Consider the following 56,239-nt stretch of genomic DNA (forward strand, 5'->3'; position numbering starts at 1 on the left):
CCCGCCGTGCGCCGGCTGCTCGGGCAGCTCCCCGTCGAAGGCGGTGTACGCGGCCCCGCGCATCAGCTCGGCCGCCTGGTCGATGAAGGCGGCCGCCCGGGGCTGGGAGGAGTCCAGCCCGGCGAGCACCTCGCCCACCGACATCCCGGCCGGCCAGGAGACGCCCAGCGGCCCGGCGGCCAGCCGCAGCCGGTCGACCGCGTCCGGCTTCGGCGCGGGCATCGTCCGCAGCAGCCCGATCCGGCCGGCGAGCATGATGTCGGCGGCCGCCATCCCGGTGAGCAGGGAGATCTGCGCGTTGTGGTCCTCCATCGGGCCGGGCCCGCGCAGCACCAGCCGCCAGCCGTCGCCGTCCGGCTCGACGTCCTGCTCGGGCAGGGGCAGGTTGACCGCGCCCCGGCGCAGCCCGCGGGCGGTGAGCAGGGCGCCGAGCTCGGGCAGCAGGGCGATCGGCTCGGGCAGCCGGCCGGCGTCGGCGGCGAGCTGCACGCCGACGTAGTCGAGCTTGGCCCGGCTGCGGACCCGGGCGCGTTCCACCACCACGCCGACCGTGCCGCCGTCGGCGTCGAGGTCGATGGTCCAGAGCACCGCTGCCCGGTCGGCGTCGGGCAGCAGGCTGGCCGCCCCCTCGCTGAGCGTGTGCGGGTGCAGCGGCACGTTGCCGTCGGGCAGATAGACGGTCTGCCCGCGGCGCCAGGTCTCCGCCTCCAGCGCGCCGCCGGGGCGTACGTGGGTGGCGACGTCGGCGATGGCGTAGCGGACACGGAAACCGCCACAGGGACGGCGGGCGAGGTGCATCGCCTGGTCGAGGTCGCGCGAGGTCGCCGGGTCGACCGTGACGAACGGGACGTCGGTCCGGTCGGCGACGGCCGGCAGCGGCGCGGCGGCCGCCTCGTCGGCCTCGCGCTGCGCCGCGGCCGGGAAACTCTCGGGCAGTCCCAGCTCGCGGCGCAGCGCGCCGAAGTCGATGCGGGGCGCGAGTACGCGTCGGATCACCACGCGGTCAATCCTGACAGCGCGGCGGCCGATCCGCCCACCGGCCGGCGGCTCCAGCGTGGCGCCGGTCAGCGGCGGCCCCCGATCGTCAGCCGGCTGCCCTGCGGGTGCTGGCCGGTCTGATCGTCGAACGGCCGGCGGCGACCCTCGTGCCCGCGGGTTTCCGCGCGGCGGTGAGTCGTTTGTGGGTGGCGGTCGAGGTACTCGTCCTGGCCTCGATCGGGCCCACGGACGACGCCGCGGAGGTTGTCTTCCTCGCCGCCGCCCTGCGCGCGGTGGCCGCCGAGGAGCTGCCGGTCGCCTTCCTGGCCGGTGCCTTCTTCGCCGCCGCCTTGCGGGCGCCCCCGGTCGGGCGGGTCGGAGCGGCCTTCGCGGCGGCGGTCTTCTTCGCGGTCGTGGTCTTCTTCGCCGCCGCCTTCCGCGCGGGTGCCTTCTTCGCAGGCGCCTTCCTGGCGGGGGCCTTCTTCGCCGCGGTGACCTTCTTGGCGGGCGCCCTCTTCGCGGGAGCCTTCTTCGCCGCGGTGACCTTCTTGGCGGGGGCCTTCCTGGCGGGGGCCTTCTTCGCCGCGGTGACCTTCTTCGCGGGCACCCTCTTCGCGGGAGCCTTCTTCGCCGCAGTGACCTTCTTGGCCGGCGCCCGCTTCGCGGGAGCCTTCTTCGCCGCCGCGGTGACCTTCTTCGCGGGCGCCTTCTTGGCCGCCGCGGTGACCTTCTTGACGGCGGCCTTCTTCGCGGGCGCCTTCTTGGCGGTGGTCTTCGTGGCCGGCGCCTTCTTCGCGGGCGCCTTCCGCGCCGCCGACACTGCCTTTCGGGCGGCCGCCTTCTTCGCGACTGCCTTCTTCGCCGGGACCCGGCCGGCACCCGCACCCGAGGCGTTGGCGGACGCCTTGGTGACCGTCGCCGTCCTGGCCGTGGCCGCGCCCACGGTCCGCCTGGCTGCGGTGGTCTTCTTCGCGGTCGTACGTCTGGCGGCCGGGCGGGTGGTGGCCTGCTGTGCTTCGGCCATCTCGGTTCCCTCCTTGGGGACGTGCTCTCGCCCTCGCGGAGCACGGATCACCTCGACGCGGGCCATCCCGCGCCGTCTACCTGTCCTCCCCGGCCCAACGGGCGTCCTCGGCGTCCCACGCTTCGTTCCGCTCCCGCACCGTCTGCAGGGCGTTCTCCGCGTCGGCGGCTGAGGCGTACGGTCCGAGAACGTGCTTCGCGGGACACACGTCGGCATCGGTCTCGACCCGGTGGTGTCGCGTGCACCAGTAGTAGTGCCCGCCACTTCCGTTGTCGCTCATGCGATCACTGTGCACCGCGAAGCGTCCGGCCGCCACCGGAACGCCGCAAATAGTCCTGATGTTCTCCACAGTAGACCTGCTCGGTCCAGCTCGGGGCGAAACGGGCAAAGTCGGCAACGATTCCGCTGAACGGCCGGTGCCACCGGCGGCCGGTTCCCGGCAGGATCGGCGCTCGTGATCATCACGAAGGCCGGTACAGGGACCTGCCCGGAGTGCGGGGCGGCGACGGTGTCGCTCCACGACGCGATGCCGTGGTGCACCAGGTGCGAGTGGAACCTCGACGGCTACGACCGCACCCGCCAGGCGCCGGAATTCGGCTGGGCCTGGATCGACCGGCGCACCCACCGGCTCGCCACCCGGCTGACCCGGCAGCAGTACGCGGCGCTGCTCGACCGCCCGCTGGAGTCGGCCGGCCTCGGGCCGGCCGGACTGGTCACCGCCGTGGCGTCGCTGCTGCTGACCGCCGGCGTGCTGGCGCTCGCGGTCATCGGCGGCTGGCTGCTGTTCGCGTACCCGTTTCCGAACTTCGCCATCGTGTTCGGGCTGGCGCTCATCGGCCTGGCGGTGGCGCTACGACCCCGGTTCGGCCGGCTGGACCCGGGCCTGGAGGTGCTCTCCCGGGAGCAGGCACCGGAACTGCACGCGCTGGTCGAGCAGGTGGCGACGGCGATCGGCGCGCCGGTGCCGCACGTCATCGGGGTGGACGACAGCCGCAACGCGTACGCGACCTCGGTGGGGCTGCGTCGGCGTCGGGTGCTGGCCCTCGGGCTGCCGCTGTGGGGCGCGCTGGGCGGCCAGGAGCGGGTCGCGCTGCTCGGCCACGAGCTGGGCCACTTCGTCAACGGTGATATCCGCCGGTTGCTGGTCACCCAACCGGCGCTGACCATGCTGGGCAACGCCGCCGGCCTGTTCCGCCCCGCGCCCGGCACCCGTGCCGGCGGGCTGCTGGAGATGGTCGGTGAGGCGCTGGGTCGGATGCTGTCCTGGGTGTTGTCCCGGCTGCTCTTCGCCGGTCACCTGCTGCTCATGGTGACGGCGCTGCGGGACAGCCAGCGGGCGGAGTACCTGGCCGACGAGATGTCCGCCCGGGCGGCCGGCACGGCCGGGGCGACCCGGGCCCTCGATGTCCTGCTCAGCCTGGACTCGGTCACGCTGGCGGTCCGCCAGGGCGCCCGGGGCGGACACGGTCCGGCGACGTGGCGGGCGGGGGTGGCCCGGTCGCTGGACGCCGCCGCCGACCGGCTGCCGCTGGCGCGCCAGCTCTCCGTCCGCGAGGAGACGTCGCTGTTCTCGTCGCACCCGCCGACCGGCCTACGCCACCGGATGCTGGCCGCCCGGCCCTGGCAGGACCCGGCGGTACGGCTCGACGACGACCGGATGGCCCGCCTCGACGCCGAGCTGGCCCGGGAGTACGCCCGGGCCGCCCGCGCCATCAGCTGGTCCGGCTGACTCCCGGCGCGGGTGACCGGTCCGGACCGGTCACCCGGGGGACGGCACCGGCGAGGGCTCCTCGGCCGGGTCCGGCCGTGCCGCGCCCAGCGCGTACGCGAGGGCGTAGGGAGTGCAGGCGAGGTAGAAGATCGGTTCGACCAGCACCCGGTCGGTGATGAGGAACCGTTCCCAGTCGGTCGGGCGGGGCAGGCCGAACGAGGAGTCCGTCCAGCAGTTGAACAGCCAGAGCGGCGCGGAGATCCGGTCCACGGCGTCGGCGGGCAGGCCGTCGGCCAGCGACCCCGGGTCGGCAGCCGGGATCGCGGCGACCACCGCGAGAACCACCGCGGCGTCCGCCGCCACCAGCGCGCCGACGACGCCGACCGCCCAGGCCAGCCGGCTGCGGCCGCGCCGGGCCAGGACGCCCGCGCCCCACAGGGCCGGTGTCAGCAGGCCGAGCCAGAGCAGCAGCCCCGGCGCGGCAGTCGCCAGGTCGTTCACCCCGGCGGCCAGGCCGTACGCGGTCGGCAGCGCGGTCGCCCCGATCGGCAGCACGACACCCAGTGCGGTCGCCAGCGGGCCGTTCCGCACGCCCCGCCGGGCCCCACGCGCGGCGAGCACGGCCAGCAGCACACCCAGCCCGGCGGTCAGCGCCGACCACAGGGGAAGCTGGAGCGAGGTCGCCCAGCTGACCGTCGTGCCGAGCAGGAGAAAGGTCGTGCTCATCACGGTGGCGGCCAGCGCCACCACGCCGACGCAGGCCGACGGGGCGAGCAGCAGCACGCCGACCGACCACCGCAGCCGCCGGTGGAGGACGGCGCGGTCGACGACGGGTGCACCGGCCCGGCTGGTGGCCAGGCTGGCGGCGAACCGCAGCATCCGCCACCGCTGGCCGCGCTCGGCCAGCACGTGCAGCTCGGCCTGCCACTCCCGGGACACCTCGTCGTGCAGCTCCGGCGGCCAGCGGCGCACCGCCGACCGCAACAGGAACCCGGCCAGCCGCCGGGTCACCACGCCGGGGCCCCGGTCGGCTCGGCGCCGCCCCAGGACGTCCGACCGTCGGGGGCGAGGGACCGCAGCTCGGCCAACGCCTGCCGGGCGGCGCGTACCCCCTCGGCGGTGAGCAGGTAATAGCGGCGCGCGGGCCGACCGGCGGCGGCCGGGTCGATCTCCTCCCAGTCGGCGGCGAGCCAACCGGCCGCCTGCAGCCGGTGCAGGACCGGGTAGAGGGTGCCGCTGGGCAGGCCGGTGAGCTTCATCAGGTCGAGCCCGTAGCGGGGGGCCTCGGCGTCGGCGAGGAGCGCCGAGAGCACCTTCGCCACCGGAATCGTCATCCGCATGGCGGCACTGTATCGGATTTCTACATAGGGTGGGTGCCACCGGACGCGACGGTGTCGAGTGGACGGTCGCCGGGTTCTAGCTGGGCAGCCGGCGGATGGCCAGCAGGGCGATGTCGTCGACCGGGTGCTCGGCGTCGAGCAGCGCCATGACGGTGCCGCACACGGTCTCGGCGGGAGCCAGCGGCACGGCGGCCATCAGCCGGGCGAAGCCGACGTCGAGCAGTTCGCCACGACGCTCGACGAGCCCGTCGGTGTAGGAGACCAGGACCGCGCCGGGCGGGAAGTCGATCGTGGTGGTGTGCCGCTCGAGCTGCCGGGGGCCGGTGCCGAGGGGTGGATCGATCCGGGCGGAAAGCATGACATTCGGCTGGCCGGGGACGGCCAGCACCGGGCGGGGGTGTCCGGCCAGGGCGACGCGCACGGTGGCGCCGTCGGGGGAGATCATCGCGTACAGCGCCGTGGTCAGGCTGCCGGCCTCGAAGTGGACCACCTTCCGGTCGAGCAGCGTCAGCGCCTCGGCGGGATCGTCGCAGACCAGCGCGTACGCGCGCAGGGCGCTGCGGATCCGGCCCATCACCACGGCCGACCGCAGCCCGTGACCCGACACGTCACCGACGACCACGCCCACCCAGCCGGAGGGGAGGGTGAAGACGTCGTACCAGTCACCGCCGACGCCGGAGGCGTGACCGGGTACGTACCGGGCGGCCATCTCGATACCGGGCACCTCGGGCAGTTCGGTGGGGATCAGGCTGCGTTGCAGCGCCAGCGCGGCGGCCTGGTCCAGCGTGCTCGCGCGGGCCCGACTGGCCAGGCTGACCCGGTCGGCCACGAGTTCCAGCAGGCGGACGTCGTCGGGGGTGAACCGGCGCGGCGTGAGGGTGCCGACGTGCAGGACACCGACGAGGTCACCGCGCGCGATGATCGGTACGCCCAGCAGGGACCGCACACCGGTCCGCAGCAGGATCGGGTTGACCACCTTGTCCGGGGTGACCTGCTCGATGACCACCGGTTGCCGGGTAAGGGCGATCCGGCCGGCGAAGCCTCGGCCGACCGAGACCCGGAAACCCTGCCGCACCTCCTCCTCCACCCCTTTGGCCGCGGTGGCGACCAACTGCTGGGCGCGTGGGTCGAGCAGGAGGATGGCGGCCGTGTCGACCTCCAGCAGGTCGCGGACCCGGTCGAGGAGTTCGTCGAAGAGGTCGGCGACGTCGAGGCGGGAGAGCGTGGCATCGGTCACCGCCTCGATGCGGCGCAACCGCTGCTCGTCCCTCATGCTCTCCGCGCGAACCACCCCAGGATCGTAGTTGTATCCCCGCAACCTTCGCCCGTCGTGCGCCCTGCCGAGATGTCGTGACCAGCGGAACCAGACGCTCACCGGCTGGGGCGTGAGCTGCCCAGACCGGGCCGGTCGCGGCGACGGGGCAGCTGTCGGGCAGGGCTACCGAGCTGTGCCCGCGAGCAGCCACCGGTGAGGCGGCCACGCAACCGCCGAGGTGAGGCACCCGACTCTCAACCTATCGTCGGCGCACGATCGCACCAACGACGCGTGACTGCGACTCGTTATGCCAGCTCCGCCCTGGACGCGATGGCTGGGCCGGCCTCGCCGGGCGCCGCCATCCTGACAGTGTGTGGAAGGCCTTAGCCAGCGGCTTTGGCGATGATGCGTTCCATCTCCTCACGACCGAAGGCCCGCAGGGTCGTGGTACGGACGTTGCCCGCCCCGCCGAGCTGCAGGAGCGCCGCGCCGGCGGTTTCGTCGTCGGGCGCCTCGACGACGGCCACGAGGTCGTACGGACCGACGGTCCAGTAAATGTTCAGGAGATTCGCCCCGAGATTCTGGGTTGCTGCGGCGAAGGCCTCGGCGCGCTTCGCGGTGTCCTTGTAGCCTCGGATCCCCTGATCGGTCCAGTTCAGCAACGCGATATACGTCGGCATGGTCCTTCACCTCCATGAAGAGACCTCATCATAGGGCTAATTCCGGGCATAACGGCCTAAATCTGCATCAAGCGCGCACCAGAACGAGTGATGCGAGCATCAACTGATCTCGTTCCAGCGGAGCTGCGCAAGGACGACGGCGGGTGGCGGGTGTGGGCTGTCGAGCTGCCTCCGTGGTGCGGGACGCACGTGCGGGTCGACGTCTGCCGGCGATGAGGACCAGGACGTGACGGCAGCCGGGGACACCTCGACGCCCGCGAACTTCGTAGAGCCCCGTTTGGCTCACCAGCAGACCGCGCAAGGCATCTACCGTACTGCGGCGAACTTCAAACGTTTGAAGTTCTCGACGTAGACGAACCGCTTGCCGTCAGGCGAAAAGCTCGGGGCATACGCTCTCTCGCCGTCGGCGATCCTCGTCTTCTTCCCGGTACTGACGTCGACCGACCAGACCCCGCCTCCGTTATCCGACGAGACGGCAGCGATCACCGACCGGCCGTCCGGCGACACCGCTATATCGGCGAGGCCGGGAAGCTCCGTGAGGAACCTGGCTGTGGCCGATTTTCCATCCCACTCGGTCAGGTGCCAGGTGAAGTCGTCCGGGCTCACCTCGACAGGCAGCGGCAACCTGCCGAGGGTGTCGGGTGCGGTGATGAAGAACAGCCGGTCACCCGTGGTTGCCGGCGAGCGCACCAGCACCGCGGACTCGCAGCCCGTATCACTGCCACTGAGGTTGAAGGTTGTCCCGTCGACCGTCACCGGAGAGGGGAACTCAGACGCCTTCCCGTCAGCGAGCAGCTGGATTCCCCCCGGACCGCACTTCCGGCGCGCCTGCACATATCCCCTGCCGTCACCGTTCACGAGTGCGGCACCGCTAAGGAAGCGTGTCAACGCCAGAGGCTCGAACGTCTTGTCGTTCGGGGAGTAGCTGAGCAGCTCGGTTCGGTCCCAGCCGCACTGGAGGGCCACCCCGACGTCGCCGTCGGAGCCCGCGAAGAGGAAGCTGAACAGCGTCCCCTCGTCGCAGGCTCCCTGTGGGGGACGCTCAAGAACGCGTTCCTCGTTGCTCTGATCGGGCCGCTGCCGCCACACTTCGGCCCCGTCCGAGGACACCTCTCGGAGGTAGTAGACCCAACCATCGGCGGCCCAGACCGGATTGAACAGGGAGACCGGCTCCACGAGCCCCATGATCCGGCCACATCCGCCGAGCATGATCACGGCCAGCACGACGACCGGCAAGACGACCACACGCAGCGCACGCACACGCAACCTTCCGGTGCTCATCTGCCTCATTCTGTCCGTCACTCAGCCGGCTCACTTTAGACACCACCACGGCCCGCCACCGTGCCTCAGCGACCATAGGTGATCATGCAGAACGGAGCGCGTCAAAGCTGTTCGGCTGAGCCTGGCGATACTGCCGCCGGGCACCTGAGGCTTTAGGTCTCCTCGATGAGTTACTAACTGAGTGACGACGGACGCATGCGGCGGCGGACGTCGACGGACGCTGGTGGACTGTTGTAGCTGGCACGAGGCCCTGGCCACCCAGGTCAGGAGGCCGTATTGGTTGCCTGGGGATCAAGGGGTCTGCCGGGGCACACGGGGCACAAGACACTGTGAAACGTCGGCAACCAGCCATCAACGACGCGAGCTCAGGAGCAAGCGTGACCAGCGCGCCGACCAGATCGCCGCAGGTCAGGGAGAAGCAGCCGATGTTCCGCGTCAACGTCTGACCTTCCATTTGGCCGCGGTTGCCGATCAGAGAATGCCTAGGTACCCAGCCGGTGCTCAGCCGCGTTGAGCCGGCGGACCCATGCTTGCGCCTCGCCCGACCCTTCCGCCGCGTCGGCGAAGCAGAGGAGTCCTTGTACGACCACGGCGGGTATGACCGTCATCAGGTGTTCGGCAGCTCCGTAGGCGGCGATCACGGCCGGCCATTGGGATGGGTCGACGGACGACAGCAGGAGCCAGGCGAGGTCGACGACGCCGGGGGCGGCCGAGACGTCTTCCCAGTCGAGAAGTGCCAGTTCCCCGTTCGGGCCGGTGCGGACGTTGCGGGCGGACGCATCGCCGTGCACGAGGGTGAGCGGACCTGCCGAGGCGATGTCCTGCTCGGCCTTTGGCACCTGCCCGACAAGCCGCTCAGCAAGCCTTCGTAGGTTGGCAGGTAGGTCAGGGCGTGCTGCCAGCATTGGCATCGTCTGGTCGAACAGGTCGCCGACGAGGTCAGCTGCTGCACCTACCGGGCGCAACCACGGCCACTTCAGCGGAGCCTGCTCGGCCCATTGCTGATGCATGCGTGACAACAGCTGGGCATGTGCGATCGGGTCGGCTCCCGGTTGCCATGAGGAGAGGTCTTCGAGGACCAGCGTCGTGCCGTCCGGGGTTATCTCGGAGTGAAGGCAGTTAGGCACTCGGACGCCCACGACAGGCGCGATCTCGCGATAGAAGCGCACCTCGGCACGGAACATGTCCAGGACATCGGGAATCGAGCCTGGCTCTGGCAGGCCGCGGCGCTTCACAAACCCGTGCACCGCGCCCATGTTACGAGGGGTCCTCGAAGCAGGGTGACCGTGCGACGTGTCGGCGATGCCGCTCCGGGGCCGTCGCTGGGCCGTCTGGGCCGTGACCGGGCCGTCAAGCGCCGACCAAAGACGACCAAAGACGACCAACGAGGACCAGTAGCACCCGAGGAACCAGCAGGTCAGCCACCACGTAGGGCGGCTGACCTGGTGGGCGACGGACGAGTCGACCTGTACGCCGGATTATGACGACCACGCATGCCGCGAGCTGCGCAAACACCGCTGATCATGGCCGCCAGGGCGTCTACAGGGCGTCTCCCTCCTCCCCAACGAGATCCGGGAAGAGGTTGTCGATCGCCTGGCGGGTCCGTTCCTCGCTCGATGGCATGAGGTGGGTGTAGACGCGGAGGGTGAAGCCGGGATCGGTATGACCGAGGTAGGAGGCGAGGGCCTTGATGCTCTCCCCCGCGTCCAGAAGCGCCGAGGCGTAGAAGTGCCGCAGGGCGTGCATGCCGGTAGAACGGCTCGAAACCATGCCAGCGGCACGAACGGCGGGCCGCCATGCGACCTTGTCGAAGGTGGTTCGTCTGAGCGCTCCATCGCGGGCGGTGGTGAGGACCAGGGCGTGAGTCTGCGTCTCGGCGCTGGCCGGGTCTTCCCACGGAAGAGTGACGTGGACCGGTGGGAACCGGTCGAGGTGCGCCTGTAGTACTCGCGCGACGGTGCCAGGCAGCGGCACGCGGCGGTCCCGATCGGTCTTGGGAAGTCCGAAGACGAGCCGGGACCGGACGTACTTGACCTGACGAACGATGTGCAGCCAGCCGCCGTCAATGTCGATGTCGGCCACAGACAGGCCGAAGATTTCCCCCTGGCGGAGGCCGCAGCCAGCGCCCAGGTCAACCGCAACCCGGTAGCGCTCGGGCAGGCTGCCTCGCACCGCGGCGACCTCCTGCGGCTTCCAAGGCACTACCTTCCGCTGCACGGCCCGGGGCGGAATCACGGAACGAGCGGAGCATGGGTTCTTGGCGATGCGCTCGTCGTCCACCGCCGCCGCGAGGATCGAACGAAGGTGGGTGAACACCACTGCACGGGACGCAGGGGCGAGGACGCCGACCATGTTGCGGTCCCACTCCCGGATCTGGCCCGGCTTGATGGCCGACAGCTGCCGGTGGCCGAAGTAAGGCAGCAGGTGCTTACGGACCCGCAGTTCGGTGCTCTCGCGGGACGATTCATCGAACGCGCGAGTCCGTATCCACTCCTCGGCATACTCGGCGAAGGTGATCCGGCCAGCAGCGGGATCGACATAGGTGCCGCGCAGCTTGTCGGACTCGACCGAGACGAGGAACGCCTCGGCGTCCCGCTTGGCCCGGTCCGGAAACGACTTCTTGTGCTCACGCCCGTCGGGGCCGATGTACCGGACCCGGTACCGCAGCCCTTTGCCGAACAGCGCCGTCTTCACCCGTTCCGTGCGCCCGCCGGGGTGGCGAACCGTCTTGTACCAGCGGTCTTCGATGTGCGCCATGACTCACGCGGCCTGTCGCTTGAACCATGCCCGCACGTCTTCCGGGTCGTAGCGCAGGTGACGCCCCACGCGGCCAGCCGGCGGCCCGTACTTGCGCTTGCGCCACTGGTACAGCGTCTCGACCGGGACCCGGAGGAACACCGAGACATCCTCAACCGACCAGAGGTGGTCAACCACCGACGTACGCGTCACTGCTCTCCCTCCGTGGCCCCCGGACGGTTCACAGTTGCCGAACCATCGGGCGGATCAGCGGCCCGTCTCGCGGCGTCGAGTTGCGCCCGCCATTGGATCCGTTCGGAGATGGCCCGCAGGACGCGGTGGCCGAGGGGTGGGACGTCGGGGTCGGTGGGTTTGGCGAGTTCCCAGGCGTGCCGGACGGTGTCGGAGCCGGTCGGGGCGGTGGTGGCGTCGGTGGTGACGCCGAGCAGTGCCTTGACCCACTCGCGCCGGTCGGCTCGGTGGTCGGCCAGGGTCTTGCCGGACCACTGCCGAGAGATCAGGACGCGTCGGCCGCCGATGCCGAGGGTTTCCCGCTTGTGGACCTTGTTCTTGCAGTTGCCCGGCTTCAACCCGGGGCGGGCCTTCTTGGGTTGGATGCCGTAGAGCAGCCAGTTGGCGCACCGCTCCGAACACGGCGTGTGCCGCAGCTCAGCCCACAGCCGTTCCAAGTGGGCGCGCTGTCGGCCGGTGGTGACGTCGTGGCAGTCGGCGGCTTGCTTGGTGAGGTACTTGGTGATGTAGCCGACGCACCGGTCGGCGTCCTTGGTCCCGGCGAGAACGCCCTTGGCATCGACCTGCGAGCCGAACCGGACCACGTGCACGGGTTCGGCGTCGGGGTCGGCATCGACCAGGTCCAGGGCGTCATCCCACATGGGCAGCAGTTCACCGGTGGTCGGGTCGGTGTAGCCGCCTGCGTTGGCGTCCCATTGCGGCGCCCTCCCCGGTTCGTAGACCAGCTCGGTGGCGGGCGGCCACCACACCTGGTGGTAGGTCGCGGCGGCGACTTGGCGGACGAGGGCGCGGGGGATGGTGCCGCGCATGGCGAAGTGCGCGTGTGGGGCAAGCCGTCGCTGTGGTTCGACCGCTCCGGCGTACTGGATGTTCCAGCCGACCGCGCGGCGCAGGTTCTGCCAGAACCGGTCCAGCAGGCGGGGGAAGTGCACGGCGTCCCAGGCGGCCCGCCGGTAGTCGTAGCTGTCGGGGTCGACCGGCGTCCCGTCCGAGTGGACACGGCCGTAGGAGCCGAGGGTGAGGGTGAGGAACATCGACGGCCGGAACACCTGCCCGGCGTGGCCCTCGTAGGTGCGTCCGATGGTGCGGTTGTCGACGGGAAGGCGGGGCAGGTCCGGGGCGTCCTGCCGCCGTTTGGTCGACCGCACCCGGCGTTTGCCGTCGCTGTCCTCCTGGTCGTCGGTGGCGTGGGGTGGGGCGGGTCGGCCTCGGAGTCCTTCGGTGGTGATCTGGCCTTCCAGCTCTCCGATCGCGTCGTCCAGGTCGGCGACCTGATCCCACTGCGACGCCCTAGCCGCTTCATCGCGGGCGAACTCGAGATGCGCCCGAGCGACGATCAGCCCCCGCTGCGCTTCGGTGGCGGGTTGCGGGCCGGGGTCGGGTTCGTCGTCGCGGTGCCATCCCTCGCGGATCTGCTGCTGCCGCAGCCGGCGGGCACGCTTCGCACACGCCGGGCACTTCGCCTCTTGGGTCGCGCCGCAGGGCATGTCGATGACCTCGGTCTGGCCGGAGTCGAGGTCGGTGCGGCGCAGGGAGACGGGGCGGGTGCAGACGCCGTAGTCGGCGGCGAGGTCGGCCACGACGTCGACGGAGCGGGGCATGAGCATCCGGGCGGCCCGGGAGCCCGGCCGAGGCTCCACCACGGGGGTGGGGTCGAGGCCGGGCAGCGCGGGAGTGATGGTCATCGGCTCACCTCCCGGCACGGGGCGAGGTCGCGGACCCGCACGGCAGGGCGGGAGTCGGCGGCCGGGGTGGTGTGGTCATCCCGGCGCGGATCGAATACCGCCACCCCGGTCCGGGTGGTCTTCGCCCGGTACATCGCGGCGTCAGCGTCGGCCAGGGCGGCGGCGAGGCCGGCCGGCCCGGTGGGGGCGAGGCCGATGCTGGCCGTCACCGACACGACGACGCCGGAGGGCAGCCGGACTGGGGCGGCAATCGCGGCGGCCAGCTGGCGCACCGCGCGGGCCGGGTTGGGGTCGAGGATCAGGGCGGCGAACTCATCGCCACCCAGCCTCGCCGCGACGCCGTGAACGGTGCGGAGGCGGTGGGCGACGGCGGTGAGCACCGCGTCTCCGGCGGCGTGGCCGTGGGTGTCGTTGACGGGCTTGAAGCCGTCCAGGTCGACCACGGCCACCCAGGGGCGGTGCGGGGCGAGCTGCTCCCAGCCGGCGGCGAGCCCGGCACGGTTGGCGATACCGGTCAGCGGGTCGCGCAGGGATGCCCGTTGGAGGGCGGCGAGTTCGTAGCGGACGGCGTAGAGCCGGTACTGGTCCCAGGCGAAAACCCAGAGGCCGGCGACTAGGAACAGGCCGGAGAGCAGGTGGTCGGTCATCGGGTCACCTCCCGAGTCAGCGGGGTGCCGTTACGGCGGACGAACGCGGTCGACGGCACCGGAACAACCGGAGCCGGGGCGACCGGGGCCGGGCGGATCGGCTCGACCGGGACCAGGGCGATGGGTTCCGGCGCAGCGGCCGGGGTCGGCTCGACCGGCGGGGCGGGCGGCTCGACCGGCCGGACTGACGAGGTGACGACTGGCGCAGCCGGGGCGGGTTCGTCGGCCGGGGCGGGGACCGGAGCCGGGGTGGTGCCGAGGATGAGCTTGGACAGGCCCATGAAGGCGAGGGCGGGGACGGCGGACAGGAGCCAGCCGGACAGGCCAGGCTTGGCGACGGCGAGCTGCGCGGCGAGGGACAGGGCGACGGCGGCGACGAGCAGGAACATCGGGTAGCCGATCGGGCCGCCGGTGCGCTTGCGGCAGCGGATGGTGAGCAGGGCGGCGACGGGGACGAGTTCGGAGATGACGGCGTTGGCCCAGCCGAACCACTCGCCGGTGCCGGGCGGGGAGTTGTCGAGGGTCCAGTCCTTGACGTGGGTGAACGAGGCAGCCCCGGCGAAGCCGGCGACGAGCAGGAGGATGACGACGAGGACCAGGCCCTCAACGCGTTCGGCGCGGGTGTGGGTGGGGTGGGGTTTCATGCGGCACCGTCCAGGACTTCGCCGTCGATCACGCGCAGCCGGCCGTAGGTGTGGGCCATGTCGCGAATCTCGTCATCGGTCAGGTAGGAGAAGCGGACCCGCATCGGGGTGGGGTCACCGTCGATGACCACGAACCCGACCCCGGGCAGGCTTTGCGGGATGCGGTCGCACAGCGCGCCCCGGTCGCGCATCCCGTCACCGAGCACCAGATCCACCTGCGCGGCTTCCGCGAGCCGTAGCCCGATGCGGGTGGGGAACAGGTCCCGGAACGGCAGCACTTCCTTGCGGGGGTCCTGAATCGCCGCCACCACGTGGACGCCGACCGCGCGGCCCTGGGACAGCAGGATCGACAATGCGGCCTTGATGCGGTCCTTCAACTGGCGGTCGGTCAGGTAGGCGGTCAGGTTCGCCAGCTCATCGATCACGAGGACGATCAGCGGTTCATCCGGGGTCGGGACGTGCTGGCGGGTCCGGCCGTGCAGGTTGCGGGCGCGGTTGCGGGCCAGTGCGGCGGCGTCCTCGATCAGCTCGCACATGGCCGCGTAGTCCTTGCAGGCGAACCGGGCGAACATCGGCGCACCGATCCCCAGCTCCATCCCACCCTTCGGGTCCAGGCCCCACAGCTGCACCAGACCGGATGTGGTGCCGGCGGCGAGGGAGCGGACCACGGACCAGATGACCGAGCCCTTGCCCGATCCGGTGGCGCCCACGACCAGGACCTGAGTGCCGAACAGGCGCAGGCCGTAGCCGTCGCCGTCCTCCTGACGGCCCACAGGGAGGGCGGTGAACTCCGGCACCGCCGGCACCGGCAGGGGCCGGACCACCCGAGCGAGGGGGTCACCGCGGAACAGCGTGAGGAGCACCAGGTCGGTGCGCTTGCCGGGGGACGCTTTGACCTGGCGGACACCGAACGTGTGCGCCAACCTCTCGGACACCTTGGCGAAGTCGTCGGGGATCTGCCCGGTGACCATCCGCACCGTCACCACGTCCACGCCGGACCCGCAGCGGACGGACTTGAGCACCGGCAGGACGGTGTGCCGGTCGAAGGAGATCGCCAGCTTGGCCGTCACCATCGCCGCCAGCCACTTCCGGCGGTAGACCCAGCGCCGGTAGCAGGACAGGACCGGCCACCACCCGAACCGCAGGAACGACGGCCGGTGCCCGAAGCCCCACCCGGCGGCGACAGCGGCCACCGAGGCGACAAGCCCGACCGGACCCGCCCAGCCGAACCGCAGATACAGCCAGCCGAAGACCACGACCGGGGCGGTGACGTACCAGAAGCGGAACAGCAGCCAGATGAAGCGGCAGAAGCCCTTGATGGTCCACCAGGTCAGGGCCAGCCACGTCGGGATGCGGATGATCGGGGTACGGATGTTGATCGGGGCGGGGTCGATCCGGTCACCCCGGATCACGTTCACCAGCGGCATGACTCAGCCCTCCCCCACGGCGGCGGCGAACAGCGATGCCTGCCCCGGCGAGCCGGGACGACGGCGGACCACCCGGCGGCGGACCGGACGGGCCGGGACCAAGGCGGCCAGGTCGACCGGCCCCGTCTGCGGGGCGGGGACGTGACGGGTCATGGTCGGCAGCCACCGGCCACGGCCCAGCACGGCGCGCAGGTCGGTCCGGTCGGAGACGTGCGGGGCGATCAGGTCCGGGTCCAGGTGGCGCAACTTCACCACCGTCCGCGCGAGTGCGGCGGCGGCGGCGGCGATCTCCACCAGCGCCGCCACGCGGACGGCGTCGGCGGGGATGGTGGTGTAGACCTCGCGGGCGGCCCGGATGCCGGGGCCGGCGAGGCGCATCACGGTGCGGCGGTGGGTGCGACGGACGGGACCGGGGCGCGGGTTCCCGGCGATGCGGGCAGCGTCAGCTAGCGTGGGCACCAGCCCAACTCCTTCCAGGGAGAACGGGTCAGTGCGCGGGGCGGGCTTGGTCTTGGCGGATGAGGCCCACCCCGCGCGTCCAGATCTGGTCAGGCCGCCTGCTTCACGGCGGCGGCTTCGGTCATCGCACCGGCGCGGATCGACCACGCCTGCCGCGCCCGGCACTTCCCCGACCCCTTGCACCGCTGCGAGTCCACATACGGCGTCAGCGTCACGTCGGTGAACTCCACCGCCGGCGGATAGCCCGGGATCTTCGACGCCGGCGGCACCGGCTGCACCGGCGCGGCGATCTTCACCTTCACTTCCTTCGACCCGCCGAACTTCCCGGCCTCCGGGTCCAGGTCCAGCACCTTCACCACCCACAGGCGCTCGCCGGAGTCCTTGTCCCGCGCCTGGTCATCACCCTGACCGCGCTTGTCGAAATCCGTCACCGGCTCCACACCCAGACACAGCGCACCGTGCGGGAACACGTACTCGAACGGAACCGGAACCTTGATCGTGTTCGGGACCATGCCCTTGCCTCCTCGTTGTCCACCCCCCTAGACGGTCGCGATCTGCGTAGCCGTTGGGATGTATAGGGGGATAGACAGGAAGCTACGGCGGTACGTTGATGGCGTCAAGGGGACTAGACGGAGCCCTGCCAGGTAGTGCGAGGACGGACATGACGGACGAAGTTGAACGTATCGCAGCGATACGTGATCCGTTCGAGCTTCTTCGCGAAGCGACGGCCCGGATGTCGGCAGCTCAGGAGGAAGTGACCGAGCTTGCCCGTCTGCGCCGCCGCGTGATTCAGGAGCTTCACGACAAGGGCATGTCGTTCGCGGACATCGCTCAGCAGGTCGGCCTGTCCCGTGGCCGCATCCACCAGATTCGGCACGCTGGCCCGGCGCCGGAAGGCGCGTTCTTGGGCCAAGGCACGGTCACGATCAGTACCCCGTTGAAGCAGGAGGCGATCAGGTCGCGGCCGGTAGTCGCGATCGAAGACATGACCGGCGCTCAGCGGCTTGGGGACCTCGCGCGCAGCCTCGGTCTAGAGCCGTCGTTCGAGTCGATTCCCATCGGCGGCGAGATCGACCTCAACCGTCCCAACCAGGTGGTGATCTCTGGTCCGCGCATCTCCGAGCACATCGCCCAGGTGCTCGCGCAGGACCCCGTCTTGCAGTTCGAGCGCGCCAGCGACGGCCCATGGACGCTGGTCGACCGCAAGACCGGCACCGTGTACCGGTCCGGGCAGGACCAGACGCCGCCGCGCAGCTGGGACGTGGCGTACCTGGGCCGCCTACCCCGACCGGATCGGCAGGGGTCGCTGATCGTTTTCACCGGCATCCACCCGCCCGGTTCCCTCGGAGTCGTCCACCTGATCTGCACCCGAATCAGCGAGCTGTACAACGAGGTCAAGACCGGTCACTTCTCCGTACTGGTCGGCACCGAGTACGACCCCGACACCCACGAGCCGCGCCACGTGGAGCTTCTGACGCCGCTGTACCGGTTGGAGGACAACTGATGCAGGTCACCATGGCGACCAGCCCGGCCAAGCCCGACCAACCCAACGAGGACTTCACCGCGGCCACGCCGAACGGGGTCGTTCTGCTCGACGGTGCCGGCCTGTCCGGCACCACGTCACGGTGTTCGCACGGGGTCGCCTGGTACACCCGCCAGCTCGGTGGGGCGCTGCTCGCCGGTCTCGCTGGCGACGACGGCCAGGACCTGGCGGCCATTCTCGCCGAGGCCATCAGCCAGACGGCCACCGCGCATGAAGGCAGTTGTGACCTTGACGACCCCGGCACACCGTCCGCGACTGTCGTCATGCTCCGCGCTACCGCTGATGACCTGGAGTACCTGGTGCTTGCCGACTCCGTGCTCGTGCTCGACCTGGCCAGCGACGTGCCGCTGGTCATCACCGACGACCGTGAGGCACACGTCGGACTGCGCTACCGCGCGGCGATGGACAGCCTCACCAACGGCACGCCCGAGCACGACCAGGCCCGCCGCGACTACGTCCAAGCCATGCGTGCCCACCGCAACAGGCCCGGCGGGTTTTGGGTTGCCGCCGCCGACCCACGTGCCGCCGATGAGGCGGTTGTTGGAAGCCGACCTATCAAGGAGGTGACAGCCGCAGCCCTGCTCAGCGACGGTGCCAGCCGCCTCGCCGACCGTTTCGGCCTGACTGACTGGCCCGGCCTACTGGCGATCCTGCACGATCACGGCCCAGCCGAACTGATCCGCCGCGTCCGTGCCGCAGAAGACTCCGACCTCCAAGGCAACCGCTGGCCGCGCGGCAAGACCCACGACGACGCGACGGCCGCCTACTGCGCCCGACTGCTCGACACGCGCTGTCAAGTCCGACGACATGCTTGACGAGGCCAACGCTTGCGGTCAGCGCATGGTCGCAGTCAGTGAGTGGACGCGTAGAGGGCTAGTAAGGCCAGGGCGGGTGCAGCGGCGGCGATCAGCGGTCCGGCCACTCGCAGAACGCGATCGCTGCGGCCTGGGAGCAGGGCCAGGATCCGGACGACGAGCAGCGCGATCAGGGCCAGCAAGCTGACGATGAACGACGTATCCCAGCCGCGGCGGAACGCGTCGCCGCCGGCCGTGACGTCCCAGCCGACCGGGCCGCTGCTTGCACGGACCGGCGCGAAGACGGCGGCTACGAGCAGCGCCAGGATTAACGGGATGCGGCGGATCCAGTGGCCGCTGCCGCGCCCGGGGATCGCGTGGCCGTGGGGTACGCGCGGGCGGTTGAGTGGGTCATTACCGAGCTGTTGCTCGCGGCGCTGGCCGTCGAGGAGGAACACCAGCGCGGCGGCTGGCGCGAACGCGGCGGTCGCCCAGCCAGCCGCGGTCATCCACGTCGCTGAGCCATGCGTGGCCCGGCTCGCCCAGCTGAGCAGGTGGGGGACGAGCAGCATGCGGGCGACGACGAATGCGGCGACCGGGACCGCGATCGCGCAGAAAAGCGCCAGACGCTCCGGCCAGATGGGCGGTGGGAGGCGATGGGCGGGTTGCTCATCCCGGGACACGAGTATGCAGCGTAGCGACCCGGCGCCAACCCCAGCGGGGCTGGCACCACCGGTGAACGATTTCTCGTCAGGACTGATCAGGCCGGGACGGCCACCCACCCCATCCAGACGGTTTCGCGTTGCCGAATAGTCCTCTACAGGATCAAGGCGGCCCGCAGAGCGGGCCGCGCCGGCCCGGCCCCGGCCTGCTGGCGACCTCCGGCCGGCATCGGCCGGGCCGGCCGGCCACGCTTGGGGACGACAAGACCTTGAAGACCTTGGGGCGCTGCCCCAAACCCCGGCCCTCCTCAGAGATGCCGGGGCGGATCCCCTCGCCGGGCACCACAAGGGCTACCAGCATCCCCGGACGGGGCCAAGGTCGTTCGGCTGGTGAGGCGCTCCACCTTGTCCCCGTCCGGGGATGCTGGAAGGTCGGAGACTGCCCGACGAGGAGATCCGCTCCACCACTGCCGCACCATCGCGTTGCAACTTCTGCCGTTAGCCTGCGGTCAGGCAAGTAGAGCCCGGAGCTGCCCTATTGCGTCCAACACCTCGGCGCGGTGCCTGCCATCCTTGATCCACGCTGGCAAGCGCTCGACCAGGGTCTGGCTTCCCATGTGCTGGCCGCGTTCCCGCAACCGAGCGGACACGTACGTCTCCAGCAGGTCCAGGTGCTCTGCGTTGTACGCCCAGAGCACTCGCCCACGGCAACCGATGGACAACCAGAGAGGCAGGCCGAAGTAGGGGTCATTCGGGCCCGAGAACTCAGGGAAGGCGCGAGCGTTGTTTGCGAGGCGAGGAGCATCCCACAGGTCCGTATGCGCGCACCCGAGACAACTGAGCCGACGACGTAGCCACACATCATGCCGAGTGCCGTCGGCCAGATCCTCGGGACAAGGAAGGACCGAGGCGCGTCCTCCACAGCGTGGGCAGCGGACGAAGATCTCCCCAGCAGCCAAGCCGCCCAGCCAGTACCTCGGATCGCGGAAGCGCCCGGTGTTCCCTTCCTCAGCCGCTGCCATAGATCAACTGTACAGCCATCGGTACAGCCAAGGCCGCCGCCAAGCGCCGACACCAACGGACGACAACGGACAGGCTGACCAGGGATGCGCCCACACCACCAGCCATTCGCGATCTTCTTCTAATCCCAAGGCCAGCATGGGCCATCCGTGGGCCAGTAACCGTGGCGCGCAGCGGGCACGAGCGGGCACAAGGCGCAACCGGGCTGGCCGCCGCCCGCAGGCGTTTCGGACATCACGACCACTTGAGCACGCTCTTCCAAACTGAAGCTCTGCCAGGGCGTCGCCAGGGCGTCAGGGCGTCCCCAGGGCGTCAAACGCCAGCCAAAGTTGACCAACGGCGACCATCGACGCCAGGAAATAGAACCAGGCCAGAGCCTTGATCGCGGCTCTGACCTGGTGGGCGACGGACGAGTCGACCTGTACGCCGGATTCTGTGACCGACGCGGCCCGAAGGCGCGTCGGCGGCGGCCATCCATCTCGGCCTACCGTCGCCGGCAGGCTCCAGCGGCCTACCCGCAGACATCGGGCGGGCAGCCCTCAAGCGTCTGCGCGGACCATCGCCTCGCGGCGAGGATCCTTTCTTGGCCTTGCTCCGGGTGGGGTTTACCGAGCCATCCCGGTCACCCGGGATGCTGGTGGGCTCTTACCCCACCGTTTCACCCTTACCGTCCCGTTTCGGGCCGGCGGTCTGTTTTCTGTGGCACTGTCCCGCGGGTCGCCCCGGGTTGCCGTTAGCAACCACCCTGCCCTGTGGAGTCCGGACGTTCCTCGGCGACGGGCCGTGAGCCCGTCGACGCGACCGCCCGGTCGACTCGTCCGTCGCGTCCATCATCCTAACGACGCCAGCGCCGCCGCCATTTCCCGGTCGGCGGTCAGCGCACCAGCCCCCGCCAACCGCCACCGTTCCGGACAGCCCCTACCAGTTCGAGACGAGCGGCTCGTTGAAGACCCGCTCACCGGAGGCGGGCTCGAGCAGCGGCCCGTAGCAGCGCACCGCACCGTCCCGATCGAGCCCTCGCAGCATGACCGCGCCTCCGACGGGCAGGGCGAGCAGGGCCGCCCCGCCGGCCACCGGCGCGCTCGCCCGGACCGCTCCGTCGGCGACCGCCTCGATCCGCGTCACGCCCTTGCACGGCACGACGAGCAACTGCCCGCCGAGCACGGCCCGATCGCCGTCGCGCACCGGCACCCGGACCGCCAGCAGGTCGTCCGCCGGGCCGTAGCCGGTGGCGACCAGTGGTGGCCGCAGTGGGCCCGCGGCCGGCGCAGGGTCGGTCGGGGCGGGATCCTGGTCGGTGGCGAGGGCCAGCAGCGGGCCGGCGCCGGTGTCTCCGGTCAGGAGCAGAGTGGGGCCTTCCCGGTCCTGGGCGGCGAGGAGCACCGCCTCGCCGCCCTGCGCGTCGAGTCGGCCGGACCACCGGATCGCCGGCCGCGCCGCGTCGACCAGACCGGACTGGCGGGCGAGGGCTTGGTACACCTGCCCGGCCTGCCGGGCGACCGTCGGGTTGGGCGGTTCGGCGGTCGGTGCCCAGCGGCCGTCGTCCGGATACGTCTCGTCGGCGTTGCCGGCGCGGTCCGTCTCGGCGAACCACATCGGCCCCTCCTGCCGGACCTGTCCGTCACATTCCACTCGCCACCAGCCGTTGCTGGCGGCCTGGTCGACCAGGAGATAGCCGTCGGTGGGCTGGGGCTGCCACTGCCGCCGCAGGCCAGACTGCCGGGCGTAGGCGGCGCGGCCCAGGGAGATGCGACAGCCGGCCGGGGCGAGGCCGAGCAGCCACTGCTTCTGCGCGCCGGGCATCCCGGAGGCGGCGGTGAGGAGGTTGAACGGCTCGACCCGCCCGTTGCTCTGCCCGTCGCCGCGCAGCAGCCGCGCCGGTGACGCCCCGACCGGGCCCTCCCTGGTCACCAGCGCCGCCGCCGTCGCCGAGTGGTAGGCCAGCACCACCTGCCGGAACCCGGCGGACTCGTCGGCGTAGAGCACCTTCACCTTCGGCAGGTCCGCGGACATCCGCACCTCGTCGCGCCCGTGGTCGAAGAGCCGGGCGACCTCGGCGACGAACGCCTCATCCCCGGCCAGGCTGCCCCGGGTCGGCGAGTTGATCAGACGCCAGCTCCATGCCGAGTCGACCCGGTAGCCGTGGCCGAGTGGGAGGTCGTCGGCCTGGTGGTGCAGGCCCGCGGGGCTGAGCGCCGTCGGTCCCGCCAGCGCCGCCGCCAGGACCGCAGCCACCGCCGCCGCGAAGCCGGCGAGCCGACGCCGCTGGCGCCGCCGCGCGTGCCGCAGCAGCCGCTCGTACGGATCGGGGTCGGGCACCACGGCTTCGGCGATCCTCGCCAACCCGGCCCGCAGTTCGTCCACGCTCATGCCCGCTCCCCCAGCAACCCGCCGGCCACCCGCGGCCTCGGCGCGGCCAACACCTCCCGGAGCCGGGCCAGCCCGCGGGCCGCCTGGCTCTTCACCGTTCCGACGGAGCAGCCCATGGCCGCCGCCACCTCCGCCTCCGGCAGGTCCTCCCAATAGCGCAGCACCAGCACGGTGCGCATCCGGACCGGCAGCCGGTCCAACGCGGCGAGCAGTTCGTCCCGGATCGCCAGCCCGTCGGTGCTGTCCGGGGCCGCCCGGTCCGGCACCGTCGAGGTGAGCAGCTCCCGCAGCCCGAGACGGCGCCAGCGGCTGGTCCGCTCGTTCACCATCGCCCGGCGCACGTACGCCATCGGCTCCTCGACCCGTCGCCAGTGCCGCATCACCTTGAGCAGCGCCTCGTGCACCAGGTCCTGGGCGGCGTCGCGGCTGCCGGTCAACAGATACGCGGTGCGCAGCAGGTCGGCGTAGCGGACCTCCACGAACTCGCGGAACTCCGGGTCATCCACCGCTGGACCCCCCGTGGTGACCACACACGGTTCGCTCCCTTCGTCAGGCCCATTCGCAGGGAACGACGCGGGAGGGTATCGAAAGGTTGAGTTCCCAGGGGGTCGTACTAGCCTCTGGTGACCATGGACCTCTCGGACGCCGCGCTCCTGCTCGCCGCCGGTCTCGCCGCGGGCACGGTGAACGCGGTGGCGGGGGGCGGCTCCCTGATCACCTTCCCGGCCCTGATCGCGACCGGCCTGCCGCCGGTGCCCGCCAACGTCACCAACTCGGTGTCGGTCTTTCCCGGGTACGTGGCCAGCGTCGCCGGCAGCCGGATGGACCTGCCGCGTGGGCGGCAGCTGTGGACCCTGCTGCCCACCACGGTGGTCGGCACGGGGATCGGCTGCCTGCTGCTGCTGGCCACCCCGGCGCGGGCGTTCGAGCTGGTGGTGCCGTTCCTGGTGCTGGGCGCGACCGCCGTCCTGGCCTTCCAGGACCCGCTCCGCCGGCTGGTCGGCCACCCGGCCGACCTCAGCCCGCGCCGCCGTACCGTCACCGTGCAGGCCATGGTCGCCGTCGGCTCGGTGTACGGCGGCTACTTCGGCGCGGCGCTCGGGGTGATGCTGGTGGCCTGCCTGGCCCTGGTGCTGGACACCACCCTGGCCCGGGTCAGCGCCGTCAAGAACCTGCTCTCGGCCGTGGTGGGGCTGACCACGCTGGTGGTGTTCGCGCTCTTCGGCCCGGTCCAGTGGGCGGCGGTCGCGGTGGTCGCGCCGGCCACGCTGGTCGGCGGATACGCGGGCGCCCGGTTGCTCCGCCGCCTCCCGCCGGTGGTGCTGAAGGCCATCATCGTGGTGTTCGGCACGGTGATCGGCCTCTATCTGCTCTGGCGCGCGCTGCGCTGACCCCGGACACCGAACCGCCCCGGCGCAACGCTGCGCCGGGGCGGTTCGACCAGGAGGGACAGTGGCTCAGTACGCCTCGCCGACCGGCTCTTCCGGCGCGTGCTCGGCGCCGCGGGCGGCCCGGTTCCACCGGGACCAGAGCACGCGCTCGCCGTAGCCGGCGGCCATCACGTGCGCGAAGGCGAGGTAGACCAGCACGCCGACGGCGAGCACCCCGAAGCCGACCCAGAACGGCATGGCCAGCCCGTGCTCGGCGAGCTTGCCGGAGATGATCGGGGCGGGCGCGGCGGCACCCCAGCGGACCAGGTTGAACGCGCCGGTGGCGACCCGCCGGTCGCTGGAGCCGAGGCCGAGCGCCAGGTCGGTGAGGTTGGCGTTGGCCAGGCCCATGAACAGGCCGGACAGCACCAGGATCACCAGCGACTCGGTGGTGCCGGACGAGGTGGCGAAGAGCACCATGCAGACCAGCAGGCCGGCGATGGCGACCCCGACGGTCTGCACCGCGCCGATCCGGTGCGCCAGCCGGTGGCCGATCAGCAGGATGCCGGCGGCCAGGCCGAGGCCCCAGCCGGTGAAGGCCAGGCCCAGCGGGATGACGTCGAGGTGCAGGAAGAGCGGCGTGTAGCCGAGCACCACGAAGAAGACGAAGTTGTACGCGGCGGTGACCACGCAGAGGGTGACGAACGCCGGCTTGCGGTAGGTCGAGAAGATCTCGCCGACGCGTACCGGGGCCTGCTTGCGGGCCGGCTCGCGGAGCTTGCGCGACGCCACGGCCAGCGCGAGCACCATGAAGACGCCGCAGACGAAGAAGGGCAGTCGCCAGCTCACCTCACCGAGCAGGCCACCGAGCAGCGGGCCGACGGCGAAGCCGAGGCCGAGTGCGGTCTCGAAGAGGCCGACCACCCATTCCCGGTCGTTGGCCAGGTTGACCAGCACCACCATGGCGGTGGCGAAGAACATGGCGTTGCCCAGCCCCCAGACGCCGCGCAGCACGGAGAGCTGCACGATGTCGTTGCTGAACGACGCGAGGATCGCGGCCAGGCCGACCACGGAGACGCCGGTGATGAGCACCGGCTTGAAACCGAACTTCCCGCTGGCCAGGGTCGCCGGGATCATGCCGACGGCCATCACCGCGATGTACGCGGTGAACAGCAGCTCGACCTGCCAGGCGGTGACGCCGATCGCCTCGCCGATGGCCGGCAGGATCGGGTCCACCACGGCGATGCCGGCGATGGCGAGGAAGGCCACCAGCGTGGTGGCGTAGATGGCACTGCGGTTGGGTTCGGATCGCCGATCCACTCCGCCTCCCAGATAGCTGTATCGTACAGGTAATTTGGTTGTATCATACAGCTATGACGGACGACCACACCACGGGAATGGCCCAGGACGAGGTCACCCTCGGCCGGATCGAGACCGAGATCGCGCTGCTGATGCGGCTAGGCGAGGCGACCCGCCGGGCCACCGGCACCGCCGAGCACCGGGTGCTGGACCGGGCGGCGTACGTGATCCTGCGGCACCTGGACAGCGCCGGCCCGCAGAACGTCTCGGCGCTGGCCGCGCGGCTGAACCTGGACGGCTCCACGGTCACCCGGCAGGTCTCCGCCATGCAGCGGGACGGCCTGATCGTCCGTACGCCCGACCCGGCCGACGGGCGGGGCACGGTGATCTCCCCCACCCAGGCCGGGCTGCAGCGGATGGCCGCCGTCCGGGCGGCCCGCACCCGGCTCTACGGCGACATCCTCGCCGGCTGGACCGGCGAGGACCGGGACACCCTCGCGGAGATGCTGCACCGCCTCAACGAGGCGTTGGAATCGCGCAACCGACGCCGCTGACCGCACGGCGAGGCCCCCGGCCGCTGCGGCGACCGGGGGCCTCGGCGCACCTCAGGCGACCGGCTCCGGGGCGGAGTCGACGTCGCGGGTGGGGCCGGGGGTGAGCCGGGGGTCACCCTCGTCGGCGAAGTAGTCGTTCGGGGTGGTGCCGTCAACCCCGTCGGCCACCTTGCCGGCCCGCAGCACCAGGGTGACCAGCGCGGCGACGACCAGGTTGACCAGCACGGCCACGATCCCGACGTAGATCGTCTTCTTGGTGTCGAAACCGAACTCGGAGAGCGGGAAGGCCGAACCGGCGAAGTGCTTCTTCCCGGTCGCCGGGTTTCCGACCTGGTAGAGCATCCACATGCCGAGCGCCATGCCGGCCACCCAGCCGGCGATCAGCGCGCCGCGGTGGAACCAGCGGGTGTAGAGGCCCAGCGCCACCGCCGGCAGCGTCTGGAGGATGATCACGCCGCCGATCAGCTGCAGGTCGATGGAGAACTGCGGGTCGAGGAAGACGATGCAGGCGACCGCACCGACCTTCACCACCAGCGAGGCGATCTTCGAGACGTTCGCCTCCTGCGCCGGCGTCGCGTCCCGCTTGAGGTACTCCTTGTAGATGTTGCGGGTGAACAGGTTCGCCGCCGCGATCGACATGATCGCCGCCGGCACCAGCGCGCCGATGCCGATGGCCGCGTACGCGACCCCGGCGAACCAGTCCGGGAACTGCGCGTCGAAGAGCCGCGGCACGATCGTGTTGGTGTCGAAGCTGCCCTCCTTGGTCCCCGCCAGCGGAGTCACCTTGGCCGCGATGGCCATGTAGCCGAGCAGCGCGATCAGCCCGAGCAGCAGGCTGTACGCCGGCAGCGCGGACATGTTCCGCTTGATCACGTCGCGGTTCCGGCTGGCCAGCACGCCGGTGATGCTGTGCGGGTAGAGGAAGAGCGCCAGCGCCGAGCCGAACGCCAGGGTGACGTACTGGAGCTGATTGTTGGCGTTGAGCAGGATGCCGTCACCCGGCGCGGGGGACGCCTGGAACTTCGCGTCCGCCGCGTCGAAGATGCTGCCCCAACCGCCGAGCTTGTACGGCAGGTAGAAGACCGCCACCAGGATCACGATGTAGATCAGCGAGTCCTTGACGAAGGCGATCAGCGCCGGCGCACGCAGCCCGGACTGGTAGGTGTAGGCCGCCAGGATGGCGAACGCGACGATGATCGGCAGGTGCCGGGCCAGGGCACTCTCCCCGGTGACCCCCATGGTCTTGAGCACCGCCTCGATGCCGACCAACTGCAGCGCGATGTACGGCATGGTCGCCACGATGCCGGTGATCGCGACCAGCAGGGCCAGGATCGGCGAGTCGAACCGGCTGCGCACGAAGTCGGCCGGGGTGACGAAGCCGTGCCGGTGCGACACCGACCAGAGCCGGCAGAGCACCAGGAACACCATCGGGTAGATGACGATGGTGTACGGCACCGCGAAGAACCCGGCCGCGCCGGCCCCGAAGATCAACGCCGGCACCGCCACGAAGGTGTACGCGGTGTAGAGGTCACCGCCGACCAGGAACCAGGTGATCCAGCCGCCGAAGCTGCGCCCGCCCAGCCCCCACTCGTCCAGGTGCGCCATGTCGCGCGGCGCCCGCCACCGGGCCGCCACGAAACCCATGGCGCTGACCAGCAGGAAGAGGACGGTGAAGACGATGATCTCGGTCAGGTGGTCGCGCCACATCACCGTTCACCTCCCCGCTTCTTCGTCATCTGGTAGACGAGCGTGGTGGTGCCGACGCCGAGCAGGATCCAGGCCAGTTGCAGCCAGTAGAAGCGCGGAAACCCGAAGATCCGGGGTGAGTCGGCGTTGAAGAAGGCCGGGATGAGCGGCACCACGATCGGTATGAAGAGCAACCAGTTCCAGGGACTGTGATCCTTCGCCCTGGATCGCGCCGTGGTCGGCGCCTCCGGTTCGGGTGCTGCCATGTGACACACCTCCGGGAAGTCGTAACTCGCCATGTGACGGCCGGAGGCTACGACCCTGTGAGCCCGGTCACGTTCAGCCGGACAGCGGCGATGCGCCGAGCGGCCACCCGCGTGCGCCGAACGGCGACGACGAAGGGCCGGACGGTTGCGAGGTCAGCCGGAGGTCAGGTGGGCGGTGTCGTTGACCGACCGGACCGCGACGCCGCCGTCCGGGTACAGGTCGAGCACCGAGACGCCCGCGGTGTCCAGGTAGAGCCGGTGCAGGAAGGCGTCGCCGGCCGCGAGGGCGTCGCGCAGCACCAGCTTGATCGGCGAGACGTGGGAGACCACCACGACGGTCTCCCCGGGGTACGCCGTACGCAGCCGCTCGACCGCCCGGCCGGTCCGCTCAGCGACCGCGGCGAACGACTCGCCCTCCGGCGGGGCGATCCGGGTGGAGGCGAGCCAGGCGTCCAACTCCCCCGCCCAGCCCTCGCGTACCTCGGCGAAGGTCCGCCCCTCCCAGACCCCGAAGTCGCACTCGATCACGTCGTCGTCCAGGCGTACCGGCGGGTTGCCGACCAGGGCGGCGATCGCCTCGGCGGTGGCCGTACAGCGGGACAGGGGCGAGCTGACCACGGCCGCGACCGACGGCGCGAGGGCGGCCACCCGGGCGGCGGTGGCCCGGGCCTGGGCCCGGCCCCGGTCGGTCAGCGGGACGTCGCCGCGGCCGGAGTACTGCTTCTGCACGGTCCGCTCGGTCTCGCCGTGCCGGACCAGGATCAGCCGCGTGGCGCTCTCGGTGGGACGCGGCTCCCAGGAGGCGGGCGTGGTGGCCGGGTCGGTGCCGGTGGCCCGGTCGGTGGCGGCGCGGGCGGCGACCTCGCGGGCCGCGGCCCGGGCGGCCGAGTCGGGGCCGGCGACCTCGCGCGGCGGCTCCACGATCCGGGGCGTGGCGACGACCGGCCGGGCCGGGGCCATCCCGGCGGCCGCGTCCATCGCCGCGTTGGCCAGCGCGTCGGCGTGCTGGTTGCGCTCCCGAGGGATCCAGGTGAACCGGACGGCGGCGAACCGGGCGACCAGGCCGGCGGCCTGCGCGGCGAGCGGCCGCAGCCCCGCGTTCTTGATCTGCCAGCGGCCGCACATCTGCTCGACCACCAGCTTGGAGTCCATCCGGGCCTCGACCTCGGCCGCGCCCAGGTCGGCGGCGGCCTCCAGCCCGGCGATCAGGCCCCGGTATTCGGCGACGTTGTTGGTGGCCGTGCCGATCGCCTCGGAACGCTCGGCCAGCACCTCCCCGGTCGCCGGGTCCCGGACCACCGCGCCGTAGCCGGCCGGCCCCGGGTTGCCCCGGGACCCACCGTCGGCCTCGACGACGACCGCGCGCACCGCCACGGCGGTCAGAGGCCCGACTCGGGGGTCCGGACCATGATCCGCCGGCACTCCTCGCAGCGCACCACCTCGTCCGGCGCCGCCTTGCGGATCCGGGCCAGGTCGGCGCCGGAGAGCTCCAGCCGGCAGCCGCCGCAGCGGGCACCGGTGAGCAGCGCGGCGCCGAGCCCGGTGTCCTCGCGGATCCGGTCGTAGAGGGCGACCAGGTCGGCCGGGAGGTCGCCGGCGAGCGGCTGGCGGGCGCTGCGCTTGAACTCCTCCTCCTTGGCGATCTCGGCCAGGCTCTCGTCGCGCCGCTGCTCGGTGGCGGCCCGCCGGTCCCGGGCCTCGGCGATCCGCCGCTCGACGCCGTCGAGCACCCCCTGCGCGGTCTCCCGCTGCTCCATCAGCTCCAGCTCGGCGTCCTCCAGGTCGCTCTGCCGGCGATTCAGCGACACCAGCTCGTGCTGGATCGCCTCCAGCTCGCGGGCCGGCCCGGTGCCGGACGCGAGCCGCGCCTCGTCCTTGCTCTTGCGCGCCCGGACCTGGTCGACGTCCTTCTCCAGCCGGGCGATGTCCCGGTCCAGGTCGTCGACGGCCACCTGGGCCCGGACCCGCTCGTCCTCCAGCGCGGAGAGCTCCCGGGCGAGGGCCTCCAGCTCCGCCCGCTCGGGCAGCGACCGGCGGCGGTGGGCAAGCTGGGCGAGGGCGGTGTCGATCGCCTGCAGATCGAGCAGCCGGCGCTGCACCTTCGGGTCAGCCTTCACGGTCGGGACTCCTTGTCGTCCGGTCGGGTGCGGCGGCGTGCACGGTCCACGGGTCGGTGTCCAGGTCGGACACCACGGTCTCGACGCCCAGCTCGTCCCGCAGGTGGGCGGCCAGGTCATCCAGCCACGGTCGTTCGGTCGCCCAGTGGGCGGCGTCCAGCAGGGCCGGGCCGCCGGCGGCGAGGTGCTCACCGGCGGGGTGGTGGCGCAGGTCGGCGGTGAGGAACGCGTCCACCCCGGCGGCGGTCGCCTCGGCGAGGAAGCTGTCACCCGAGCCGCCACTGACGGCGAGGGTACGAACCATACGCCCGGGATCCCCGGCGGCGCGAACACCCCACGCGGTGACGGGCAGCACGGCGGCCGCGTGCCGGGTCAGCTCGGCCAGGGTCATCGGGGCGGGCAGCTCGCCGATCCGGCCGATCCCCCGTCCCGGGCCGTCGGCGGGTGACCCGGGCCGGGGCCGGTGCAGGGGGCGCAGCGCGGTCAGCCCGAACCGGGCGGCGAGGGCGTCGGAGACGCCCGGGTCGGCCACGTCGGCGTTGGTATGCGCCACGTACAGCGCCACGTCCGCCTTGATCAACCGGTGGACGATCCGCCCCTTGTACGTGGTGGCGGCGACCGAGGAGACCCCGCGCAGCAACAGCGGGTGGTGGGCGACGATCATGTCGGCCCCGGCGTCGAGCGCCTCGTCCACCGTCTCCGGGACCACGTCGACCACGCAGGCGATCCGGCGTACCGGGGTGGTGGGCTCCCCGAGCACCAGGCCGACCCGGTCCCACTCCTCGGCCCACGCCGGCGGGTAACGGCGGTCCAGCGCGGCCACCACGTCGGCGACGGTGGGCGGGGATCCGGTTGTGCTCACGGCCGGCCAGCTTACCGGCGTCCGGCCCCGGCCAGGCGCCAGACGGAACCTCCGGCCCACGGATCGCCCGTCATCCGCCCTCCTAAGCGGGGGCGACGCCGGGGTCCGGACGGCCGGCGGGAGCGGGCCGGCCGGCCCGACGGGGCGGCCCAGCCGGCCGGTGCGGCCCAGCCGGCCGGTGCGGCCCAGGCGGCCGGTGCGGCCCAGGCGGCCGAGGCGGCTCAGGCGGCCGAGGCGGCTCAGCCGGCCGAGGCGGCTCAGCCGACCGGGGCGGCTCAGCCGACCGGGGCGGCCGGGCGCGGCGTGCCACGCAGCGCCGCGAGGCCGACCTCCCAGGGGAACGCGTCCAGGTGCCGCTCACCGGTGCCGGGTGGGTGCAGCGGGACGACGTGGTCGCCGAAGACCACCCGCACCCCCCACTCGCGCAGCCGGTCCAGGCTGGCCCGGAACGCCGGGTGCGCGGCCATCGCCGAGTTGGTGTACGGGACGGCCGCGATCGACACGTCCAGGCCCTGCGCCTCGATCAGCAGCCCCAGGGCGAGCGTGTCGGCGATGCCGGCCGCCCACTTGTTGACCGTGTTGACCGTCGCCGGGCAGACCAGCATCGCGTCCGCCGGCGGCAGCACGTCCGGGTCGCCCGGGTTCTTGTAGTGGGTGCGTACCGGGTGACCGGTCTGCCGGGCCAGCGAGGTGCGGTCGATGAACTTCGCGCCGTCCGGCGTGGTGACCAGGCAGACGTCCCAGCCGTCCTCCTGGGCGAGGTCGACCAACCGGCCGACGTGGCGGGACAGCGGCGAGCCGCAGGCGATGACGTAGAGCACCCGGCGACGCCGGTGACTGAGGTGCGGACTGTTCATCCGCTCATACTCCGACTCCCATGTGCTCAGCCAACTCCGCGATCGGCGGAGGCGGCGCACCCCGTGTGCGACGGAGCACGTCGGACATCACCTCGTGGGCGATCGGCCGGCAGCGGATCTCGGACGGCGCGAGCCGGTCACCGAGCAGCAGCATCTCGCCCGCGTTGGCGACGTCACCGATCTGGGCGTAGCCGCGGGCGATGTCGAGCAGGTGGTGCGCGCGGCGCTCGGGCAGCAGCGCGTTGAACGCCGGCTCGGGAATCCGCTGGTGGATCTCCACCGCGCGGCCCCCGTCGCCGAGTTCGACCGCGGCGGCGGCCCGGTGCAGCTCCAGGTTGGTCGGGCCGAACGAGGTCCAGTAGTGGTTCTGGTCGCTGCCCAGCAGGGTGGCCGCCTCCTGGGCGCCGGCGAGCAGGTCGTCCACCGTCGCGGAGTCACCGATGCGGGCCGCGGCCATCGCCCCCTGGAGCAGCAGCATGCCGTAGACGGAGAGCTGCTCCGGAGAGGCGTCGCCGGTGCCGGGGGCGAGCCGGTTGGCGATGTTGACGTTGAGTTCCAGCGCCGGCCGGGACCGGCCCATGGCCGCCAGCGCGTTGCAGACCCGGGTGGTGGCGACACCGGCCAGCAACTGGTCGTCGGCCCGCTGGGCGACCGCCATCGAGCGGTCGGCGGCCAGCCAGGCCAGGTCGCACTCGCCGAGCTTGCGCAGCACCGAGGAGGCGATCTGATAGACCTGCCCGAGTAGGTGAGCGGCGTCCCGGGCCTGCTCGTCGTCGTAGCCGGCGTCGGCGGCCTGGGCGTCACGCAGCAGCTTCGGCAGGGCGCGGGTGAGCATCCCGTAGCGGCCGTACTGGTAGGTGAGCCAGGCGTGGTTGACCGCCTTGCGCATGTCGACCAGCGGGGGCGGGTACGGCGCCGCGTCGAAGTAGGCGGTCATCGAGTCGTACCGCTCGAGGGCGGCCCGGATCTCCTCGACCTCGACCTGGTCGATGCAGTTGAGGGCGTCGGTACGCCGCTCCGGGTCCTTGCCGAGGAGCAACTGGACGTCGACCTGGAGGATGTCGGCGATCTCGTAGAGGACGGAGAACTTGTCCAGCCGCCGGACGCCGCGCTCCACCTTGTCCACCCAGCTCTTGGACTTGCCGAGCCGGTCGGCGAAGACCTGTTGGGACATCTTGCGCCGCCCCCGCCAGTACGCCACCCGGCGGCCTATGGGTAGTTCGTCCATCTCGCCATCCCTCCCCCTGCCTGCGTCCGGCTGATCTGCCCCGGTCGACGACCGCAACCGCCCGTCGGTCTTCAGGTTTTCGCTGGTCGCACAGTCTGTACGTCAGCCGTACGGTCAGTCCTCGTAGTTTCCGTGCAAGTTGCATCAGCCGTTCGTCAACTCAACGACCGTGGGTTACGGCAGTGACGGCGTTCGACGTGCGACGTAGGACCGTCCAGTGCGGACTAGAGGGGATGTGGCACACATGTGGGGGAATGTCGGACCGCGCGTGGCTCACCTGTCGCCTCTGGAACGGGTCCGGCTGCGCCGGGTCGCCGTCCGGTACGCCGCCCACGGCTGGGCGGTGACGCCCGGGGCCTGCCTGGCCAACAGCCGCTTCGTCTGCGGCCGGGCCGGCTGCCCCACCATCGGCTGCCATCCCGCGCTGGAGAACTGGGAGCACGCCGCGACCGCCGACCCGGCGCGGGTGGCCACCTGGTGGCGCAGCCGGCCGCACGGGGTGCTGCTGCCCACCGGGCGCGCGTTCGACGTGCTGGAGGTCGCGGCCCAACTCGGCCGGCAGGTGCTGGACACGGTCGCGACCCACCCGGCCGGCTTCGGCGTACGGGGGCCGGTCCTGGTCACGCCCACCGGCCGCTGGATGTTCCTGGTCCGCCGCGGCGACCCGCTCCGGCCGGAACTGGAGCACTGCTTCCACGTGGTCCGGCACGGTGGCGGCTCGTGGATCCCGGCACCGCCGACCCGGCTGCCGGAGGGGACGGTGCGCTGGGCGGTCGCCCCCGAGCAGGCGCGCTGGCAGCTGCCGGACTCCTACCTGGTGCAGAACGCGCTGATCGACGCGTTACGGGCGGCCGGCGTCACGCTCACCTCCGACCTGCTCCCGGGCCAGCTTCCCCTCCCCCGGCGCGGCTGCTGACCGGCGGCAGCGTCCTCCCCGGTGCCGGACTCGTTGAACTCCGGTGACGGCGCGCTCGCGCCAGAGCGGGGGTTGAGCAATGTCCAGGGACGACGCGGACCGCCACACCGGCGGCACCGAACCCTCTCCGCGCCACCACCGCCCGCGCCGCTGGGCCGGCACCCGCCCCTGGGGCACCCGCCCCGGCCGCCCCCGCCCCACCGGCTCCCGCCCCAGCACCACCCACCGCCCCCTCCGCTGACCCCCCGCTTCGTCGGGTGTGAACCCGCCGCGGTTGCCGGAGGAGTCACCCCGGGTGTAGCCACGCCTCTCCGAGGGCGCAACGGCACGCCGGCGGCGCGACCGCGGCCACTTGGGACGGTGCTCAGCGCCCGGTGCGGGCCACCGGTACGCCCAGCTGCCGGCATCAGCCTCCGCAGCAGGGCCAACCGGGGCGACGACCCCGGGAGGTGACGTTTCGGCCGTGGTGGTCCGTTCGCGCCGTTCGAAGCGGAACGAAACGTACGGCCCGGACAAGCCTGCGCTGCGGCCGCCCGACCGGAAGATGCGTACCCGCCCGGCCCGGCGAAGTGGCGGCAGCAGCAGCGCGTGACCCGCCTCCGTTACGGGTATGCCGCGGGACCGCTGAAGCCGTGAGGGGAAGGCACCGCCATGCTCAGCAAAGAGGATCAGCGCAGGTTCGAACAGATCACCCGCCAGCTGCGGGAGAGCGACCCGCAGTTCTTCGCCCGGCTCGATCACCGGGCCCGGGGCCGCCGAAGCCGGTATCTGATGCTGTTGACGATCGTGCTGTGGGCCTCGCTGCCGGCGATGACCGTACTGGCCGGCCGGATGGCCGGCGCGATCTGCGCCGTGGTGCTGCTGGCCAACGCCGGGCTCATGTGGCACTTCCGGCGACGCTGGCTATGACCGCGCCGATCGTCCCGCCGACGCCGGGACACCGGTCGCGGGCGCTCAGTGTGCCGAGGCGTCCGGATCCGTCGACGCACGGCCGAACTCCCGGTATGCCCGGCGTAGCCGCTCGACCAGGCCGGGGCCGCCGATCGCGGCCGCTGGTGGAGCGAGCTGGCGCAGCAGCAGCTCCGGTCCGGTCGCCAGGGTGGGTGGCCGGTCGGGCAACGGCGCCGGGGGCAGCCAGAACCGGTCCAGCGCGTCGGTCGGCTCGGCCGCCGGCAGGCCGTCGAGCACCCGCCCCGCGCCGGCGACGGGACGCTCCGTCGCGAGCCGGGCACGGGCGTCCGCCGCCGGCTCGGCTGGTGCGCCGCCTGCGGTCGCGGTGACGCCCCGCAGCGTACGCAGCCGGTCGAGCAGCTCGGCCCGGCTCCGGCCGCGCCAGTGCAGGAGCTGGAACGGGTCGGCGTCGAACGCCTCGGCGAGCAGGTAGAACGTGGCCGCCAGGTGCTTGCACGGGACGGCGAAGTCGGGGCAGCCGCAGTGCTGGTCCAGTTCGTCCACACCGGCCGGGAAGAGAGGCGCACCGGCCTCGGCGAACAGCTCCTCCAGCTCGGCCGGCAGGTCACCGGCGAGCAGCCGGGCGCTGAAGAACGCCTGCCCGGCCAGGTCCGCCTCGATCCGGTCCCAGACGTCGTCCGGGTACGCCGCCAACCCGATCCGCACCGGGTACGGCTTGGGCCGCGAGCCCTGCACGCTGGCGGTCACCAGCCCGGGGGCGACGTCGAGCCGGAGCACCTGACCCCGGCGCGCGTACGCGCGACCCCGGGTGAGCCGGGTGCCGAGCGCGAACGACTCCAGCACCTCCAGGAACCGCCGGGACCACCAGGCGCGCCCGATCGCGCCCCGGGTGCTGCGCGCCCTCAGGCCGCCCTCGACCCGGCGCGGCGGCCCGAACTCCGCGAACCGCGACCCTCCGTCCGGGCTGGTCACTCCACCACCGCCCCGGCCTCCAGGGCGAACAGCTCGCGCAGGGTGTCGGTGGACAGCTCGGTGACCCACTGCTCGCCGCTGCCCACCACCCGCTGGGCGAGGCTACGCTTGTCCGCGATCATCGCGGCCACCTTCTCCTCGACCGTGCCGGCGCACACGAACTTGCGTACCTGCACCCGGCGCCGCTGGCCGATGCGGAACGCCCGGTCGGTGGCCTGGTCCTCGACGGCCGGGTTCCACCAGCGGTCCACGTGGACCACGTGGTTCGCCGCGGTCAGGGTCAGCCCGGTGCCGCCGGCCTTGAGCGACAGGACGAACAGCGGCGGACCGTCCGCGGACTGGAACCGGGTCACCATGGCGTCCCGCTCGGCCTTGCCGACGCCGCCGTGCAGGTAGAGCACCTCCCGGCCGGTACGCGCCGACAGGTGCCCGCGCAGCATCCCGCCGAACTCGGCGTACTGGGTGAAGAGCAGGGCCTTCTCCCCCGCGGCGAGGACCTCGTCGACGATCTCCTCGAGCCGCTCCAGCTTGCCGGAGCGGCCGGGCAGGGCGGAGCCGTCGTGCAGCAGCTGGGCGGGGTGGTTGCAGACCTGCTTGAGCCGGGTCATGGTGGCGAGCACCAGGCCGCGACGTTCCATCCCGTCGCTGGACTCGATCTTCGCCATCATGTCGTCGACCACCGCCCGGTAGAGCGCGGCCTGCTCGGCGGTGAGATTGCAGAGCACCTCCATCTCCAGCTTCTCGGGCAGGTCGGAGATGATCGACGCGTCGGTCTTGAGCCGGCGCAGCACGAACGGCCCGGTGATCCGGCGCAGCCGCCCGGCCACCTCGGCGTCGCCGTGCCGCTCGACCGGCTCGGCGAACTTCTTCCGGAAGGTGGCGGCCGGACCGAGCAGGCCGGGATTGGCGAACTGCATGATCGACCAGAGATCGGCGAGCCGGTTCTCCACCGGCGTACCGGTGACCGCGACCCGGTGCCGGGCGGGCAGCGACCGGACCGCCTCGGCCTGCCGGGTGGAGGCGTTCTTGATCGCCTGCGCCTCGTCCACCACCACCCGGTACCAGTCGATCCCGGCCAGGTCGTACGCGTCGCGCGCGGCCACCGAGTAGGTGGTGAGGACCAGGTCCGCGGCGTGCACCGCCGTGGCGAACGCCTCGCCCCGGGCCCGCTCGGCCCCGTGGTGCACGTGCACGCGCAACCCGGGCGTGAACCGGGCCGCCTCCCGCTGCCAGTTGCCGACCAGCGACATCGGACAGACCAGCAGCGTCGGCCCGACCTCCGGCGGATCCCCGGCGAGCAGCGCGAGCAGCTGCACGGTCTTGCCCAGCCCCATGTCGTCGGCGAGGATCCCGCCCAACCCGAGCGACTGGAGGAACGCGAGCCACGCCAGCCCGCGGCGCTGGTACGGCCGCAGCGTCCCGGCGAACCCCGGTGGCGGGTCGGCCGGGGTGAGCCGCCGCTCCGCCTCACCGGCCAGCAGCTCGCCCAGCGCGCCGTCGGCGGTCACCTCCAGCACGGGCAGCGCGTCGGGGCGGTCGGCGCCGGCCAGCCCCATGCGCAGCAGGTCGGCCACGGTCAGCTCGCCGGCCGAGCGGAGCAGCCGCAGCCCGGCGGCGAGCCGGTCCGGGTCCAGCTCCACCCAGCGCCCGCGCAGCCGGACCAGCGGAGACTTCAGCTCGGCCAGGGCGGCCAGCTCGTCGGCGGTCAACGGCTGGTCGCCCAGGGCCACCTCCCAGCGGTAGTCCACCAGGGCGTCCAGGCCGAGGCCGCCGGCGGCGACGGCGACCGTGCCGGGGGCGGTCCGGCTGCGCGCCCGCAGCCGCGCGCCCAGGCGGGACGACTGCCGCCGCCACCAGGACGGCAGCAGCACCCCGAACCCGGCCGCGTGCAGCACCGGCGCCCCCTCCCGGAGGAACCGGTGCGCGCCGTCCGAATCCAGCTCCATCCCCTCCGGCGCGGCGGTGCGCAGCGCGTCGTCCAGCTCCGGCCAGAGCCGGCTGGCCCGGCCCAGCTCGGCGAGGAGGGTCTCCTGGGGCTCGATCCGGTGGTCGACGAGGGCGGGCGCCGAACCTCGCCAGATCTGCGCCGCGTCGACCACCAGGCCCGGCTCGTCGGCCGGGTGCAGCCCGAACTCAAGCCGCCAGGACCCCCCTTCGACCAGCTCGGCGACCGGGTCGACGGGCGGCTCCACCAGGCGGAAGACCCCCCGTACGCGGCCACCGGCGGCGTCGCGCTGCCAGGCGTCCAGCTCGGTCCGCAGGGTGTCCAGGGCGGCCGGCTCGGCGGGGAACGCGCGCTCCGGCCCGGTGAGCGCGGCCAGCCAGCGGGGCACCGGCCCGCCCGGGCGCATGCCGCGGTGCAGCACGGTGTCGGCGAGGGCGGCCCGGGCGGCCACATCGGTCAACGCGTCCAGCGCCTCGGCCACCAACTCCCCCGGCCCGGCGCCGTCCGCGTGCGCCGGCGCGACACCGGAGCCGGCCGGGTGCCCGGGCGCGGACCGGGCAGCGGACCCGGCCGCGCGGCCCGGCCCCGACCCGACGCCCGGCTCGGCCGTGACACCGGGCGGCGTGACCGCCCATTCGACGGCGGCGCGGGCGGCCGGGGGGAGGGCGCCGGCCAGCGAGCGCGCCCAGGCCGCATCCGTGCCGGTGAGCAGGGGCCGCCAGACCGCCAGCGCGGTCACCACGTCGGAGTCGTCCACCGCCCGCAGGTGCCGCCGGACCGATCCGGCGCCGTTTGCGCCGGCGGAGTCCACCGCCCGTGGACGACGCCGGGCGGATCCGATGCCGCCGGTCCGCTTCGCGGAGTCGGACTCGTCCGGTGACTCCGGGTCGGATCCGGCGGCGAGGTCGACCACGCCGGGCAGCACCCGGCCGCGGGCGACCAGGTCGGTGGCGAAGTCGGCCAGCTCGGCCAGGTGGCGCAGGGTGGCGCCGGGCACCGCGTCCCCCAGGTCCAGCGCGCGGAGCAGGGCGAGCGCGGCGTCCGGAGCGTACGCCAGGGCGGAGACCCGCCAGCCGGCTCGGGTGACCGGGCCGCGGACCGGCTCCCCGACGGTGGTCCGGACCAGCTCCGGGGAGTCCACCGGTGAGCCGGCCCGGGTGGGCAGGGTGAGCAGCACGGACGCCGGCTCGGCCGGCGGGTCGCCGAGCGTGGCGGCGAGGCTGCCGTGGTCGGCGGCGAAGGGGTGCGGGCGCTCGCGTGGCGCGCGGCCCGGACGGCGCGGGGCCCGGGCCGGGCGGGTGCTGTCCTCGGCCCAGACGGCGAGCCCGCGGCCGGACAGCCACAGCCCGTGGATGACCAGCACGCACTCCTCCTCGACGACGCCCGGGGCCAGGATAGGCGCTCGCGGCGGACTACCCTCGTCGCCATGGTCGATCTGCTCGTGATCGGTGGCCTGGGCGTCGACGTCCGTGCCCAGGTGCCCGCGCTTCCGCTGCCCGCCGCCGACTCGCTGGCGGTGCCCCCGATCGAGCTGCGGATCGGCAACACCGGGGCCGGGGTGGCGCTCGCGGCGCACGCCCTGGGCCTGCGGGTGGCGCTGGTGGACGTGCTGGGCGCCGACCCGGCCGGCGACGTGGTCCGGGCCGCGCTGGCGCGCACCTCGGTACGGGCCGTGCTGGCCGAGGCGCCGGGCAGCACCCGCCGGTCGGTCAACCTGGTCGACCCGGCCGGCCGCCGGATGTCCCTCTACGACCCGCGTCCGTGGTCCGGGCCGGCGCCGTTCACCCCGGCGGAGCTGGCCGCGCTGGTCCGGGACGCCCAGCACGTGCATGTGTCGATCATGGACTGGGCGCGGGACGCGCTGCCGGCGCTGCGCGCGGGCCTCGGAGCCGGCGTGACACTCTCCACCGATCTGCACGACTGGGACGGCGAGAACGACTACCACCGGCCCTTCGCCGACGCCGCCGACCTGGTCTTCCTGAGCGACGTGCGGCTCGGCGAGCGGGCCGGGAAGGTGGCGGCGGGGCTGGCGCCCCGGACCGTGCTGGTGACCGGCGGGGCGGCCGGCGCGACGCTGCACGGGCCGGACACCCCACCGGTGCGGGTGCCCGCCGCGACCCCGCCCGCCCCGGTGGTGGACACCAACGGCGCGGGTGACGCCTTCGCGGCCGGCTTGATCGCCGCCCGGCTGCGCGACGCGTCCCCGCTCGACGCGGCCCGGTACGCCGCCCGGGTGGCCGCCGCCGCCTGCACCCACGACGGGATGGAGTATCCGGCCGGCCTGCTGCCCCGGGACTGACGCCGGTCAGATCGCCCCGATCTCGCCGTCGGTCAGCTCGCGCAGGATGTCGGCGTGGCCGGCGTGCCGGGCGGTCTCCTCGATCAGGTGCACCAGCACCCAGCGCAGCGACACCTCGCCGAGCTGCGGGTGCGGGACCACGTGGTCCAGCGCGAACCGCGCGGCGATCGCCCGGGAGCGGGCGCAGGCTGCCTGGTAGGCGGCGGCCAGCGCGGCCACGGTCTCGCCGGGTTCGAGGGTGAAGCTGGCCACCGCCTCCTCTTCGCTGGTGAGGTAGACGTCCCCCGGCTCCGGCGCGAACAGGCAGGGGAGCCAGTTCCGCTCCACCAGGGCCAGGTGTTTGAGCAGCCCGGCGAGGGTGGTGAGGGACGGCACCAGGCGCCGGCTCGCGTCGGCGTCGGAGAGGCCCCGCACCTTGCGCAGCACGATGGCCCGGTGGAAGTCGAGGAACGATTCGAGCACGGCCCGCTCGTCGCCCGTGCGGGCGAGGACCGGACCGAGCGTGGGGTCGATCGTCGTGTCCGCCATCTTCGGACCCTAGTGCCGCAGCGGGCCGGTCCGCTGCCCCGCTATCCCCCTGCGGCGCGGCGATCTCCCGGGCAGGATGGGCGTATGGCAGGAGCGGTGCAGATCCCCCTGGTGGGTGGCGTGGCCGATGGCGAGACCGTCACCGTCGAGCTGGACGACAACGGCCGGCCGCCGCTGACCCACCACCACCTAGGCCCGAAGGGGCTGGCCGAGGCGGAGATCTACGAGCTGGAGTCGGACGACCACCGCGGCCGCCCGTGGATCTACACCTGGCGCGGGCCGGCACTCTGACCCGCTCCCGGTTCGGCCCCGCCGCCGGTCGCGCCCGCCGGCTCAGTGGATGCCGGCCTGGGTCAGGGTCCGCGACCGGATGCTGTCCAGCACTCCCCGGGTGACCTGGGAGGTGCCCCGGGCCTGCTCGCACACCTCGGCCACCCGGCGCGCGGTCTCGTCGGCCCGGGCCTCCCGCTCGTCCCACAGCTGGTCCACCTCCGCCAGCAACGGGCCCTCCACCTCGCGTTCCACGCCGCGCAGCGCCGGCACCCCGAGCCGTTGGGCCAGGTCGAAGACCTTTCCGGCGTACGGCAGGGGCAGGAACGGCGTGCCGACCATGGCGGCGAAGATCAGGAAGTGCAGCCGCATGCCGACGGCGAGGTCCAGGTGGCGCATCATGCCCAGAATCTGGCGCGGCGAGTAGTCGCCGTGCAGGATCCGGCCCCGCTCCGACGCGGTCATGTGCGACATCACGCCGTGCGAGTGCCGGATGTCGTCACGTTCCATCGGCACGAAGAGCACGTACGCGTCGATCCGGTGCACCAGGAAGTCGGCGATCTGGGCGAGCAGCCGGTGGTAGCCGTCGACGTCGAGGCGTTCGGCGGCCCGACCCGGCTCCCGGACGCTCAACCCGACCAGCCGCTTGCCGCCCGGGACACCCTCCTCGCGCAGCCAGCTCTCCGGGAAGTCCTCCGGTTCGAGTAGGAACGCCGGGTCGGCGGTGACGGTGATCGGGTTCAGCAGCCCGGTCTCCTCCAGCACCATCCGGGACTCCTGGTCCCGCACGGTCACCTCGATGGCACCGGCCAGGGTCTCCCGCACCATCCCGGTGTCGATGCCGTCGCTGAGCGGGCCCACCCCCACCGCGTAGGTGAGCAGCGGCAGGCCCCGCTCCTGGGCCACCCGCACCACCCGCAGATAGCGACGGGCCTCGCGGTTGTAGAGGATCCCGCCGCCGCCGAGGATGAGCAGGTCGAGCTCGGCCAGCAGCACCGTCGAGTCGGCGCGGCTGACCCCCTCCCAGGGCACCGCCTCCACGTCCGGATGGGCCAGCGCGGTGTGCGCCGGGTTCCGGGAGAACACGATGATCCGCGCTTTCGGCTCAAGCTGCCGCAGATCGGACAACAGGCCGGTGAGGATCGCCTCGTCGCCGAGGTTGCGACCGCCGTACGAGCCGAGCACGCCGATGGTCAGTGTCGGGGCATCCGTCATCCGTCGCTCCTCCCCAGGGGCGTCCCGCCCGGGTTTCCCGCTGCGCCCATGGGCACACCTGCGACGGCGGTCAGCCGGCGGCACCGAACAGCCGGGGGACCAGGGCGGACACCACCTGGTCGACGTCGAAGCCGGCGTCGATCGACGTGGTGAGCAGGTCGAGCAGGAGCCCGTCCACCGCGTAGTGCAGCAGGGCCACCTCGAAGGCGCCGCCGGGCAGCCCGGCCGCGACGTGGAAGGCCACGTCGTCGGCGTACCCCCGGCGGAGCACGTCGCCCAGCGCGCGCCGCAGCTCGGGCCGGCGGGACGCCTCCAGCCGCAACTCGAACAGGGCCCGGGTGAGGTCCGGCTCGCGCGTGGTGCGCTCGACGATGTACCGCAGGTAGTCGGTCACCAGGGCGAGGGACGGCTCGCGCCGGCCGAGGTCGGCCAGCACGGCCGGGTCGGGCGCCATCCGTTCGAAGATCCGCTCGGCGAGCCCGGCCAGCAGGGCGGCCCGGGACGGGAAGTAGTTGGAGGCGGTGCCGGTCGGCACGCCCGCCTCGGCGTCGACCGCGCGGTGGGTCAGCCCGCGGGCGCCGGCCGCGGCGAGCACGCGCAGCCCGGCGTCGGCGAGGAGCATGCGGCGTTCCGGATTTCTGGCCACGCCGACACCCTAGCAATAACCACAACAGGTGTAGTACATTCTTGCTCAACCACGACGGCCGTCGTGGTTGAGCCGAACATCGGAGCAGGTTTGCGCAAGCTCGTGTACTACGTCGCCGCCACCCTCGACGGCTTCATCGCCGCCCCCGACGGGTCGTTCGACTTCTTCCCGCTGGAGCCGGACGTGCTGGCCCACCTGGTCGCCGAATGGCCCCAGACCTTCCCCACGTTCACCCATCCCCAGTTCGGCATCGAGTCGCCGCAGGGCCGCTTCGACGCCCTGGTGATGGGCCGCGGCACCTACGACCCCGGGCTGAAGCTCGGCGTCACCAGCCCGTACGCCCACCTGAAGCAGTACGTCTTCTCCCGTTCGCTGCCCCCGTCCGACGATCCGCAGGTCGAGATCGTCGACGGTGACCCGGTCGCCTTCGTCCGCGAGCTGAAGCAGCAGCCCGGCGGGGACATCTGGCTCGCCGGCGGCGGGCAGCTCGCCGGCCAACTCCTCGGCGAGGTGGACGAGCTGGTGGTCAAGCTGCACCCGATCGTGGCCGGCAGCGGCATCAAGCTGGCCGACCGGGGCTTCGAGCCACACCGGTTCACCCTGGTCGAGGCGCGCCCCTTCGACAGTGGCGTCGTCGTCCTCCGGTACGCCGCTCCGGCACGGTAATCGGCTTGCCCGCGCCGGGCGCCTGGCCGCACGGTGGGAGCGTGACGCTCGCGACGAACCGCCGGATCCACTGGACGGACCTGCCCGACCGGGTCCGGGCCGCGGTGGAGGAGATCCTCGGTGACCGGGTGGTGGAGGCCGTCTCCCAGTCGGGCGGCTTCTCCCCCGGCACCGCCGACCGGGTGCGTACCGCCGGCGGCCGGCGAGCCTTCGTCAAGGCGGTCAGCCCGGCGCAGAACGACCGCAGCCCCGGGCTGCACCGGGCGGAGGGCCTGATCGCCGCCGCGCTGCCGCCGGCCACGCCCGCGCCTCGGCTGCTCGGCAGCTACGACGACGGCGACTGGGTGGCGCTGGTCTTCACCGACGTGGCCGGGCGGCACCCGGTGACGCCGTGGGACGCCGCCGAGCTGCGCGCCGTGCTGTCCACCCTGGCGACGATGGCCGCGGCGCTCACGCCGGCATCGGTCCCGGCGGCACCCACGGCCGCCGAGCAGCTCGCGCCGGACTTCGCCGGCTGGCGGCGGATCAGCGCCGACCCACCGGCCGACCTGGACCCGTGGGCCCGGGCCCGGCTGCCGGAGCTGAGCGCCGCCGCCGACCGAGGGCTGGCTGCCCTGGCCGGCGAGACGCTGTGCCACCTGGACGTCCGCGCCGACAACCTGCTGATCGGCCCGGACGGCACGGTCAACGTGGTCGACTGGCCGTGGGCCTGCCGCGGGCCGGCCTGGCTGGACAGCCTGATGATCCTGATCAACGTGCAGGTGTACGGCGGGCACGATCCCGAGGCGCTGCTGCGCGACCTGCCGCTCGCCACCGGGGTGGACCCGGCCGACCTGACCGGCGTACTGGCCGGGTTCACCGGGTTCTTCCTGGACGGCGCCCGGCTGCCACCGCCGCCCGGCATCCCCACGGTACGGGCGTTCCAGCGCGCCCAGGGCGACGCGCTGCTGCGCTGGCTGGCCCGCCGCCTCCCCTGACCCCGCCGCAGCATCCTGATCCTCGAGCCGCGGTCTTTCCAGCGGGTCGAGTTCCTGGGCTGCCGGCGAGCACCGTCGGGCTCCGCCCCAACCATTCGTGGGGTGGGGCGCGTTGGTAGAGGGCGAGGGGGTGGGCATGTCGGAGACGTTCCACGAGTTCGTGGCGCAGCGGTCGCCCGCGTTGTCACGGACGGCGTATCTGCTCACCGGGGACCACCAGCTCGCCGAGGACCTGTTGCAGAGCGCGCTGGCCCGGACGTACCGGCACTGGCGGCGGATCCGCGGCGGCGACCCGGAGGCGTACGTGCGCCGGGCCATGTACCACCAGCAGGTGTCCTGGTGGCGTCGGCGCCGGGTGGTGGAACGACTCGACCCGGAGCCGGTCGATCGGGGCGGCGGCGATCACGGCGACAGCACAGTGCTGCGGCTCAGCCTCCTGGCCGCGCTGCACCGGCTCACCGCACGGCAGCGGGCGGTGGTGGTGCTCCGGTTCTACGAGGACCTGACCGAGGCGCAGGTGGCGGAGGCACTGGGCTGCTCACTGGGCACGGTGAAGCGGCACGGGCACGACGCCCTGCGCCGGCTCCGGGAACTCGTCCCCGACCTGGTGGAAGCGACGCCGGAGAGGAGCACCCGATGACCGTACGGCTGCGGGAGGCGCTGCGGGAGGCGGCGGCGGACGTGCCCGCGTACCAGGTGCACGAGCGTGCGGTGCGGACCGCCCGGCGCACGCGGCAGCGGATGGCGGCGGGCGTGGCGGGGGTCCTGGTGCTGGTGGCGCTCGTGCCGCTGGCGTTGCGCGGCGGTGGCACGGGCCTGACGACGGCGCCGGCCGGTTCCGACGGCCCGGCGCTGCCCGACCGGATCGGGCTGCCGGTGTTCGGCGCGCTGCACGTCACCGACCGGCCCCGGTTGGGCCCGGCGTCGGTGATCTTCAGCGGCCAGGCACGTGGCCTCACCGGGCTACTCGACGAGAACGGCACCATCGGCGTCGTCGGGGCCGACGCGGACCGCTACCGGACCTACGAGGTGGGGTACGAGGCGCCGGTCGGCGTATCGGTGCTGCTCTCTCCCGACGGCCGGCGGATCGCCGCGCCGGGCGGGTCGAGCGAGCGTCCCCGGATCGACCTGGTGGACCTGATCGACGGCGCGGCCCGGCCGCTGCCCAGCGTGGTGCCCGGCAGCGTCAACACCGCGCCCGCCGGGTGGGCTCCGGACGGGAAGTCGCTGGTGGTGCGGGACGTTGTGCCGGCCAACCCGGAGCGCAGCGCCTACCGGGACGTGCTCAGCCTGGTCCGGCTCGACAACCGACGCGCGATCCGGCTGGCCGAGGGCGAGCAGTTGCCCATCTTCGGCAGCCCGGTCGCGTTCTCCGCGGACGGGACCCGGGTGGCCTACCAGGTCGGCAACGAGGTCAGAGTCTCCAGTGTGGGCGGGACGGCCGACCCGAGCGGTCAGCCGCTCTTCTCCTTCCCGGTGTCCGTCGACGAGGGACTGGCCGGCAAGGGCGCCTGGCTGCCGGGCGGCGGGCTGGCCCTGGTCAGCCGCGACCCGGGGAGCGACCGCTGGCGGCTGCGCCGGGTCGACCCGAGCACCGGGAAGGACCTCGGCCGACTGGAACTGCCTGGCGTTCCCGGCGTCACCACCATCCGGCTGCTCGGCTGGCGGCCGGACGGGTCCGCGCTGGTGGTCGGGTACCGGCCGGAGCCGAACGCGTCGGCCCGTTTCGACCAGCCGCTGGAGCTGGACCAGCGGACCGCGTACGGCCACGTGCGGTCGGTCCGGGTGCTCGCCCTGACGCCGGGCGCCGCCGCGCCCACCACCGTGCTCACCGCCCCGGAGCAGGTGCTCGCGGTCGACGTCGCCGACGACGTGGTGCGCTCCGGGCGGGTGCGGGACGCCGACCCGCCGTGGGGAGTGGGTGGCCGGTTCTGGTGGTGGGCGGGGCTGGTGGCGCTGCTACTGCTGGGGTATGTCGGGGTTCGCTGGGCGGTCAGGCGGGCGCGCGCACCTCGTGGGTGAGGAACGGCAGGACCGCCTCGGGCAGCGCCGGTGACGCGACGATGTCGTAGTGGGTCAGGCCGGGCAGCACGGCCAGCCGGGACGCCGGGCGGTCGGTGCCGTCCCAGCCGGCGTCCCGGCGCCCGCCGCCGAGCAGCCCGAAGAACTCCGCCACGTGGCTGACCGGTATCGAGTCGGCGTCGGCGAAGACCAGGAGCACCGGCAGGGCGAGGGCGGCCACCTCGGCGGACCAGTCGTACTCGCGCCGCAGCAGGTCACCGGTCTTGGCCCAGAGCGCCGGCCAGTCCTGTGGGCGCGGCGCCCGGCGCAGGTAGAGCTCGTGCGGCGGGGTGCCGCGCATCTGCTCGGCGACCCGCTCGTCCTGGGCCGCCATCGCGGCCAGCACCTCCGGGTACCAGCCGCCGCGCCGGCACGGCGTGGAGACCAGCACGAGGCGGCGGACCAGGTCGGGGTGCTGGATCGCGGTACGCAGGGCCACCCCGCCGCCGAACGAGTAGCCCATCAGGTCGGCCTGCGGCGGGCCGAGATGCCGCAGCAGCGCGGCGATGTCGTCGGCCATCGACTCGTACCGCAGGGGCCGGTCGACGTCGGCGGTGCGGCCGTGCCCCTGCAGGTCGACGCCGATCACCCGGCGGCGGGCGGCGAGGGCGGGCAGGATCGGCTGGAACATCTCCACCGCGCCGTAGCCGCCGTGCAGCAGCACCAACGGCTGGCCGGTCCCGTGCACCTCGTACCAGAGCCGCACCCCGTTGACGTCCGCGTAGCTCATCCCGCTCCTCCCGTCGTCCCGGTACCGGTACAACGACCGCCGCTCCCGGGAGTCGGGGTGGCCCCCCGACAGCTCGGGGAGACGCCGGCGTTTCGGGTGCGTTTGTCGTCGCCGGAGCGACAACAAACGCACCCGAACTCTGCCGCCGGGCCGGCGCTACTCGGCGACGTACCGCTGCAATGGCCCCTCGTCGGCGGCGGCCTCCTCGGCGGGCCAGGGGCGCAGCGTGAGCCGGTCGGTGTAATCCATGATCCGGATACGCCGCGCCCCCGCTGCCTCGGGCCAGTGGGCGGCGGGGGCGCGGTGCGGACCGGTCAGCTGACGCCGGTGACGGCCTTGACCAGGTTGATGCCGAAGTAGACCACGAACGCGGCGGAGACCGCCCACATCAGCGGGTGGATCTGCCGGGCCTTGCCCTGCGCCACCCGGATCGCCACCCAGCTCACGAAGCCGGCGCCGATGCCGTTGGTGATCGAGTAGGTGAAGGGCATGAGGGTCATGGTGAGGAACGCCGGGACCGCCACGCCCACGTCGGTGAAGTCGATGTCCTTGACCTGGCGGATCATCAGCGCGCCGACGATCACCAGCGCCGGGCCGGCGGCCTCGCTCGGCACCAGCGACACCAGCGGGGTGAGCAGCAGCGCGCCGAGGAAGAGCACGCCCGTGACCACGCTGGTCAGGCCGGTACGCCCGCCGTCCGCGATGCCCGAGGAGGACTCGACGTACGTGGTGGCCGAGGAGGCGCTGCCCGCGCCACCGGCGACCGCGGCGACACCGTCGACGAAGAGCACCTTGCCCAACCGGGGCATGTCGGTGCCGTCCGCGGTGGTCAGGCCGGCCTGCTTGGCCAGGCCCACGGTCGTGCCCATCACGTCGAAGAAGTCGGCGAGCACCAGAGTGAACACCAGCAGCAGCGCGGTCATCACGCCGACGTGGGCGAACGCGCTGAACGACACGTTGCCGAGCAGGTGCAGGTCGGGCGCCTTGACCAGCGGGTCCGGCAGGGTCGGGACGTTGAGCTGCCAGCCCCCCGGGTTGGGCTTGCCGTCGACGAACGCCGGGCCGGGCTTGGCGAAGGCGTTGACGATCACCGCGACGACGGTGGTGGCCACAATGCCGATCAGGACGCCGGCCTTCACCTTCTTGGCGACCAGGATGCCGGTGACCAGCAGGCCGACCAGGAAGACGACCGTGGTCCAGCCGCGCAGCGTGCCGTCGCCCCCGAGCTGCACCGGGACGGTGGTGCCGGCCGCGTCCGGCACCCGCCGGACCAGACCGCCGTCGACGAAGCCGATCATGGCGATGAACAGGCCGATACCTGCGGCGATGGCCGCCTTCAGCGAGGCCGGGATGGCCCGGAAGACGGCCTTTCGGAAGCCGGTCAGCACCAGCACGGTGATGATCAGACCCTCGATGACGACCAGGCCCATCGCCTCGGCCCAGCTCATCTGGGAGGCGACCGCGTACGCGACGAACGCGTTCAAGCCCAGGCCGGTCGCCACGGCGAACGGCACCCGGCCGACGACGCCCATCATGATCGTCATGACCGCCGCGACGAGGCAGGTGACTCCGGCGACCGGCGCGATGCCGAGCAGGTTGCCGTCCTTGTCGGGCGCGGTGCCGATGATCAGCGGGTTGAGCACGACGATGTACGCCATCGTCGCGAAGGTGGTGATCCCGGCGAGCACCTCCCGCTTGACGGTCGAGCCACGACGGGTGATCTCGAAGAAGCGGTCGAGGCGGCCGCGCTCGGCGGGTTCCGCCGACTCGACCGGGGCAGCAGAATCCTGCGTAGTCACGCTCATGGCGTGGCCTTACTCCGTTCCGGGTTGGCCCGCCGGACGCGCCGGCCGGGCGGTGGGGGTGCAGTCGTCCCGATTCGGTTGGCCCGGAGAACGTCGGGACGGCTGGGCTCCACGGATCCCCGTGAAGCGCTACGAAGCCGCACCCCGGTCGGGGAGCGACTTCGCACCCCTACCTTAACCGCCGGGTAACGGCAGGTGACCTGCCCCTACGCGCCACCCGAGCAGAGGGTGGGCAAGCTCACGCCGGACCGCGGCTCAACCGGCCTTCTCGTCCGGCTCCACGTCATGCCAGCGGGCCCGGAAGTCGGCCTCGTGCCTCTCGTAGGTGGTCCGTTCCTCGAAGACGACCGCGAGCAGGGCTTTGCGCGCGTCGGCCATGACCACCAGCTCGACCGCCACCATCCCCACGCAGATGACCGTCAGCAGGCCCAGGGTCGCCAGCCCCGGCAGGTGCTGGGCGAGCGGGATCGCCGCCCCGAGCACGAGGACGGTGCCGACCCGCGTCCAGGAGAGGGTGCGCAGGGTGCGGGCCTGGAACAGCATGTTGCCGCAGAGATAGCCGGCTACCCCGCCAAAGAGCAGCGGTACGGCGGAACCGTGGGGCGGCGGCTCGGCAAGGGGAACAGACCGGTCGGCGATCTGGCGCACGATCTCCTCGGCGCCGATGGCGAACAGGATGATGCCGGCGATCATCACCAGGTGGCAGTAGCCGTAGGCGTCCCGCGCCATGGCCACCCGTAGGCGCTCCAGCGCGGCGTGCTGCGCGATCCGCGCGGCCGGCGCGATCACGTCGAAATGCGCCCACCAGAGGGCGGCGGTGAAGACGACGCCGAGGACCGCCGCGACGACTGCCCGTCCGGTGACCGGTCGGCCCAGCAGGTTACCGCCCACGCCGACGGAAATGATCGACTCGCCCAGGGCGATGATGAGGATGAGGTCGTACCGCTCGGTCCAGTGCTCTGCAGAGGTCACCATCCAGCCCCACGCGCCGGCGACCAGGCCGCTGCTGTACTGGAGCACGACGACGGCCAGCCAGAGCCCGTCGCGCACCATCGCAGCCCGACCTATGTTGTCGATGAACGGCGGGATCAGCGCGGCGCTCAGCAGCAGAGCCGTGCTGATCATCAGTTCCGGGGAATACTTCAGCAGCAGCCGGCGCTCGCCCGGCTTCTCCCGCGCGACGTGCCAGTACAGCAGCAGATGCACGCCCCGGATCACCACATAGCTGAGAGCCACGACCACCGGCCCGGCCGCCCGGTACCTCGGGTCGCCGAAGGCCTGCGGCAGGGCCAACGCGAAGGAGAAGAGCGCGGCCATCGCGACGACCATCAACGCCGGCACGAAGCCCACGCCGAGCCGGACCCGCGTCCCGACCACCGTGTGGATCACCCAGACCCACCAGAGCACGGCCAGCACCAGCATCGCGTGCAGCAGGTTGGCGCCGGTGACGCTCATGGCGGTGGCTCGCGTGATGATGAAGAACGAGAATACGAAGACCAGATCGAAGAAGACCTCGAACCGCTCGACGCGGGCACCAGGCGCTACCGCAACGGCCGGCCCCATCCGCTCGGTCCACCGGGTGCGCCCCACCGACCGAGTCTCTCAGCACGTGGCACTCGTGACGGCCGTTGCCGGCGCTGCCACCGGAACCGGTGGTGTCCGGGGAACAAGACCCAGGAGATTCCCTCCCGTCGACGTTGGCACTAGCGCCAATAGGTTGGCTATGGAAACCTATTGGCATGACCACTGATTCGGTACCCGCCGGCGGCGATCCCCGCCGGCTGCTGTCGGACGTACGCGCCCTCGCCCACCAGGTGCGTCGTGACCAGCGGGTGACCTGGGTCGCGCTGCTGGTGCTGGCCGTGGTGACGTTCGCGGCTATCCCCTTCGACTGGTACTCCCTCAACGTCGACTGCGGGTCCGCGAGCGCGTGGATCAAGGACGCCAACGGCGGCTCCTCGTGCCACATCACGGGTCGGGGCGCGATGTTCTACTGGCCGCCGGCGCTGCTGCTGGCGTACACGGCGATCGCCGTGTACGCCGTGCGGGTCGCCCGGGCGAGGGGGGTGGGCGTCCGGGTGCTGCCGTACGCGATCACCGGCGCCGCCCTGACCGTCTTCCTGTTCATCGTCGCGTGGGTGCTGGTGCGCGTGTACTTCGCCAGCCATCCGGCGCCGACCCACCCGTTCCCGTACTGGGTGATGCTGCTGGACCGTCTGGTCGCACCGTGGGGCACGATCGGGGTCGCGCTGCTGGTGCTGGCCCGGCTGGAGCGCAACGTCGCGCTGCTCCTGTTCACCGTCGGGTACCTGGCGGTGGTCCTGGTGCCGATCAACTTCGGCTGGCATCCCTCCTGGGGATACCGGGGGATCCTGGGGGCTTTCCTGCCGCAGCAGATCATCAACGGCACCGTACTGCTGCTGGGCGCGGTCGGCTTCGCGCTGGCCCGCTGGCGGCGCCGGTGACCGCCGAGGCCGGGGCCCCGGACCCGCACGAGCCGTCCGCCCACCCGGTCACCGGCCTGGACGACGTGGTGCACCAGCGGGTCCGCCTCGGCATCCTCACCATCGCGCACGAGGCACGCCGGGTCGAGTTCGGCTACCTGCGCGCTCAGTTGCAGCTGACCGCCGGCAACCTCTCCAAACACCTCGGCGTGCTGGAGACGGCCGGCCTGATCGAGATCGAGAAGGGCTACGAGGGCAAGCGTGGCCGCACCTGGATCACGCTCACCGCCGCCGGCAGCACCGCGCTCGCCGAAGAGATCGAACGACTGAAACTGCTCATCACGCGGCTCGAGACCACCGACCCCGCGGAGGACCGATGACCACCGCACTGACCCGCCGACACCTGCTCACCGCCGCGCTCGCCGCCGGGGTCGCCGTGCCGCTCGGCGGCACCGGCCGCGGGTGGGCGGCCCCCAGGGCCGGGTGGGCGAACGCCTCCGGAACCGTGGCGCCGGCCGCGCCCGGCCCGGCACGGCTCACGCTGCCTCCACCCACCGGGCCGCACCGCGTCGGCACCGGGTCGCTGCACCTCATCGACAGATCCCGCCCGGATCCCGTAGCCGGCCCGGGACACCAGCGCGAACTGATGGCCAGCGTCTGGTATCCCGCCGCCGGGGATGCCCGGCGTCATCCGCTGGCACCGTGGATGCCCGCCGCGCCACTGCGCGCGCTGCTCGTGTCCAATGGGTTCGACGCCGATGCCGCGGCGGCTCCCCTCACGGCCGGCCACGAGGGAGCTCCGGCACTCCGCGCACCCGACCGGCTGCCCGTGATCATGTTCTCCCACGGCAACGACGGTCACCGTGCCGAGGCCACCATCGTGGTCCAGGAACTCGCCAGCCACGGCTACGTCGTGGTCACGGTGGATCACACATACGACGGATTCAGCGAATTTCCCGACGGCCGGCTCACCGTCCCCGTCGGCGATCTGCCGTTCACACCGTGGGATCACGCCCGCGACATCCGGTTCGTCCTCGACCGCATCGAGGACCTCGCCGCCGGCCGCAACCCCGACGCCGAGCGCCGCCCGCTGCCGGCCGGCCTGGGCACCGCGCTCGACCTGCGTCGCATCGGCATGTTCGGCTGGTCGAAGGGCGCGACCGCGACCGCCCTCGTCATGAACACCGACCGGCGTGTGCGGGCCGGGCTCGGCTTCGACGGCCCGATGCAGTCGCTGCCACCGGTCACCGACCTCGACCGGCCGTTCATGCTGATGACCGCGGAGTTCACCCGGGCCGCCGAGCCGAGCGTCGCCCAGTTCTGGTCGCACCTGCAGGGATGGCGGCTCAACGTGCACGCCGACGGCGCGCTCCACGGGGCGTACTGCGACCACCAGTGGCTGGTCCCGCAACTGGCGACGATCATCGGGATGAGCGACGAGGACCTCGCGAGCTGGGTCGGCACCCTTGACCCGGCCCGGGCGGTACGGATCCAGCAGGCGTACCCGCTCGCGTTCTTCGACCTGCACCTACGCCACCGGCGGCAGCGCCTGCTCAACGGCCCGAACCCGGCCTTCCCAGAGGTGCGGTTCGTCCCCTGACCCACTCCGAGCGGGATTTCAGCCGGCCACCCCGCTGCCGCCGCGACTGCCACCGGACCTCGCGGGCAAGCCACAGGTCACGCTGTCACCGCTGCTGTCATCGCCCGAGGACCTGATCTTCGGGTCAGCGTCTCCGCTGGTGGTACGTGGTGGGCGCGGCAGGTTTCGAACCTGCGACCCCTCGCTTGTAAGGCGAGTGCTCTCCCACTGAGCTACGCGCCCCGAACGCCCGTACGCCGGGCCGGAGTTCGGCAAAGCTTACCTGCCGGGCTCCGACCCGGTCGAACGGCGTACCTGGGGTGGGATCAGGCGGCGACGGCGTCGGCCAGCGCCTTGCGCCAGCCCTGCTGGTCGCGGGCCTCCCCGGGCATGTTCATCTCGGCGAACCGGACCACGCCGGCCTTGTCGATCACGAACGTGCCGCGGTTGGCGATGCCCGCGACGTCGTTGAAGACGCCGTACGCCTGGGCCACCGCGCCGTGCGGCCAGAAGTCGGCCAGCATCGGGAACTGGTAGCCCTCCCGGTCGGCCCAGATCTTGTGGCTGTAGACGGAGTCGACGCTGACGGTCAGCACCTGGACGTCGTCGTTGACGTACTCGTCGAGGTTGTCCCGCACCTCGCACAGCTCGCCCTGGCAGATGCCGGTGAAGGCGAGCGGGTAGAAGACCAGCAGCACGGTGCGCTTGCCGCGGAAGTCGGAGAGCCGGACCTCCTGGTTGTTCTGGTCCTTGAGCACGAAGTCCGGCGCCTCGGCGCCAACCTCGATGGGCATGCGAGCTCCTTGGGTCGAGTCTGGAGATGATCAGCCTGCCACATCCGGCGGCACCGGCCGCCGGGTGCGTACGGTTGGCTACTTCTTGCTCTTCGACCCGCGCCGGAGCACGAGACGGGCGCCGCTCCAGTCCCGCCCCGCGTTGATCGTGGAGGTCTGCTGGAGGCCGGCGGTCTGCGCGCTCTCGGCCACCTCGCTCGGCTCGACGTGACCGTCCCGGCCGGCCTTGGGGGTCAGGAGCCAGACCACGCCGTTGTCGGCCAGCGGTCCGAGGGCGTCGACGAGGAGCTCGAAGAGGTCACCGTCGCCGTCGCGGTACCAGACGAGAACCGAGTCGACCACCTCGTCGGTGTCCTCGTCGACCAGATCCCCACAGCGGTCGGTCAGGGCGTCCCGGAGATCCTGGTCGACGTCATCGTCGTAGCCCATCTCCATGACGACCATCCCCGGCTCGATCCCGAACCGGTCCGCCAGGCTGCGTACCCCGTCGGCGGCCTGACCAGCGGTCGCGCTCACTGTCGCGTGCCTCCTCATCTCATCCCTGCTCGCGCCGTCGTCCGACGCCGTTCCGCCCAGTCCACACAGTTGTGGCTCGCCGCGCAAGTGGCGCACCGGGTGGAACGGAATTTACCGTGCCAGCAGCGTACGGGCACCCTCGGTGATGGCTTCCTCGGAGACCAGAACCTGACGTGCTGCCGGACCTAATGGTACAAACGAGTCAAGTCCGGCGACTCTTCGTGCCGCCCCGACGTATCCGCCGTCCACCAGGGCGGCGAGCACGCCCTCGCCCACCCCGCCGGACCGGCGGGTCTCGTCGACCACCAGCACCCGGCCGGTGGCCGACGCCTCCCGGATGATGTCCGCCACCGGCAGCGGAGCGAGCCACCGCAGGTCCACCACCCGGGTGCCGATCCCCTCGTCGGCGAGGGCGGCCGCCGCGCGCAGCGACATCCGTACGCCGTTGCCGAAGGTGATGATCGTGACGTCCTCGGCGGAGCCGACCCCGTACACCCGGGCCCGGCCGATCGGCACGTGTCCGGCGGCAAAGGCGCCCGGCGCGGCGTACTCGGCCAGCCATTCGCCGTCGCCGTCGGCGTACAGGTCGCGGGTGTGGTAGAGCGCGATCGGCTCCAGGAAGACGCACACGCTGCCGTCCACCGCCGCCGCGGCCAGGCAGGTCCGGAGCATGGGCGCGGCGTCGTCCGGCCGCGCCGGCACGGCGATCACCAGCCCCGGCACGTCCCGGAGCACGGCCACCGAGTTGTCGTTGTGGAAGTGGCCGCCGAACCCCTCCTGGTACGCCAGCCCGGCCACCCGCACCACCATCGGGTTGCGGAACGCCCCCCGGGAGAAGAAGCGCATGGTGGCCGCCTCGCCCCGCAGCTGGTCCTCGGCGTTGTGCAGGTACGCCAGGTACTGGATCTCCGGCACCGGCAGCATTTCGGCCACGCCGGCGCCCAGCCCGAGCCCGAGGATCGAGGTCTCGTCGAGCAGCGTGTCGAAGACCCGGGCCGGGCCGAACCGGTCCCGCAGCCCCTTCGTCACCCCGTACACCCCGCCCTTGGCGGCGACGTCCTCGCCGAAGACGGCCATCCCGGGGTGGTCCAGCATCCCGTCGGTGAGCGCCGCGTTGATGCTCTGCGCCAGGGTGAGCGGCCCGGCCAGCTCCGGCAACCTGCCACCGAACGCCTCGGCCCGGGCGCCCGCGCGGGGCCCGGCCGCCCGGTCCGCCGCCTCGGCCACCGCGCGCGAGATCCGTACCGGCCGGCGGGGGGCCAGCTCCGCCACCACCTCGACCGGCGACGCCAGCTTCGGCTCGTCGAGCACCTCCTCGGCGAGCCGGCGGATCTGCCACCCGCGCTCGTCGTACCGGGCCAGCAGCTCCTCGCCGGTGGCGTAGCCCGCGGCCACCAGCAGCCGGGCGGTGGCCAGCAGGGGGTCCCGCGCGACGTCCGCGGCGATCTCGGCCGGGCTCCGGTACGCGGTCTCCGCGTCGGCCCCGGCATGCCCCATCAGCCGTACGGTGCTCAGGTGCAGCACGGCCGGCCGCCGGTGCCGGCGCACCCAGGCGGCCGCCTCCCCCGTCACCCGGTACGCCTCGACCGGATCGGTGCCGTCGGCGGCGAAGTAGCGGATCCCCGGCTTGGCGCGCAGGGTGGCGGCCACCCAGCCCTGCGGGGAGCGGACGCTGATGCCGAGCCCGTTGTCCTCGCAGACGAAGAGGACCGGGATGCGCAGGCCGGTGTGGTCGTACCAGCCGGCGGTGTTGAATGCGGCCGTGGCGGTGGCGTGGTTGACCGAGGCGTCGCCGAACGAGCAGACCACGATGGCGTCCGGCGGCCACGGCGAACCGGTGGCGGTGTCCCCGCCGGCCTCGGCCGGCGTCCCGGGCACCCGCCCGCCGCCGACCCGGCGCAGCCGCTCCAGGGCGAGCCCCATGCCGACCGCCCGGGGCAGGTGGGACGCGATGGTCGAGGTGGTCGGGATGACCGCGAGATCCGCCCGGCCGAACACCTTGTGCCGGCCCCCGGCGATCGGCTCCTGCGCCGAGGCGACCATCCCGCGCAGTACGTCCCGCGCCGCCACCGCGTACGCGTCGTCGGGATCCGGCGCGGGCAGCGCCGGCCGGCCGGCGGCCACGGCCACCCCGGCCTGGGCGGGTGCCGGGCGGCCGGTGGCCTCCGGGTGCTCGCCGGGCCTGGTGGCGGCCGTCGGCTCGGGCCCGACCGCGTC

The 56,239-nt window shown here is 72.6% G+C and carries 55 protein-coding genes, 1 tRNA gene and 1 other RNA gene (2 of these 57 running past the window's edge); 18 read left to right on the plus strand and 39 right to left on the minus strand.

Features of this window, described 5'->3' with window-relative positions; all coding sequences use genetic code 11:
* Positions 1-999 carry the 5' portion of an RNB domain-containing ribonuclease gene (locus ACY34I_RS05000; protein ID WP_462752873.1) on the minus strand. It extends 465 nt beyond the left edge of the window, so only the first 999 of its 1,464 coding nucleotides appear in the window; the start codon lies at positions 997-999; its stop codon lies off the left edge, out of view.
* A gap of 170 nt (positions 1,000-1,169) precedes the next feature.
* Between ACY34I_RS05000 and ACY34I_RS05005 the strand changes: the two genes are divergently transcribed.
* Complete coding sequence (locus tag ACY34I_RS05005) at positions 1,170-2,174, plus strand: hypothetical protein (RefSeq protein ID WP_462752875.1); 1,005 nt, start codon at positions 1,170-1,172, stop codon at positions 2,172-2,174.
* A 282-nt stretch (positions 2,175-2,456) separates the two neighbouring features.
* Positions 2,457-3,731 carry a M48 family metalloprotease gene (locus ACY34I_RS05010; RefSeq protein WP_462752876.1) on the plus strand — a complete coding sequence of 425 codons (1,275 nt, stop codon included), beginning with the start codon at positions 2,457-2,459 and terminating at the stop codon, positions 3,729-3,731.
* A 30-nt stretch (positions 3,732-3,761) separates the two neighbouring features.
* Here the strand turns inward: ACY34I_RS05010 and ACY34I_RS05015 are convergent, their stop codons facing one another.
* The 14 genes from ACY34I_RS05015 to ACY34I_RS05080 form a co-directional block, all read right to left on the minus strand.
* Positions 3,762-4,727, minus strand: a complete 966-nt coding sequence (locus ACY34I_RS05015; protein WP_462752878.1) for a hypothetical protein — start codon at positions 4,725-4,727, stop codon at positions 3,762-3,764.
* The gene (locus ACY34I_RS05020; RefSeq protein ID WP_462752880.1) at positions 4,721-5,053 is read right to left on the minus strand and encodes a PadR family transcriptional regulator; all 333 of its coding nucleotides are present in this window, start codon (positions 5,051-5,053) and stop codon (positions 4,721-4,723) included. Before ACY34I_RS05020 ends, ACY34I_RS05015 begins: the two co-directional genes overlap by 7 nt.
* 76 nt (positions 5,054-5,129) lie before the next feature.
* Positions 5,130-6,344, minus strand: coding sequence for a PP2C family protein-serine/threonine phosphatase (locus tag ACY34I_RS05025; protein ID WP_462752882.1), 1,215 nt, complete (start codon positions 6,342-6,344; stop codon positions 5,130-5,132).
* Between the two features lie 347 nt (positions 6,345-6,691).
* Entirely contained in the window at positions 6,692-6,988 is a 297-nt protein-coding gene (locus ACY34I_RS05030) for a GYD domain-containing protein (RefSeq protein ID WP_462752884.1), read from the minus strand.
* Between the two features lie 306 nt (positions 6,989-7,294).
* Entirely contained in the window at positions 7,295-8,269 is a 975-nt protein-coding gene (locus ACY34I_RS05035; RefSeq protein WP_462752886.1) for a TolB family protein, read from the minus strand.
* A gap of 482 nt (positions 8,270-8,751) precedes the next feature.
* On the minus strand, positions 8,752-9,525 hold the full coding sequence (locus tag ACY34I_RS05040) for a phosphotransferase family protein (protein WP_462752888.1): 774 nt from the start codon (positions 9,523-9,525) through the stop codon (positions 8,752-8,754).
* Between the two features lie 283 nt (positions 9,526-9,808).
* Positions 9,809-11,026, minus strand: a complete 1,218-nt coding sequence (locus tag ACY34I_RS05045) for a tyrosine-type recombinase/integrase (RefSeq protein ID WP_462752890.1) — start codon at positions 11,024-11,026, stop codon at positions 9,809-9,811.
* Positions 11,027-11,029: 3 nt separating this feature from the next.
* Complete coding sequence (locus ACY34I_RS05050) at positions 11,030-11,218, minus strand: helix-turn-helix domain-containing protein (protein ID WP_462752892.1); 189 nt, start codon at positions 11,216-11,218, stop codon at positions 11,030-11,032.
* Entirely contained in the window at positions 11,215-12,942 is a 1,728-nt protein-coding gene (locus ACY34I_RS05055; RefSeq protein ID WP_462752894.1) for a replication initiator, read from the minus strand. Before ACY34I_RS05055 ends, ACY34I_RS05050 begins: the two co-directional genes overlap by 4 nt.
* A complete protein-coding gene (locus ACY34I_RS05060) occupies positions 12,939-13,589 on the minus strand; it encodes a GGDEF domain-containing protein (protein WP_462752896.1) in 651 nt (216 codons plus the stop codon). Before ACY34I_RS05060 ends, ACY34I_RS05055 begins: the two co-directional genes overlap by 4 nt.
* Entirely contained in the window at positions 13,586-14,233 is a 648-nt protein-coding gene (locus ACY34I_RS05065) for a DUF2637 domain-containing protein (protein WP_462752898.1), read from the minus strand. Before ACY34I_RS05065 ends, ACY34I_RS05060 begins: the two co-directional genes overlap by 4 nt.
* The gene (locus ACY34I_RS05070) at positions 14,230-15,660 is read right to left on the minus strand and encodes an FtsK/SpoIIIE domain-containing protein (protein ID WP_462752900.1); all 1,431 of its coding nucleotides are present in this window, start codon (positions 15,658-15,660) and stop codon (positions 14,230-14,232) included. Before ACY34I_RS05070 ends, ACY34I_RS05065 begins: the two co-directional genes overlap by 4 nt.
* Positions 15,661-15,663: 3 nt before the next feature.
* A complete protein-coding gene (locus tag ACY34I_RS05075) occupies positions 15,664-16,119 on the minus strand; it encodes a hypothetical protein (RefSeq protein WP_462752902.1) in 456 nt (151 codons plus the stop codon).
* A gap of 89 nt (positions 16,120-16,208) precedes the next feature.
* Positions 16,209-16,631, minus strand: coding sequence for a hypothetical protein (locus tag ACY34I_RS05080; RefSeq protein WP_462752904.1), 423 nt, complete (start codon positions 16,629-16,631; stop codon positions 16,209-16,211).
* Between the two features lie 149 nt (positions 16,632-16,780).
* On the opposite strand from ACY34I_RS05080, the gene ACY34I_RS05085 reads away from it, so the two are divergent.
* Together ACY34I_RS05085 and ACY34I_RS05090 are read left to right on the plus strand one after the other, a co-directional pair.
* The gene (locus ACY34I_RS05085; RefSeq protein ID WP_462752906.1) at positions 16,781-17,623 is read left to right on the plus strand and encodes a sigma factor-like helix-turn-helix DNA-binding protein; all 843 of its coding nucleotides are present in this window, start codon (positions 16,781-16,783) and stop codon (positions 17,621-17,623) included.
* Positions 17,624-17,634: 11 nt separating this feature from the next.
* A complete protein-coding gene (locus tag ACY34I_RS05090) occupies positions 17,635-18,477 on the plus strand; it encodes a hypothetical protein (protein ID WP_462752908.1) in 843 nt (280 codons plus the stop codon).
* A 35-nt stretch (positions 18,478-18,512) separates the two neighbouring features.
* Here the strand turns inward: ACY34I_RS05090 and ACY34I_RS05095 are convergent, their stop codons facing one another.
* From ACY34I_RS05095 to ACY34I_RS05110, 4 genes are all read right to left on the minus strand, one after another.
* On the minus strand, positions 18,513-19,139 hold the full coding sequence (locus ACY34I_RS05095) for a hypothetical protein (RefSeq protein ID WP_462752910.1): 627 nt from the start codon (positions 19,137-19,139) through the stop codon (positions 18,513-18,515).
* 1,405 nt (positions 19,140-20,544) lie between these two features.
* An RNA gene (rnpB, locus tag ACY34I_RS05100) (RNase P RNA component class A) lies at positions 20,545-20,955 on the minus strand.
* Positions 20,956-21,056: 101 nt separating this feature from the next.
* Entirely contained in the window at positions 21,057-22,508 is a 1,452-nt protein-coding gene (locus ACY34I_RS05105) for a hypothetical protein (protein ID WP_462752912.1), read from the minus strand.
* Positions 22,505-23,014 (minus strand): SigE family RNA polymerase sigma factor, encoded by a 510-nt coding sequence (locus tag ACY34I_RS05110; RefSeq protein ID WP_462752914.1) that lies wholly within the window; start codon positions 23,012-23,014, stop codon positions 22,505-22,507. The genes ACY34I_RS05105 and ACY34I_RS05110 overlap by 4 nt, the downstream gene beginning before the upstream one ends.
* A gap of 123 nt (positions 23,015-23,137) precedes the next feature.
* On the opposite strand from ACY34I_RS05110, the gene ACY34I_RS05115 reads away from it, so the two are divergent.
* Positions 23,138-23,899, plus strand: coding sequence for a sulfite exporter TauE/SafE family protein (locus ACY34I_RS05115; protein ID WP_462752916.1), 762 nt, complete (start codon positions 23,138-23,140; stop codon positions 23,897-23,899).
* A 66-nt stretch (positions 23,900-23,965) separates the two neighbouring features.
* Here ACY34I_RS05115 and ACY34I_RS05120 read toward each other — a convergent pair whose 3' ends face one another.
* Positions 23,966-25,198, minus strand: a complete 1,233-nt coding sequence (locus tag ACY34I_RS05120) for an MFS transporter (protein ID WP_148794625.1) — start codon at positions 25,196-25,198, stop codon at positions 23,966-23,968.
* A gap of 53 nt (positions 25,199-25,251) precedes the next feature.
* Here ACY34I_RS05120 and ACY34I_RS05125 point away from each other — a divergent pair, with 53 nt between their 5' ends.
* Positions 25,252-25,731: a MarR family winged helix-turn-helix transcriptional regulator gene (locus ACY34I_RS05125; protein WP_462752918.1), complete on the plus strand. Its 480-nt coding sequence runs from the start codon at positions 25,252-25,254 to the stop codon at positions 25,729-25,731.
* A gap of 51 nt (positions 25,732-25,782) precedes the next feature.
* Here the strand turns inward: ACY34I_RS05125 and mctP are convergent, their stop codons facing one another.
* From mctP to ACY34I_RS05160, 7 genes are all read right to left on the minus strand, one after another.
* Positions 25,783-27,438: a monocarboxylate uptake permease MctP gene (mctP, locus tag ACY34I_RS05130; RefSeq protein ID WP_462752920.1), complete on the minus strand. Its 1,656-nt coding sequence runs from the start codon at positions 27,436-27,438 to the stop codon at positions 25,783-25,785.
* The gene (locus ACY34I_RS05135; protein ID WP_387272359.1) at positions 27,438-27,683 is read right to left on the minus strand and encodes a DUF3311 domain-containing protein; all 246 of its coding nucleotides are present in this window, start codon (positions 27,681-27,683) and stop codon (positions 27,438-27,440) included. The genes mctP and ACY34I_RS05135 overlap by 1 nt, the downstream gene beginning before the upstream one ends.
* 153 nt (positions 27,684-27,836) lie before the next feature.
* Positions 27,837-29,057 carry a bifunctional RNase H/acid phosphatase gene (locus ACY34I_RS05140; protein WP_462752922.1) on the minus strand — a complete coding sequence of 407 codons (1,221 nt, stop codon included), beginning with the start codon at positions 29,055-29,057 and terminating at the stop codon, positions 27,837-27,839.
* Between the two features lie 5 nt (positions 29,058-29,062).
* Positions 29,063-29,800, minus strand: a complete 738-nt coding sequence (locus ACY34I_RS05145; RefSeq protein ID WP_462752924.1) for a zinc ribbon domain-containing protein — start codon at positions 29,798-29,800, stop codon at positions 29,063-29,065.
* Complete coding sequence (locus tag ACY34I_RS05150; protein ID WP_462752926.1) at positions 29,790-30,662, minus strand: Nif3-like dinuclear metal center hexameric protein; 873 nt, start codon at positions 30,660-30,662, stop codon at positions 29,790-29,792. The genes ACY34I_RS05145 and ACY34I_RS05150 overlap by 11 nt, the downstream gene beginning before the upstream one ends.
* Before the next feature lie 275 nt (positions 30,663-30,937).
* Positions 30,938-31,519, minus strand: coding sequence for a flavoprotein (locus ACY34I_RS05155; RefSeq protein WP_462752928.1), 582 nt, complete (start codon positions 31,517-31,519; stop codon positions 30,938-30,940).
* A gap of 4 nt (positions 31,520-31,523) precedes the next feature.
* A complete protein-coding gene (locus ACY34I_RS05160; RefSeq protein WP_462752930.1) occupies positions 31,524-32,747 on the minus strand; it encodes a helix-turn-helix domain-containing protein in 1,224 nt (407 codons plus the stop codon).
* Between the two features lie 244 nt (positions 32,748-32,991).
* On the opposite strand from ACY34I_RS05160, the gene ACY34I_RS05165 reads away from it, so the two are divergent.
* The 3 genes from ACY34I_RS05165 (at position 32,992) to ACY34I_RS05175 (ending at position 34,572) form a co-directional block, all read left to right on the plus strand.
* Complete coding sequence (locus ACY34I_RS05165) at positions 32,992-33,663, plus strand: bifunctional DNA primase/polymerase (protein ID WP_462752932.1); 672 nt, start codon at positions 32,992-32,994, stop codon at positions 33,661-33,663.
* A gap of 79 nt (positions 33,664-33,742) precedes the next feature.
* Positions 33,743-33,904: a hypothetical protein gene (locus ACY34I_RS05170; RefSeq protein ID WP_462752934.1), complete on the plus strand. Its 162-nt coding sequence runs from the start codon at positions 33,743-33,745 to the stop codon at positions 33,902-33,904.
* Between the two features lie 410 nt (positions 33,905-34,314).
* Positions 34,315-34,572, plus strand: a complete 258-nt coding sequence (locus tag ACY34I_RS05175; RefSeq protein ID WP_462752936.1) for a DUF3040 domain-containing protein — start codon at positions 34,315-34,317, stop codon at positions 34,570-34,572.
* A gap of 45 nt (positions 34,573-34,617) precedes the next feature.
* On the opposite strand, the gene ACY34I_RS05180 is transcribed toward ACY34I_RS05175, so the two are convergent.
* Both ACY34I_RS05180 and ACY34I_RS05185 read right to left on the minus strand, forming a co-directional pair.
* Positions 34,618-35,547, minus strand: a complete 930-nt coding sequence (locus ACY34I_RS05180; RefSeq protein WP_462752938.1) for an SWIM zinc finger family protein — start codon at positions 35,545-35,547, stop codon at positions 34,618-34,620.
* Complete coding sequence (locus tag ACY34I_RS05185) at positions 35,544-38,855, minus strand: SNF2-related protein (RefSeq protein ID WP_462752940.1); 3,312 nt, start codon at positions 38,853-38,855, stop codon at positions 35,544-35,546. The genes ACY34I_RS05180 and ACY34I_RS05185 overlap by 4 nt, the downstream gene beginning before the upstream one ends.
* Before the next feature lie 63 nt (positions 38,856-38,918).
* On the opposite strand from ACY34I_RS05185, the gene ACY34I_RS05190 reads away from it, so the two are divergent.
* Positions 38,919-39,791 carry a carbohydrate kinase family protein gene (locus ACY34I_RS05190; protein WP_462752942.1) on the plus strand — a complete coding sequence of 291 codons (873 nt, stop codon included), beginning with the start codon at positions 38,919-38,921 and terminating at the stop codon, positions 39,789-39,791.
* Between the two features lie 6 nt (positions 39,792-39,797).
* Here ACY34I_RS05190 and ACY34I_RS05195 read toward each other — a convergent pair whose 3' ends face one another.
* Positions 39,798-40,319, minus strand: coding sequence for a DinB family protein (locus tag ACY34I_RS05195; RefSeq protein ID WP_462752944.1), 522 nt, complete (start codon positions 40,317-40,319; stop codon positions 39,798-39,800).
* A gap of 84 nt (positions 40,320-40,403) precedes the next feature.
* On the opposite strand from ACY34I_RS05195, the gene ACY34I_RS05200 reads away from it, so the two are divergent.
* The gene (locus ACY34I_RS05200) at positions 40,404-40,610 is read left to right on the plus strand and encodes a hypothetical protein (protein ID WP_462752946.1); all 207 of its coding nucleotides are present in this window, start codon (positions 40,404-40,406) and stop codon (positions 40,608-40,610) included.
* Positions 40,611-40,652: 42 nt separating this feature from the next.
* Here the strand turns inward: ACY34I_RS05200 and ACY34I_RS05205 are convergent, their stop codons facing one another.
* Positions 40,653-41,804: a polysaccharide pyruvyl transferase family protein gene (locus tag ACY34I_RS05205; protein ID WP_462752948.1), complete on the minus strand. Its 1,152-nt coding sequence runs from the start codon at positions 41,802-41,804 to the stop codon at positions 40,653-40,655.
* 70 nt (positions 41,805-41,874) lie between these two features.
* Positions 41,875-42,450: a TetR/AcrR family transcriptional regulator gene (locus tag ACY34I_RS05210; protein WP_148794593.1), complete on the minus strand. Its 576-nt coding sequence runs from the start codon at positions 42,448-42,450 to the stop codon at positions 41,875-41,877.
* 90 nt (positions 42,451-42,540) lie between these two features.
* On the opposite strand from ACY34I_RS05210, the gene ACY34I_RS05215 reads away from it, so the two are divergent.
* The 4 genes from ACY34I_RS05215 to ACY34I_RS05230 all read left to right on the plus strand — a co-directional run bounded on the left by ACY34I_RS05215 (position 42,541) and on the right by ACY34I_RS05230 (position 46,115).
* Entirely contained in the window at positions 42,541-43,116 is a 576-nt protein-coding gene (locus ACY34I_RS05215; RefSeq protein ID WP_462752951.1) for a dihydrofolate reductase family protein, read from the plus strand.
* A gap of 41 nt (positions 43,117-43,157) precedes the next feature.
* Positions 43,158-44,093 carry a phosphotransferase family protein gene (locus ACY34I_RS05220; protein ID WP_462752953.1) on the plus strand — a complete coding sequence of 312 codons (936 nt, stop codon included), beginning with the start codon at positions 43,158-43,160 and terminating at the stop codon, positions 44,091-44,093.
* 136 nt (positions 44,094-44,229) lie between these two features.
* Positions 44,230-44,733: a SigE family RNA polymerase sigma factor gene (locus tag ACY34I_RS05225; protein WP_462752955.1), complete on the plus strand. Its 504-nt coding sequence runs from the start codon at positions 44,230-44,232 to the stop codon at positions 44,731-44,733.
* On the plus strand, positions 44,730-46,115 hold the full coding sequence (locus tag ACY34I_RS05230) for a hypothetical protein (RefSeq protein WP_462752957.1): 1,386 nt from the start codon (positions 44,730-44,732) through the stop codon (positions 46,113-46,115). The genes ACY34I_RS05225 and ACY34I_RS05230 overlap by 4 nt, the downstream gene beginning before the upstream one ends.
* On the opposite strand, the gene ACY34I_RS05235 is transcribed toward ACY34I_RS05230, so the two are convergent.
* The 3 genes from ACY34I_RS05235 to ACY34I_RS05245 form a co-directional block, all read right to left on the minus strand.
* Entirely contained in the window at positions 46,087-46,884 is a 798-nt protein-coding gene (locus tag ACY34I_RS05235; protein WP_462752959.1) for an alpha/beta fold hydrolase, read from the minus strand. The two genes, ACY34I_RS05230 and ACY34I_RS05235, sit on opposite strands and share 29 nt — an antisense overlap.
* Positions 46,885-47,198: 314 nt before the next feature.
* Positions 47,199-48,689, minus strand: a complete 1,491-nt coding sequence (locus tag ACY34I_RS05240; protein WP_462752961.1) for an NCS2 family permease — start codon at positions 48,687-48,689, stop codon at positions 47,199-47,201.
* Between the two features lie 255 nt (positions 48,690-48,944).
* Positions 48,945-50,279: a low temperature requirement protein A gene (locus tag ACY34I_RS05245; RefSeq protein WP_462752963.1), complete on the minus strand. Its 1,335-nt coding sequence runs from the start codon at positions 50,277-50,279 to the stop codon at positions 48,945-48,947.
* Between the two features lie 149 nt (positions 50,280-50,428).
* Between ACY34I_RS05245 and ACY34I_RS05250 the strand changes: the two genes are divergently transcribed.
* The 3 genes from ACY34I_RS05250 to ACY34I_RS05260 are packed head-to-tail and all read left to right on the plus strand — an operon-like array spanning position 50,429 to position 52,733.
* Positions 50,429-51,154, plus strand: a complete 726-nt coding sequence (locus tag ACY34I_RS05250) for a hypothetical protein (protein WP_148794576.1) — start codon at positions 50,429-50,431, stop codon at positions 51,152-51,154.
* Positions 51,151-51,513: a transcriptional regulator gene (locus tag ACY34I_RS05255; RefSeq protein ID WP_462752966.1), complete on the plus strand. Its 363-nt coding sequence runs from the start codon at positions 51,151-51,153 to the stop codon at positions 51,511-51,513. Before ACY34I_RS05250 ends, ACY34I_RS05255 begins: the two co-directional genes overlap by 4 nt.
* On the plus strand, positions 51,510-52,733 hold the full coding sequence (locus ACY34I_RS05260) for an alpha/beta hydrolase family protein (protein WP_462752968.1): 1,224 nt from the start codon (positions 51,510-51,512) through the stop codon (positions 52,731-52,733). The genes ACY34I_RS05255 and ACY34I_RS05260 overlap by 4 nt, the downstream gene beginning before the upstream one ends.
* Before the next feature lie 147 nt (positions 52,734-52,880).
* Here ACY34I_RS05260 and ACY34I_RS05265 read toward each other — a convergent pair.
* The 4 genes from ACY34I_RS05265 to ACY34I_RS05280 all read right to left on the minus strand — a co-directional run.
* Positions 52,881-52,955, minus strand: a tRNA-Val gene (locus ACY34I_RS05265).
* An 83-nt stretch (positions 52,956-53,038) separates the two neighbouring features.
* Positions 53,039-53,506 carry a peroxiredoxin gene (locus tag ACY34I_RS05270; RefSeq protein ID WP_148794573.1) on the minus strand — a complete coding sequence of 156 codons (468 nt, stop codon included), beginning with the start codon at positions 53,504-53,506 and terminating at the stop codon, positions 53,039-53,041.
* A 78-nt stretch (positions 53,507-53,584) separates the two neighbouring features.
* Entirely contained in the window at positions 53,585-54,022 is a 438-nt protein-coding gene (locus ACY34I_RS05275) for a DUF3052 domain-containing protein (protein WP_148794571.1), read from the minus strand.
* Positions 54,023-54,133: 111 nt separating this feature from the next.
* Positions 54,134-56,239: the 3' portion of a thiamine pyrophosphate-dependent enzyme gene (locus ACY34I_RS05280; RefSeq protein ID WP_462753004.1), read on the minus strand. It continues 393 nt past the right edge of the window; only the last 2,106 of its 2,499 coding nucleotides appear in the window; its start codon lies off the right edge, out of view; the stop codon is at positions 54,134-54,136.

This window comes from Micromonospora sp. RTBAU3-60 (genome assembly GCF_054963695.1).

Coding starts and splice junctions, on each gene's coding strand:
- ACY34I_RS05260 (WP_462752968.1), top strand. CDS start 51,510: ATGACCACCGCACTGACCCGCCGACACCTGCTCACCGCCGCGCTCGCC.
- ACY34I_RS05235 (WP_462752959.1), bottom strand. CDS start 46,884: ATGAGCTACGCGGACGTCAACGGGGTGCGGCTCTGGTACGAGGTGCAC.
- ACY34I_RS05070 (WP_462752900.1), bottom strand. CDS start 15,660: ATGCCGCTGGTGAACGTGATCCGGGGTGACCGGATCGACCCCGCCCCG.
- ACY34I_RS05035 (WP_462752886.1), bottom strand. CDS start 8,269: ATGAGCACCGGAAGGTTGCGTGTGCGTGCGCTGCGTGTGGTCGTCTTG.
- ACY34I_RS05040 (WP_462752888.1), bottom strand. CDS start 9,525: ATGGGCGCGGTGCACGGGTTTGTGAAGCGCCGCGGCCTGCCAGAGCCA.
- ACY34I_RS05055 (WP_462752894.1), bottom strand. CDS start 12,942: ATGACCATCACTCCCGCGCTGCCCGGCCTCGACCCCACCCCCGTGGTG.
- ACY34I_RS05225 (WP_462752955.1), top strand. CDS start 44,230: ATGTCGGAGACGTTCCACGAGTTCGTGGCGCAGCGGTCGCCCGCGTTG.
- ACY34I_RS05125 (WP_462752918.1), top strand. CDS start 25,252: ATGACGGACGACCACACCACGGGAATGGCCCAGGACGAGGTCACCCTC.
- ACY34I_RS05105 (WP_462752912.1), bottom strand. CDS start 22,508: ATGAGCGTGGACGAACTGCGGGCCGGGTTGGCGAGGATCGCCGAAGCC.
- ACY34I_RS05230 (WP_462752957.1), top strand. CDS start 44,730: ATGACCGTACGGCTGCGGGAGGCGCTGCGGGAGGCGGCGGCGGACGTG.
- ACY34I_RS05030 (WP_462752884.1), bottom strand. CDS start 6,988: ATGCCGACGTATATCGCGTTGCTGAACTGGACCGATCAGGGGATCCGA.
- ACY34I_RS05195 (WP_462752944.1), bottom strand. CDS start 40,319: ATGGCGGACACGACGATCGACCCCACGCTCGGTCCGGTCCTCGCCCGC.
- ACY34I_RS05115 (WP_462752916.1), top strand. CDS start 23,138: ATGGACCTCTCGGACGCCGCGCTCCTGCTCGCCGCCGGTCTCGCCGCG.
- ACY34I_RS05045 (WP_462752890.1), bottom strand. CDS start 11,026: ATGGCGCACATCGAAGACCGCTGGTACAAGACGGTTCGCCACCCCGGC.
- ACY34I_RS05080 (WP_462752904.1), bottom strand. CDS start 16,631: ATGGTCCCGAACACGATCAAGGTTCCGGTTCCGTTCGAGTACGTGTTC.
- ACY34I_RS05240 (WP_462752961.1), bottom strand. CDS start 48,689: ATGAGCGTGACTACGCAGGATTCTGCTGCCCCGGTCGAGTCGGCGGAA.
- ACY34I_RS05160 (WP_462752930.1), bottom strand. CDS start 32,747: ATGGACGAACTACCCATAGGCCGCCGGGTGGCGTACTGGCGGGGGCGG.
- ACY34I_RS05200 (WP_462752946.1), top strand. CDS start 40,404: ATGGCAGGAGCGGTGCAGATCCCCCTGGTGGGTGGCGTGGCCGATGGC.
- ACY34I_RS05170 (WP_462752934.1), top strand. CDS start 33,743: ATGTCCAGGGACGACGCGGACCGCCACACCGGCGGCACCGAACCCTCT.
- mctP (WP_462752920.1), bottom strand. CDS start 27,438: ATGTGGCGCGACCACCTGACCGAGATCATCGTCTTCACCGTCCTCTTC.
- ACY34I_RS05165 (WP_462752932.1), top strand. CDS start 32,992: ATGTGGGGGAATGTCGGACCGCGCGTGGCTCACCTGTCGCCTCTGGAA.
- ACY34I_RS05090 (WP_462752908.1), top strand. CDS start 17,635: ATGGCGACCAGCCCGGCCAAGCCCGACCAACCCAACGAGGACTTCACC.
- ACY34I_RS05175 (WP_462752936.1), top strand. CDS start 34,315: ATGCTCAGCAAAGAGGATCAGCGCAGGTTCGAACAGATCACCCGCCAG.
- ACY34I_RS05155 (WP_462752928.1), bottom strand. CDS start 31,519: ATGAACAGTCCGCACCTCAGTCACCGGCGTCGCCGGGTGCTCTACGTC.
- ACY34I_RS05190 (WP_462752942.1), top strand. CDS start 38,919: ATGGTCGATCTGCTCGTGATCGGTGGCCTGGGCGTCGACGTCCGTGCC.
- ACY34I_RS05060 (WP_462752896.1), bottom strand. CDS start 13,589: ATGACCGACCACCTGCTCTCCGGCCTGTTCCTAGTCGCCGGCCTCTGG.
- ACY34I_RS05085 (WP_462752906.1), top strand. CDS start 16,781: ATGACGGACGAAGTTGAACGTATCGCAGCGATACGTGATCCGTTCGAG.
- ACY34I_RS05205 (WP_462752948.1), bottom strand. CDS start 41,804: ATGACGGATGCCCCGACACTGACCATCGGCGTGCTCGGCTCGTACGGC.
- ACY34I_RS05065 (WP_462752898.1), bottom strand. CDS start 14,233: ATGAAACCCCACCCCACCCACACCCGCGCCGAACGCGTTGAGGGCCTG.
- ACY34I_RS05135 (WP_387272359.1), bottom strand. CDS start 27,683: ATGGCAGCACCCGAACCGGAGGCGCCGACCACGGCGCGATCCAGGGCG.
- ACY34I_RS05250 (WP_148794576.1), top strand. CDS start 50,429: ATGACCACTGATTCGGTACCCGCCGGCGGCGATCCCCGCCGGCTGCTG.
- ACY34I_RS05270 (WP_148794573.1), bottom strand. CDS start 53,506: ATGCCCATCGAGGTTGGCGCCGAGGCGCCGGACTTCGTGCTCAAGGAC.
- ACY34I_RS05020 (WP_462752880.1), bottom strand. CDS start 5,053: ATGCGGATGACGATTCCGGTGGCGAAGGTGCTCTCGGCGCTCCTCGCC.